The organism is Desulfonatronum lacustre DSM 10312 (genome assembly GCF_000519265.1).
In the GTDB taxonomy this organism is placed as follows: Bacteria; Desulfobacterota; Desulfovibrionia; order Desulfovibrionales; family Desulfonatronaceae; genus Desulfonatronum; species Desulfonatronum lacustre.
Window position 1 is genome coordinate 1928582 of record NZ_KI912608.1, and the last position, 57032, is coordinate 1985613.

General features: G+C 59.0%; 54 protein-coding genes, 1 tRNA gene and 1 other RNA gene (2 of these 56 running past the window's edge). 17 read left to right on the plus strand and 39 right to left on the minus strand.

The window, feature by feature from the left end:
* On the plus strand, positions 1-425 hold the final stretch of the coding sequence (locus DESLA_RS0109080) for a helix-turn-helix domain-containing protein (protein ID WP_028572209.1). The gene continues 520 nt to the left of window position 1, outside the view; 425 of the gene's 945 nt are visible here — the last part of the coding sequence; the start codon falls outside the window, past its left edge; the stop codon is at positions 423-425.
* 123 nt (positions 426-548) lie between these two features.
* On the opposite strand, the gene cydB is transcribed toward DESLA_RS0109080, so the two are convergent.
* The 22 genes from cydB to DESLA_RS21690 all read right to left on the minus strand — a co-directional run bounded on the left by cydB (position 549) and on the right by DESLA_RS21690 (position 21639).
* Positions 549-1574 (minus strand): cytochrome d ubiquinol oxidase subunit II, encoded by a 1026-nt coding sequence (cydB, locus tag DESLA_RS0109085; RefSeq protein ID WP_028572210.1) that lies wholly within the window; start codon positions 1572-1574, stop codon positions 549-551.
* 61 nt (positions 1575-1635) lie between these two features.
* Positions 1636-3012 carry a cytochrome ubiquinol oxidase subunit I gene (locus DESLA_RS19630; protein WP_051434531.1) on the minus strand — a complete coding sequence of 459 codons (1377 nt, stop codon included), beginning with the start codon at positions 3010-3012 and terminating at the stop codon, positions 1636-1638.
* Positions 3013-3064: 52 nt separating this feature from the next.
* On the minus strand, positions 3065-3484 hold the full coding sequence (locus tag DESLA_RS0109095) for an RrF2 family transcriptional regulator (RefSeq protein ID WP_028572211.1): 420 nt from the start codon (positions 3482-3484) through the stop codon (positions 3065-3067).
* Positions 3485-3600: 116 nt separating this feature from the next.
* Positions 3601-6360, minus strand: coding sequence for an excinuclease ABC subunit UvrA (uvrA, locus tag DESLA_RS0109100; protein ID WP_028572212.1), 2760 nt, complete (start codon positions 6358-6360; stop codon positions 3601-3603).
* A 69-nt stretch (positions 6361-6429) separates the two neighbouring features.
* Positions 6430-6645 (minus strand): type II toxin-antitoxin system HicA family toxin, encoded by a 216-nt coding sequence (locus tag DESLA_RS23675; protein WP_084031985.1) that lies wholly within the window; start codon positions 6643-6645, stop codon positions 6430-6432.
* Entirely contained in the window at positions 6638-6844 is a 207-nt protein-coding gene (locus DESLA_RS0109105; protein ID WP_028572213.1) for a type II toxin-antitoxin system HicB family antitoxin, read from the minus strand. The genes DESLA_RS23675 and DESLA_RS0109105 overlap by 8 nt, the downstream gene beginning before the upstream one ends.
* A 42-nt stretch (positions 6845-6886) precedes the next feature.
* A complete protein-coding gene (locus DESLA_RS0109110) occupies positions 6887-7441 on the minus strand; it encodes a hypothetical protein (RefSeq protein ID WP_035261614.1) in 555 nt (184 codons plus the stop codon).
* 60 nt (positions 7442-7501) lie between these two features.
* Positions 7502-8362, minus strand: a complete 861-nt coding sequence (locus tag DESLA_RS0109115) for a 4-hydroxybenzoate octaprenyltransferase (protein ID WP_051434532.1) — start codon at positions 8360-8362, stop codon at positions 7502-7504.
* A gap of 20 nt (positions 8363-8382) precedes the next feature.
* Positions 8383-9606 (minus strand): tyrosine--tRNA ligase, encoded by a 1224-nt coding sequence (tyrS, locus tag DESLA_RS0109120; RefSeq protein ID WP_051434533.1) that lies wholly within the window; start codon positions 9604-9606, stop codon positions 8383-8385.
* Positions 9607-9620: 14 nt separating this feature from the next.
* On the minus strand, positions 9621-11180 hold the full coding sequence (gene rny, locus DESLA_RS0109125) for a ribonuclease Y (RefSeq protein ID WP_028572217.1): 1560 nt from the start codon (positions 11178-11180) through the stop codon (positions 9621-9623).
* A 253-nt stretch (positions 11181-11433) separates the two neighbouring features.
* Positions 11434-11615: non-coding RNA, 6S RNA (gene ssrS, locus DESLA_RS22395), on the minus strand.
* 3 nt (positions 11616-11618) lie between these two features.
* Entirely contained in the window at positions 11619-11915 is a 297-nt protein-coding gene (zapA, locus tag DESLA_RS19635; RefSeq protein ID WP_051434534.1) for a cell division protein ZapA, read from the minus strand.
* 7 nt (positions 11916-11922) lie between these two features.
* Positions 11923-12099 (minus strand): hypothetical protein, encoded by a 177-nt coding sequence (locus DESLA_RS23170; RefSeq protein ID WP_169732613.1) that lies wholly within the window; start codon positions 12097-12099, stop codon positions 11923-11925.
* Between the two features lie 76 nt (positions 12100-12175).
* Complete coding sequence (gene glmU / locus DESLA_RS0109140; RefSeq protein WP_028572218.1) at positions 12176-13552, minus strand: bifunctional UDP-N-acetylglucosamine diphosphorylase/glucosamine-1-phosphate N-acetyltransferase GlmU; 1377 nt, start codon at positions 13550-13552, stop codon at positions 12176-12178.
* 320 nt (positions 13553-13872) lie between these two features.
* On the minus strand, positions 13873-14244 hold the full coding sequence (locus DESLA_RS0109145; RefSeq protein ID WP_028572219.1) for an amphi-Trp domain-containing protein: 372 nt from the start codon (positions 14242-14244) through the stop codon (positions 13873-13875).
* 158 nt (positions 14245-14402) lie between these two features.
* Complete coding sequence (locus DESLA_RS0109150) at positions 14403-15608, minus strand: GAK system CofD-like protein (RefSeq protein ID WP_028572220.1); 1206 nt, start codon at positions 15606-15608, stop codon at positions 14403-14405.
* 15 nt (positions 15609-15623) lie between these two features.
* Positions 15624-16772 (minus strand): HprK-related kinase B, encoded by a 1149-nt coding sequence (locus DESLA_RS19640; RefSeq protein WP_051434535.1) that lies wholly within the window; start codon positions 16770-16772, stop codon positions 15624-15626.
* Positions 16769-17644 (minus strand): GAK system ATP-grasp enzyme, encoded by an 876-nt coding sequence (locus DESLA_RS0109160; protein ID WP_028572221.1) that lies wholly within the window; start codon positions 17642-17644, stop codon positions 16769-16771. Before DESLA_RS0109160 ends, DESLA_RS19640 begins: the two co-directional genes overlap by 4 nt.
* Positions 17645-17698: 54 nt before the next feature.
* The gene (locus DESLA_RS0109165) at positions 17699-19345 is read right to left on the minus strand and encodes a phosphate signaling complex PhoU family protein (protein ID WP_028572222.1); all 1647 of its coding nucleotides are present in this window, start codon (positions 19343-19345) and stop codon (positions 17699-17701) included.
* 6 nt (positions 19346-19351) lie between these two features.
* Positions 19352-19633 (minus strand): amphi-Trp domain-containing protein, encoded by a 282-nt coding sequence (locus DESLA_RS19645; RefSeq protein ID WP_051434536.1) that lies wholly within the window; start codon positions 19631-19633, stop codon positions 19352-19354.
* A 108-nt stretch (positions 19634-19741) separates the two neighbouring features.
* Entirely contained in the window at positions 19742-20902 is a 1161-nt protein-coding gene (locus tag DESLA_RS0109175; protein WP_028572223.1) for a hypothetical protein, read from the minus strand.
* Positions 20903-20955: 53 nt separating this feature from the next.
* The gene (locus DESLA_RS21690; protein WP_051434537.1) at positions 20956-21639 is read right to left on the minus strand and encodes a GAK system XXXCH domain-containing protein; all 684 of its coding nucleotides are present in this window, start codon (positions 21637-21639) and stop codon (positions 20956-20958) included.
* Between the two features lie 890 nt (positions 21640-22529).
* Here DESLA_RS21690 and DESLA_RS0109185 point away from each other — a divergent pair.
* The 3 genes from DESLA_RS0109185 to DESLA_RS0109195 are packed head-to-tail and all read left to right on the plus strand — an operon-like array spanning position 22530 to position 25460.
* Positions 22530-23747, plus strand: coding sequence for a quaternary amine ABC transporter ATP-binding protein (locus DESLA_RS0109185; protein ID WP_028572224.1), 1218 nt, complete (start codon positions 22530-22532; stop codon positions 23745-23747).
* On the plus strand, positions 23740-24567 hold the full coding sequence (locus DESLA_RS0109190) for an ABC transporter permease (RefSeq protein ID WP_035261617.1): 828 nt from the start codon (positions 23740-23742) through the stop codon (positions 24565-24567). Before DESLA_RS0109185 ends, DESLA_RS0109190 begins: the two co-directional genes overlap by 8 nt.
* 35 nt (positions 24568-24602) lie before the next feature.
* Complete coding sequence (locus DESLA_RS0109195) at positions 24603-25460, plus strand: glycine betaine ABC transporter substrate-binding protein (protein WP_035261618.1); 858 nt, start codon at positions 24603-24605, stop codon at positions 25458-25460.
* 124 nt (positions 25461-25584) lie between these two features.
* Here the strand turns inward: DESLA_RS0109195 and DESLA_RS19655 are convergent, their stop codons facing one another.
* Genes DESLA_RS19655 through DESLA_RS0109210 form a run of 3 tightly spaced genes read right to left on the minus strand, consistent with a single transcriptional unit; the run spans position 25585 to position 28996 of the window.
* Entirely contained in the window at positions 25585-27153 is a 1569-nt protein-coding gene (locus tag DESLA_RS19655) for a response regulator (protein ID WP_051434538.1), read from the minus strand.
* 2 nt (positions 27154-27155) lie between these two features.
* Positions 27156-27605 carry a response regulator gene (locus tag DESLA_RS0109205; RefSeq protein ID WP_028572227.1) on the minus strand — a complete coding sequence of 150 codons (450 nt, stop codon included), beginning with the start codon at positions 27603-27605 and terminating at the stop codon, positions 27156-27158.
* Positions 27606-27616: 11 nt separating this feature from the next.
* On the minus strand, positions 27617-28996 hold the full coding sequence (locus DESLA_RS0109210) for a sensor histidine kinase (RefSeq protein WP_035261620.1): 1380 nt from the start codon (positions 28994-28996) through the stop codon (positions 27617-27619).
* A gap of 358 nt (positions 28997-29354) precedes the next feature.
* On the opposite strand from DESLA_RS0109210, the gene DESLA_RS0109215 reads away from it, so the two are divergent.
* The 6 genes from DESLA_RS0109215 to DESLA_RS0109240 all read left to right on the plus strand — a co-directional run bounded on the left by DESLA_RS0109215 (position 29355) and on the right by DESLA_RS0109240 (position 35335).
* Positions 29355-30236: a DMT family transporter gene (locus DESLA_RS0109215; protein ID WP_028572229.1), complete on the plus strand. Its 882-nt coding sequence runs from the start codon at positions 29355-29357 to the stop codon at positions 30234-30236.
* Between the two features lies 1 nt (position 30237).
* Positions 30238-30879, plus strand: coding sequence for an endonuclease III (gene nth / locus DESLA_RS0109220; protein WP_028572230.1), 642 nt, complete (start codon positions 30238-30240; stop codon positions 30877-30879).
* A gap of 69 nt (positions 30880-30948) precedes the next feature.
* Positions 30949-32067, plus strand: a complete 1119-nt coding sequence (gene tgt / locus DESLA_RS0109225; RefSeq protein ID WP_028572231.1) for a tRNA guanosine(34) transglycosylase Tgt — start codon at positions 30949-30951, stop codon at positions 32065-32067.
* A complete protein-coding gene (locus DESLA_RS19660; protein WP_245590031.1) occupies positions 32054-33772 on the plus strand; it encodes a TraB/GumN family protein in 1719 nt (572 codons plus the stop codon). Before tgt ends, DESLA_RS19660 begins: the two co-directional genes overlap by 14 nt.
* Complete coding sequence (locus DESLA_RS19665; RefSeq protein WP_035261623.1) at positions 33772-34674, plus strand: hypothetical protein; 903 nt, start codon at positions 33772-33774, stop codon at positions 34672-34674. The genes DESLA_RS19660 and DESLA_RS19665 overlap by 1 nt, the downstream gene beginning before the upstream one ends.
* A gap of 61 nt (positions 34675-34735) precedes the next feature.
* Positions 34736-35335: an NF038143 family protein gene (locus tag DESLA_RS0109240; protein WP_028572232.1), complete on the plus strand. Its 600-nt coding sequence runs from the start codon at positions 34736-34738 to the stop codon at positions 35333-35335.
* A 142-nt stretch (positions 35336-35477) separates the two neighbouring features.
* Here DESLA_RS0109240 and DESLA_RS19670 read toward each other — a convergent pair whose 3' ends face one another.
* Positions 35478-36527: a radical SAM protein gene (locus tag DESLA_RS19670; RefSeq protein WP_051434539.1), complete on the minus strand. Its 1050-nt coding sequence runs from the start codon at positions 36525-36527 to the stop codon at positions 35478-35480.
* A gap of 116 nt (positions 36528-36643) precedes the next feature.
* On the opposite strand from DESLA_RS19670, the gene DESLA_RS0109250 reads away from it, so the two are divergent.
* Complete coding sequence (locus DESLA_RS0109250; RefSeq protein WP_028572233.1) at positions 36644-37255, plus strand: NF038143 family protein; 612 nt, start codon at positions 36644-36646, stop codon at positions 37253-37255.
* Between the two features lie 119 nt (positions 37256-37374).
* On the opposite strand, the gene DESLA_RS0109255 is transcribed toward DESLA_RS0109250, so the two are convergent.
* From DESLA_RS0109255 to DESLA_RS0109265, 3 genes are all read right to left on the minus strand, one after another.
* The gene (locus DESLA_RS0109255) at positions 37375-37986 is read right to left on the minus strand and encodes an NF038143 family protein (RefSeq protein WP_028572234.1); all 612 of its coding nucleotides are present in this window, start codon (positions 37984-37986) and stop codon (positions 37375-37377) included.
* 126 nt (positions 37987-38112) lie between these two features.
* The gene (locus tag DESLA_RS0109260; RefSeq protein WP_028572235.1) at positions 38113-38415 is read right to left on the minus strand and encodes a hypothetical protein; all 303 of its coding nucleotides are present in this window, start codon (positions 38413-38415) and stop codon (positions 38113-38115) included.
* A 29-nt stretch (positions 38416-38444) separates the two neighbouring features.
* Complete coding sequence (locus DESLA_RS0109265; RefSeq protein ID WP_028572236.1) at positions 38445-40226, minus strand: YeiH family protein; 1782 nt, start codon at positions 40224-40226, stop codon at positions 38445-38447.
* A gap of 401 nt (positions 40227-40627) precedes the next feature.
* Between DESLA_RS0109265 and DESLA_RS21695 the strand changes: the two genes are divergently transcribed.
* The gene (locus tag DESLA_RS21695) at positions 40628-43210 is read left to right on the plus strand and encodes a c-type heme family protein (RefSeq protein WP_051434540.1); all 2583 of its coding nucleotides are present in this window, start codon (positions 40628-40630) and stop codon (positions 43208-43210) included.
* Positions 43211-43241: 31 nt separating this feature from the next.
* Complete coding sequence (locus tag DESLA_RS0109275) at positions 43242-44657, plus strand: sigma-54-dependent transcriptional regulator (protein ID WP_028572237.1); 1416 nt, start codon at positions 43242-43244, stop codon at positions 44655-44657.
* A 124-nt stretch (positions 44658-44781) separates the two neighbouring features.
* Here the strand turns inward: DESLA_RS0109275 and DESLA_RS0109280 are convergent, their stop codons facing one another.
* Together DESLA_RS0109280 and DESLA_RS0109285 are read right to left on the minus strand one after the other, a co-directional pair.
* Positions 44782-45042 (minus strand): hypothetical protein, encoded by a 261-nt coding sequence (locus DESLA_RS0109280; RefSeq protein WP_028572238.1) that lies wholly within the window; start codon positions 45040-45042, stop codon positions 44782-44784.
* 36 nt (positions 45043-45078) lie between these two features.
* Positions 45079-46833: a YeiH family protein gene (locus DESLA_RS0109285; RefSeq protein ID WP_028572239.1), complete on the minus strand. Its 1755-nt coding sequence runs from the start codon at positions 46831-46833 to the stop codon at positions 45079-45081.
* Between the two features lie 392 nt (positions 46834-47225).
* On the opposite strand from DESLA_RS0109285, the gene DESLA_RS19685 reads away from it, so the two are divergent.
* Positions 47226-48656: a sigma-54-dependent transcriptional regulator gene (locus tag DESLA_RS19685; RefSeq protein ID WP_035261630.1), complete on the plus strand. Its 1431-nt coding sequence runs from the start codon at positions 47226-47228 to the stop codon at positions 48654-48656.
* Positions 48657-48712: 56 nt separating this feature from the next.
* Here the strand turns inward: DESLA_RS19685 and DESLA_RS0109295 are convergent, their stop codons facing one another.
* The 4 genes from DESLA_RS0109295 to DESLA_RS0109310 form a co-directional block, all read right to left on the minus strand.
* On the minus strand, positions 48713-49048 hold the full coding sequence (locus tag DESLA_RS0109295) for a P-II family nitrogen regulator (protein WP_028572240.1): 336 nt from the start codon (positions 49046-49048) through the stop codon (positions 48713-48715).
* 2 nt (positions 49049-49050) lie between these two features.
* Positions 49051-49779 carry a DUF1538 domain-containing protein gene (locus DESLA_RS0109300; RefSeq protein ID WP_035261633.1) on the minus strand — a complete coding sequence of 243 codons (729 nt, stop codon included), beginning with the start codon at positions 49777-49779 and terminating at the stop codon, positions 49051-49053.
* The gene (locus tag DESLA_RS0109305; RefSeq protein ID WP_028572242.1) at positions 49776-50471 is read right to left on the minus strand and encodes a DUF1538 domain-containing protein; all 696 of its coding nucleotides are present in this window, start codon (positions 50469-50471) and stop codon (positions 49776-49778) included. Before DESLA_RS0109305 ends, DESLA_RS0109300 begins: the two co-directional genes overlap by 4 nt.
* Before the next feature lie 239 nt (positions 50472-50710).
* A tRNA-Pro gene (locus DESLA_RS0109310) sits at positions 50711-50787 on the minus strand.
* 238 nt (positions 50788-51025) lie between these two features.
* On the opposite strand from DESLA_RS0109310, the gene DESLA_RS19690 reads away from it, so the two are divergent.
* The 3 genes from DESLA_RS19690 to DESLA_RS0109325 all read left to right on the plus strand — a co-directional run bounded on the left by DESLA_RS19690 (position 51026) and on the right by DESLA_RS0109325 (position 54771).
* Positions 51026-52552, plus strand: coding sequence for an HD domain-containing phosphohydrolase (locus DESLA_RS19690; RefSeq protein ID WP_051434541.1), 1527 nt, complete (start codon positions 51026-51028; stop codon positions 52550-52552).
* Positions 52553-52667: 115 nt separating this feature from the next.
* Positions 52668-53732 carry a protein-glutamate methylesterase/protein-glutamine glutaminase gene (locus DESLA_RS0109320; RefSeq protein ID WP_028572243.1) on the plus strand — a complete coding sequence of 355 codons (1065 nt, stop codon included), beginning with the start codon at positions 52668-52670 and terminating at the stop codon, positions 53730-53732.
* 115 nt (positions 53733-53847) lie between these two features.
* Entirely contained in the window at positions 53848-54771 is a 924-nt protein-coding gene (locus DESLA_RS0109325; RefSeq protein WP_028572244.1) for a manganese-dependent inorganic pyrophosphatase, read from the plus strand.
* 109 nt (positions 54772-54880) lie between these two features.
* On the opposite strand, the gene DESLA_RS19695 is transcribed toward DESLA_RS0109325, so the two are convergent.
* From DESLA_RS19695 to DESLA_RS19700, 4 genes are all read right to left on the minus strand, one after another.
* On the minus strand, positions 54881-55162 hold the full coding sequence (locus DESLA_RS19695) for a ComEA family DNA-binding protein (protein WP_051434542.1): 282 nt from the start codon (positions 55160-55162) through the stop codon (positions 54881-54883).
* A 308-nt stretch (positions 55163-55470) separates the two neighbouring features.
* Positions 55471-55668, minus strand: a complete 198-nt coding sequence (locus tag DESLA_RS0109340; protein WP_028572245.1) for a heavy-metal-associated domain-containing protein — start codon at positions 55666-55668, stop codon at positions 55471-55473.
* Positions 55665-56429, minus strand: a complete 765-nt coding sequence (gene hisA, locus DESLA_RS0109345) for a 1-(5-phosphoribosyl)-5-[(5-phosphoribosylamino)methylideneamino]imidazole-4-carboxamide isomerase (RefSeq protein ID WP_028572246.1) — start codon at positions 56427-56429, stop codon at positions 55665-55667. Before hisA ends, DESLA_RS0109340 begins: the two co-directional genes overlap by 4 nt.
* On the minus strand, positions 56426-57032 hold the 3' portion of the coding sequence (locus DESLA_RS19700) for a hypothetical protein (protein WP_035262886.1). 44 nt of this gene lie beyond the right edge of the window; the window shows 607 of its 651 coding nt (coding positions 45-651); its start codon lies beyond the right edge, outside the window; its stop codon occupies positions 56426-56428. Before DESLA_RS19700 ends, hisA begins: the two co-directional genes overlap by 4 nt.

A 57032-nucleotide genomic window follows, 5' to 3' on the forward strand; every position in this document is an offset into this window, starting at 1 on the left:
AGGCGCCAGCCTCGCCGACAGTTGCCCCGGAGGACCAGACCGCGGTTCAAGAACAAGCTCAAGACTCTGAGGAAGCCCCAACGGTACGCCCGGACATGAGTCTGCAAATGGTCGAACTGGACAATATGCAACTGACTCGCAGACCAGGGAACCTTCGTGCGGACTTCGAGATCCGCAATCTTTCCAACGAACTCATTTCCGGGGCTATCTCCGTATCCTTCCTTAACAAGGACGACCACACCGCTCCGGCCCTGGGCAACGAGGAAATCCCCCGGTTCAGCATCCGCAACTTCCGTCCCGTTTCCACGCGTCTGCACTTACCTCCGGATTTAAACCTGGACGACGTGACCCGGGTTCAATTCGTGGTCACGGACTCCGATGGCACGGACGTTCTGGTCAAGACATATCCAATCGACCGAAATTAACCCCGCAATCGGCATCGCTCAAAAAAAATCCGCCCTGGCTGAGTTTTCAGCCAGGGCGGGCCTTTTCGATCCCTTGAACGGTTTCCACCATCCACTCCAGGATGAAGCGTTGGAGGTCGTCTATCAGTAGGCTTCCTCGTACTCCAGATCCGCATCCGTGATCTTGTGACCAAAGGTGATATGCAACCACGCCTGGTAGGCGATGACCAGAGGCACGAACACTAGGACCACGCCCAGCATGATCTTCAGAGTCAGTTGGCTCGAAGCGGAATTTGCGATGGTCATGCTGTAGGCCGGATCCAGGCTGGAGGGCAAAAGCGCCGGGAACAGGCCGATCACTCCGAAGAGGGTCACGCTGATGATGCTCACCGCCGAAGCCCCCCAGGCCAGAAGCATGGACCGCTTGCCCAGAAAGACGCGGGCTTGGATCAGCCCGATCACGGCCAGGAGCAGCACGACGAACAAGAGCGGATTGTTCAGGTAGTTATCGAAAAGACTGGTGGCGAAGGCGGTCATCACAAGGAAAAGGACCACCACGGCCATCAGGGCAAGCCACAGCTTCTCGGCCATGGCCGCGGCCCGGTCCGCGATGGGCCCTTCGGACTTGACGCCCAGCCACAAACTCCCGTGCAGGGAAAACATCAGCACGAACAAGACCCCGCCCAGCAAACCATAGGGGTTGAGCAAATCCAGCAGCCCACCTTCATTGATCCCCTGGGCGTTGAGCGGAATGCCTTGAAAAATGTTCGCGAACGCCACGCCCAGCAGCAGGGCCGGCAAAAAGCTGCCCGAGACGTGGCAAAAATCCCAGACCTTGCGCCAGCGCTCGCTGTCCACCTTGCGCCGGAACTCGAAAGACACGCCGCGCAGGATCAGGGCGAACAACAAGAGCATCAACGCCGTGTACAGACCGCTGAACAAGGCGGCGTACGTGGCCGGAAAGGCCGCGAAGGTGACCCCGCCGGCGGTGATCAACCAGACTTGGTTGCCGTCCCAAAAAGGACCGGCGGCATTGTACATGATCCGTCGATCCCGCTCATCCTTGGCCAGAAAGGGCATCAGCGTGCCCATCCCCAGGTCGTATCCGTCCAGGGCGAAATAGACCGCCCAGAGCACGCCCCACAATATGAACCATGTGGTTTCCAACATATCGTTATCTCCTTGATGGTCGATTGGGTTCGAATCATGCCGACCGGATCAGCCGACAAGATCAGGCCGACGCTCCCTCGGGCCGCGCGGAAAAACCGGAGCCGGATTCCGACGCCGCGGTTTTCTTGTCCTCGGAGGATTTGGGCCCCTTTCGCCCATGATACATCAAAAGGTAGATGTCCACCGCCACCAGCAGCCCGTAAATCAGACCGAAAAGCAGCAACGAGAACCACACCTGGCCAACACTGATCCCCGCGGAAAAGGCGTCCTCCGTGCGCATGATCCCGTTCACGATCCATGGCTGACGGCCCACCTCGGCCACGAGCCAGCCCAGTTGAATGGCGATGTAAGGCAAGGGGATCACCCAGGGCAGGACGCGGAGCAACGTGGGAGACGATTCCGGGTTCTTGCGCCGGATCCAGACCCATGCGGCCAGTGCCGGGAAGAGGAACCCCAGCCCGACCATGGTCCGGAAGGAAACGAAGGTCAGCAACACCGGCGGGCGGTCCTCCGCGGGGAAATCCTTCAACCCTGTCACCTCCGCGTCGAAGGAATGATAGGCAAGCATGGACAAGCCGCCGGGAACGGGCAGAACTTCAACCAAATTCCGTTCATTGGCCGGATCCGGAATCACGAACAAATATTGGGGGGCGCGGTTCATGGTGTCCCAGTGGGATTCCATGGCCGCCAGCTTGGCCGGTTGATATCTGGCCACAGTGGAGCCGTGATGATGCCCCTGCACCACCAGAGCCAGGGCGAAGACCAGGGTAAAGGGAGCGGCGATTTGAAAGGAACGCTTGAAAAAATCCACGTTACTGCCCCGAGCCAGATGCCAGCCCGAAATGCCCAAAACAAAAAAACCGCTGAGTACATACGCCGAAAAAAGGACGTGCAAAAACTGTTGCCAAGCAAAGGGGTTGGTGACCAAGGCCGCGAAACTCTCCAGCTCGGCGCGATCCCCGCGCAGCACGAATCCCGTGGGATTCTGCATCCAGCCGTTGGCCATCAGAATCCAGAACGCCGACACATTGGCCGCCAGGGCCACCAGCCAGATGCTGGCGTTGTGCAGCTTGGGGGACAGCCGATTCCAACCGAAAATCCAGACCGCCAAAAACGTGGACTCCAGGAAGAAGGCCAGGGTCGCCTCAATGGCCAGCAGCGAGCCGAAGATGTCTCCCACATAAGCCGAATACCGAGCCCAGTTGGTCCCGAACTGAAACTCCAGGGCAATCCCCGTGACCACGCCCAGGGCAAAGTTGATCAAAAAGAGTTTCCCCCAGAACTTGGCCATCCGCTTGTACACCTCGTCCCCGGTGCGCACCCACTTGAACTCCATATACGCCACCAGGAGCGACAGCCCCAGGGTCAGCGGCACGAAGATGAAGTGCACAAAGGTTGTGAAGGCGAACTGCAATCGCGACAACAACAATACGTCCATTACTGAGCCTCCTTATTGTTGAAAATTCCAGACCGTCATATCGTCTCCGCCGTCATGGTCGGCAAGAGCGGTCAGCAACGTCCTTCAATTCGGACAGCGGAACGCTCAAGGTCTCCCGCAACCCCGCCCTGGCCTTTTGCCAGACCTGATGCACCCCGCAAAAATCACTTCGCCCGCAACCGTCCGAACGAATAATGCACTCGTTCAAAAAAATCTCCCCTTCAACCGCCTCGACCACGTCCAACAGCGTCACTTCCTCCGGCGCCTTGAGCAGCCTGTAACCGCCTCGCGCACCCTGCACGATCTGAATCAAACCGGCCCGAGCCAATTCCTGGGCGATCTTGGCCAGAAACGGGCCGGGAATATCCATGGCCTCGGAAATATCCCGCCGGGCAACAACCCCCCCCGTGCCCGCCGTGGTCAGGTAGAGCATGCAGCGTACAGCGTACTCTCCAGCCTTGGTCAACATCATGATTTGTGCGTCTCCATCCTGCAAAATAAAGGATAAATGCGATTTTTTTTGTCCTATATAGGGCGCACGAAGCCTTGTCAACAAGGATCGCGTTGAGAACCATCAGCGCGATCCCTTCACCGCATCTCTCGTAAAAACTGTCCGGTCGCCGAATCCGGGTCGTCCCGGATCTGTTCGGGTGTACCGCTGGCCACGATACGGCCACCGGCATCGCCGCCGCCGGGGCCCAGGTCGATGACGTGGTCCGCGGCCCAGATCACGTCCAGATTGTGCTCAATGACCACCACGGATGCGCCCTTGTCCACCAGGCGTTGCAGCACGTGAATCAGCTTTCCGGTTTCGTGCATGTGCAGGCCGGTGGTGGGTTCGTCCAGGATGTACAGCGTTCCGGGGAGGCTGCGCTTGCCCAGTTCACGGGAGATCTTGATCCGCTGGGCTTCCCCGCCGGACAGAGTCGTGGCCGGCTGGCCCAGGCGTAAATACTCCAGCCCGACTTCCTGGAGCACCTCCAGGCGGCGCTCCAGAGCCGTGTAATTGGTGAAGAAGCGGCGGGCCTCGGCCACGGTCAGGTCCAGAACCTGGGCAATGTTCAGGCCCTTGTATTCGATGGCCAGGGTCTCGCGGTTGTAGCGCTGGCCGCCGCAGACCTCGCAGGTCACGAACACGTCCGGCAGGAAATGCATTTCCACCCGGATCTGCCCGTCCCCCTGGCAGGCCTCGCAGCGGCCTCCGGGTACGTTGAAGCTGAACCGCCCCGGAGCGTAGCCACGTTTGCGGGCTTCCACCGTGGTGGAAAAAATCTTGCGGATCTCGTCGAACACCTTGGTGTAAGTGGCCGGATTGGAGCGGGGCGTCCGGCCAATGGGAGTCTGATCAATGGCGATGACTTTTTCCACCCGCTCCAGGCCTTCGATACCCCCGATCTTGCCCGGCGTGTCCACTTTGATCCCTCTGGCCAAGGCGATGTGCTTGTACAGAGAATCCACAACCAGGGAACTTTTGCCCGACCCGGAAACGCCGGTCACGCAGACCAGAGCGGCCAAGGGGATGGTGCAGTCCAGGTCGCGCAGATTGTTCGTGCGCACCTCGTGCAGCGCCAAAGCGTCTTTGCCTTTTCGACGTTTTTCAGGTCCGGCGATAACGAGATCCCCCCGCAAATACTTCCCGGTCAGGGAATCCTCGTGGCGCAGCAGCCCGTCCACCGTGCCGTGGAAGACCAACTCGCCCCCCAGGGCTCCGGATCCGGGCCCCAGTTCCAGGACATGATCCGCGGCCCGGATCGTGGCCTCGTCGTGCTCCACCACCAGCACCGTGTTGCCCCGCTCCTGCAAGTCCCGCAACGACGCCAGCAACCGGGCATTGTCCCGAGGATGCAGCCCGATGCTCGGCTCGTCCAGGACATAGGTCACGCCCACCAGGCCGGAGCCCAGTTGTCCGGCCAGCCGGATGCGCTGCGCCTCTCCCCCGGAGAGCGTGGACATGGTCCGAGCCAGGCTCAGGTAATCCAGCCCCACCCGGACCAAAAAATCCAGCCGGTGGACCAGTTCCTTGAGCAGCGGGCCGGCGATCAGTTCCTGCTGTCCGGTAAACCGCCGATCACGCAGCCATTCCAAGGCTCGAACCACGGGCAGGCCGCAAAACTCATGAATGTTCAGCCCCTCGACCCGGACGGCCAGGGCCTCGGGCTTCAAGCGAGCGCCCCCGCAAGCAGGGCAGGGCCGATTCTGTCGGAACCGGGACAGTTCGTCCCGCCAGACCGGTCCCAGCACCTGATGCCCCCGGTCCAGAAGCGGAACCACCCCTTCCCAGGATACGCTCGCATCACCCTGGAACAGGGCTTCCCAGGCTTGCGGCGAATACTCGGCCAGTGCCGTATCCAAGGTGAACCCATGCACCCGCCCCAGCTGTTGCAATCCGTCGGCATACCTGGCCAAGGCCGTCGCCTTGCGCCACGGAATGATCCCGCCTTGGCGCAGGCTCAAACCCTTGTTCGGGGCCAGCAGGTCCGGTTCAAAGTACTCCACGCTGCCGATGCCCGAACACGTCGGACAGGCTCCCTGGGGACTGTTGAAGGAAAACAGTTGCGGCGAAAGAGGCGGCAGACTGATATCGCACCGGGTGCACACCGAAGTGGTGCTGAAGACCATCTCCTCTCCGTCCACGATCTGAATGGAAATCCGGCCCTTGCCGTACTTCAGGGCCAGCTCCAAAGAATCCGCGAGGCGGTGGCGGATCTCCGGACCGGCCACCAGGCGGTCCACCACTAGTTCCAGGGTGTGGCGTTGATTCTTGGTGATCTCCGGAAGCGGCTCCAACGGCAGCACCGCCCCGTCCACCCGCACCCGCACGAACCCCTGGGCCTTCAGCTTGCGCATCAGATCCTGCTGCGTGCCTTTCTGGTTTTCCACCAGGGGGGCCAGAAGCAAAAACTTTGTCTTTGTCGGCAACCCCAGAACAGCCTGGATGATTTCATCCTGGCTGCGCGCCTCAATGGCTTGCCCGCACTTCGGACAGCTCATCCGGCCCAACCGGGCGTAGAACACCCGCAAGTAGTCATGGACCTCGGTCACCGTGCCCACGGTGGACCTGGGATTGCGGGTCAGGGTCTGCTGCTCCAGGGAGATGGCCGGCGACAGCCCCTCGATCTTGTCCACCTGGGGCTTGTCCAGTTGCGGCAGGAACTGCCGGGCGTAGGCCGATAGCGACTCCACGTAGCGGCGCTGCCCTTCGGCATAGATAATGTCGAAAGCCAGGGTGGACTTGCCCGAACCGGACGGCCCGCACACCACCACCAGCTTGTCCCGCGGAATGTCCAAAGACAGATTCTTCAGGTTATGCTGGCGGGCACCTTGGATATGAATAACGGATTCAGCCATAAGAGAATAAAAAAGGCCCGCGAGGGGCCTTGTTGGTAAAATTTATCGAGATCCACCGTCAAATGCCGTTTACAACGTCGCCATAAACTCATCTGAAGAAACTCCGGCCTGACGTAAAACCCCGGCAAGGGTTCCGGTCTTGATTTCCTTGTGCAACGGCACCACACAACCTCGGGCATCACGCCTTATGACCACATGGCTTCCAGACTGACGCATGACTTCAAACCCAAGGCGTCCAAGGGCCCGGACGACATCCGCGCCGGAAACGCGAGGCAATTTAGGCATTCACGGGTACGTTGAACGTCGTGACAAGTGGATGGCCATGAAGCGGAGAAGAAAACTCATCCAGATACAACGCCGTGGCTTCTTTCAGGTTCTCAATCGCCTCTTCCACGGTTTCTCCCTGAGTCGTCGTCCCTGTTTCCGGGTTGAGCGCAACATACCCACCCTCTTCGGCCGGTGTAAGCACCGCGGTCAGTTCCACTTCGTCCTCCTGGAGGAATCAAGTTTCAAGCCTTTGAAAAGATCACCCAAACGAGCGCTCGAACAACTCCGCCACGGCTTTCTTTCCGTTCTCTTCCAAAAACCGTGTCCCCGTCCCGGTAAAATGGATGTTTGCGATGGTCGGGGTGTCCTGGGAATGCCAGGCGGCTTGCTCCCAGCGGAACCAGCCGTTTTTGGCCTGGTCGAAGACAAAGAGCGGCTTGTTGCAGATTTTGGCGAACTCAGCGCCCCAGCCGGTACCGCCCTTGACCGTGCCGTCTTCCTGGATGCTGCCGATGACGTAGATTTCCATGCCGTTATTGACCTGATACCAGATGGTCTGCAGGACTTTGCGCATGATCGGCGCGTTGGAGTAGGTTCGGTTCAGCAGGCGGGAGACATAGGTCATGCTGACGTCCCCCCGGCGCAATTCCTCCTGGGTCAGGACCCGCATGCCCCGGGTCCGGGAGATCTGGTGGCCTTCAAAGGTGAAATTCACTTCCGCGACCCCAAACCGCTCAGCCATGGCCCCGAATTCCGCCTCCGCGCCCGTAGCGCCGCCACTGTACAGCGTGCAATCCCCTGCATTCAATTTCATAATATCTCCTTTTCATCCGGTAATTGAAGCATATTCATAAATCCGCACCAGCAGATCATCTCAAAACGCAAGATCCAGCAATACTCCGAAAAACAATAACGCCGCCACCACGCCGTTCAAGGTAAAAAACGACATATTCAGCCGGCTGAGGTCCCTGGGGGAGATGAGGCGATGTTCCCAGAACAGAACCGCGGCGACAATAGCCCAGGCCAACAGGTACACCCAGCCCAGGGATGCGGCAAGGCCGGCCAGCAGAAAAAACAGGGCCGCCTGGACGTGGCTGAACCCGGCCAGGGCAAAGGCCGTCTCCAGGCCGAAGGCGGCGGGAACGGAATGCAGGCCGTGGGATCGGTCGAACTCCACGTCCTGAGCCGCGTAAAAAATATCAAATCCGGCCACCCAGAACAGCACGCCGAAAAACAAAAGCACAGCCGGAAGCGCGAACTGGGGATCAACGGCGATCCATCCGGCCACGGGGGCCAGCCCCAGGACCGAGCCCAGAAAGAAATGGCACAACCAGGTGAAGCGCTTGGTCAGGCTGTAGGCCGCGGACCAGAGCAGGGCCGGGACGGCCAGGAGCAGGCACAGGGTGTTCAAGCCCGCACAGGCCAACACGAAAACCAGGGCCGTGCCCAGGGCGAAAAAAGACGTGAACCGGACGCTCAGCTCTCCGGTCACCAGTTGACGAGACTGGGTCCGGGGATTGAGGCGGTCGTAGCGCAGATCCAGAATGCGATTCATGGCCATGGCAAAGGAACGGACCATGACCATGGCTAAAGTCAGCAACAGAAACACCCGCCACCCCGGCCAGCCGCCGGCCGCCAGGAACGCGCCGGAGTAGGCGAACGGCAGGGCGAAAACCGAGTGTTCGATCTTGACCATGGCCAAGACCATCCGCAATCGATGCCAGAAGATGTTCATAATGATACGTTGAATGACATTTACCTGACGACAACCCGCATAAACCGCTTCTTCCCGACCTTCAGCACGTACTCTCCCGGCTCCAGAACCTGCTCGGGATCATGGAGCTTCTCGCCGTCCACGGTGCAGGCTCCCTGGCGGCAGAGGCGCTTGGCCTCGGCTCGGGACGGGCACAGGTCCGCCGCGTCCAAAATGGCCAGGAGCCGGCTTTCAGGGCCGTGAGTCGCCTGGAAAACATCCATGTCCTCGGGGTTTTCCTTTCTGGCGAAGACCCGCTCAAAGGCGTCCTGGGCGGCCCGTGCCTGTTCCGCGCCATGAAACCGGGTCGTCAGCTCCAGGGCCAGCTCGACCTTGGCCTGCTTGGGATGCAGCCGTCCCTGGTCCACGTCGTCGCGCAACCTGGCCACTTCGGCCAGGGAACTATCGGACAGAAGTTCGTAGTAGCGCCACATCAGCTGATCCGAGACGGACATCACCTTGCCGAACATATCTCCGGCCAGCTCCTCGATACCGATGTAATTACCCAGCGACTTGCTCATTTTCTGCACGCCGTCCAAACCTTCCAGGATCGGCACGGTCAGAATCACCTGGGGCTCCTGGCCGTAGTCGCGCTGCAACGTCCGCCCCATGAGCAGGTTGAACTTCTGATCCGTTCCGCCCAGTTCCACGTCCGCCCGCAGGGCCACGGAATCGTAGCCCTGAACCAGGGGATAGAGAAACTCGTGAACGGCGATGGGCTTGCCCGATGCGTAACGATTGGAAAAGTCCTCCCGCTCCAGCATCCGGGCCACGGTGTAGTGCGAGCAGAGCCGGACGAAATCCGCCGCGGTGAAGGCGTCCATCCAGTGCGAATTGAAGGCCACCGTGGTCCTGTCCGGATCGAGAATCTTGAACACTTGGCGCTTGTAAGTCTCGGCGTTGGCCAAGACAGCTTCCCGGGTCAGGGTCTTGCGGGTTTCGGACTTGCCCGAAGGGTCGCCGATCATGCCGGTGAAGTCCCCGATCAGGAAGATGACGTCATGGCCCTGATCCTGGAAATGCTTCAGCTTTTGAATCAGCACCGTGTGGCCCAAGTGGATGTCCGGGGCCGTGGGGTCGAATCCGGCCTTGACCCGCAGGGGCTTGCCCCGGCCGATCTTGGTCTTCAGTTCTTCCAGGTCGATGATCTCCACCGTGCCGCGTTGAATTTGCTCCAGCTCGGCCTTGGTCACCACCCTTTTAGAGCACTCTTCCTTGCAACTCATGTCATGGCTTTTCATTATTTGGCATACCCCACCGCCCGCCGCTCACGGATCACGGTAACCCGAATTTGTCCGGGGTAGGTCAGATTCTGCTCGATCTTCTTGGTCAGATCATTGCACAACAAAAACGTCTTGTCGTCGTCCACCAGATCCGACTCCACGACGACCCGCAGCTCGCGCCCGGCCTGAATGGCGAACGCCTTGGACACGCCTTCCATGCCCGTGGCCATGCCTTCCAGATCCTCCAAGCGCTTGACGTAATTTTCCAACAGCTCCTTGCGCGCCCCGGGTCGGGCCCCGGAAAGGCCGTCTGCCGCCTGTACCAATACGGCCATCACGCTCTTGGGCGGGACTTCCTCGTGGTGGGCGGCAATGGCGTGAACGATGTCCTTGCCTTCTCCGTACTTCTTGGCCAGATCCGCGCCGATGGTGGCATGAGGGCCTTCCACTTCATGGTCCACGGCCTTGCCGATATCGTGCAGCAGGCCGGCCCGCTTGGCCTTCTTCACGTCCAGGCCAAGTTCAGCGGCCATGATTCCGCAGACAAAGGCGACTTCCAAGGAATGTTGCAGAACGTTTTGGGAAAAACTGGTTCGATAGCGCAACTGCCCCAGCAAACGGATGATTTCCGGATGAATGCCGTGAACGCCCACGTCAAAGGTGGCTTGCTCGCCCCATTCCCGAAGCTTGACGTCTATTTCCTGCTCGACCTTGCGAACGATATCCTCAATGCGCGCCGGATGAATTCGTCCGTCGCTGATCAGCCGTTCCAGGGACTGCTTGGCCACCTCGCGGCGCAAGGGGCTGTAGGCCGAAAGAATCACGGTTTCCGGTGTATCGTCAATGATCAAGTCCACGCCCGTGGCCGCCTCCAGGGCGCGGATATTGCGTCCTTCCCGCCCGATGATTCGGCCCTTCATGTCCTCGCTGGGCAACGCCACGGAAGAAACGGTTTGTTCGGTGACGAACTCCCCGGCATAGCGTTGAATGGCCGTGGCCAGAATTTCCTTGGCCTTGCGGTCGGCATTTTCCCTGGTTTCGCTTTCAAGCTGGCGCAATGTCTTGGCCGATTCGTGTCGGGCCTGGCTCTCGATCTCTTCCATCAGCCGCTTCTTGGCCTCCTCGACGGTCAATCCGGAAATTTCCTCCAACCGTTTTTGCTGCGACAAGGTCATCTCCGCCAGCCGTTCTTCCTGGACCGCGAAATCCCGTTCCCGCTGAATGAGATTTTTTTCCAGGAGAACAACCTCGCTCTCCTTCTGAGAGGCCTTTTCCAGCTTTTGCTCCAGCCGTTCTTCCTTTTCCTGCAACCGGGTTTCCTGTTTTTTCAGTTCGCTTTCCCGGTCCCGGTGTTCCTGTTCCTGCTCCTTCTTGCGCCGAAATATCTCGTCCTGGGCTTGCAGAAGGAGCTCCTTCTTTTGGACTTGCGCCTCTTTGCGGGCCTCCTCCAGAATCTTCCCGGCCAGTTCCTCGGCTTCCTTGACCTTGGTCCCGGAGATGTGCCGCAGGGCCAGATGGACCACGGCACCTCCGGCCAGCAGGCCGAAAAGCAGTATAAAAACACTCTCTATCGACATGGGATTCTCCCCTTTTCCAAATCATCTCGCCCATTCCAGCAATGGGCCGCACAAACGCTGTCGCACCCGCCATCAAAGGAACGAAATCGCCTGCATGCAGAGGTCGCCACGGGCGTGGCGTCATATGGGTCGGGGGATATAAAAAAGCCGAAACCGGGTGTTTCGGGGGAGGCTGGAAGGACGTGAACGGCGACGGACCGAGGACTGTGTTGAACGGAGAAATATCGAAAAAAACAACAGGCTTGTGTATCGATAAAACCCCGGAAAGCCGTGTCATGAGCTTCTTTGAACCTTGCTTTGCAAGGTGGGCGCCACTGTCCGGACTTTAGGCTCCCCAGATGACTGGGTCTGCGCACCGCCCGGTTGGAAGCGGCTCCCGTTGGGACTATATTGGCTCAAAAAAGTACTCGATGATCACGAACCTTCCAGGGGATTGAATTATTCCGACTGTGTATCAATATTATTCCCGGCAGTATCGTCTTGTTCCATCCGGTGAAGCAATTTTTCCAGCTTTGTCTCCAACTGCCCCAATTTTTTGCATGTCAGGAGATAATCATCCGCTAGACCCAGCGCTAAAAACGCCAGGAGTTTTTCCCTGCTCATATGTTTGCCCTGTGTTTTCAGCACGGCGAACCGCTCTTCGATCTCCTTTCTGGCGGCAACGACCTGGGCTTGATCCGCATCAGCCTTGAAGGCCAATTCAAACCCCAAGACTGATATGGTATGACTGGGCATGAGCAGATTAAATAGCCGCTTCTTGAATTTTCTTCAAGAGGTTGTCAATCCGACTCAAAACTTCCTGTTTCTGATTTTTTTCCGCCTCCAGCTCTTCCCGGAGGCGAAGATTTTCATCTTCAACGGTTTGAATCCGTTGCAACAGTCGGTCAATTTTCTCTTCGAACTGAGTGAGTATGTCCATGCGTTTCACATATCCTGGAAAGACAGAAATGATCAAGAAATAATTTAACCTGGATGTTCTTTGATTTGAGCGCCGGCTATTCCGGCTTCCGTCTGGCGAAGCACTGCTGCTTCCCGCGGGCCACGGCCAAGGAGGCGTCAGGTACGTCCTTGGTGATCACCGAGCCCGCTCCCACCAGGGCGTCAGCTCCGATCCTGACCGGGGCCACCAGCGCGGAGTTGCTGCCGATAAACGCCCTGGGGCCGATTTCGGTGCGGTGCTTGCGTTTCCCGTCGTAATTGCAGGTGATGGTCCCGGCACCGATGTTGACGTCTTCTCCGATCTCGGCATCTCCGAGATACGTCAAATGACTGGCCTTGGCATTCTTTCCCAGCCTGGCCTTTTTCATCTCCACGAAATTTCCGATTCGTGCACCCGCTTCCAAAACCGCATCTGGTCGCAAACGGGCATACGGCCCTACGACGCAGCCCTCTCCCACGGAGGCCCCCTCAAGATGTGAAAAAGAACGAACGACGCTTCCGGAGCCGATACGCGAATTCTTGAGCCAGGTATGGGATTCCAGGACCGCCCCTCGGCGGACATGCGCGGCTCCATACATCTCGCAAGGGCCGAAAATCTCCACCCCGGGCTCCACGACGACCCTCGGCCCGATGCTCACGGAATCAGGCAAATGGATCGTCACGCCGCCTTGCAGCAAGGCCTGAGCAATTCGCCGACGTAACGCATCCTCGGATGCGACCAATTCCAAGGGACTGTTCACGCCCATGCAGGCCAAGGGGTCTCCGGCGGCCAGAGTCCCCACCCGCAAACCACCGCGCACCGCAAGGTCCACGAGATCGGTCAGATAGTATTCGCCCTGTTTGTTGTCGGCTGAAATTTTGGAAAGCAGCGGTCCCATGGTTGCAACCCGCAACAAGTAAATCCCGGCGTTGATTTCGCCGGTGGGCTCTCCGTGGCGCTTCGGGTCAAAATCCTTGGCTTCGATGATGCCGCGAACCGACCCGGCGGCATCGCGCACAACCCGCCCGTAGGACAACGGGTCGTCCAGGGTTGTCGTCACGAAGGCCAGATCAACCCCGTCATGCATCATGGCCGCGCAGAACCGTTCAAGCATCACACCGTCGATCAACGGCGTATCTCCGTTGATCACGAGACACCAGCGGACATTCCCGGCCAAAATTTCGGACCAAGCCGAGAGCACGGCATGTCCTGTGCCCAGTTGCTCTTTCTGCAGGATGAACCGCTCACCCGGAAACTGCTTCCGGACCAAGTCCGCGCCGTGACCGATGATCGTGTACGCACCCTCGCCCGCTAAAGGCCTGACGGCCTCCAAGACATACCACAGCATGGGTTCACCCAGCAGCGTGTGCAACACTTTGGGCTTGTCGGAATGCATCCGCGTCCCTTTGCCCGCCGCTAAAACCAAGGCTGAAAGTGATTGAACCGCTTGCATAATCATCCTCGTTGGCTCACAGAGCGTGGTCGCTGCAGGTCAAACCACGCGCCCTCTAAATGGCGCCGTCTCCCACGATTTCTCCAAAAGCAAAATAGCGGCTGAACCCAGCCGTTTTCCTCACCTCTTCTTACACGTGAGGTTGGCATCAGGCAACCGAGCAAACAGGTGTGGCGGATCAAGTGGATGCGCCCTACCGGGGCGCACCTCCCAAAAAAAGCGGCCCCCCGTATAGGAGGCCGCTTCGGCGTTCGGAAAGGATGACGAAACCGGCCCGGCAAAGCCTCCGGCTCACGCATCGTTCTTCCAGCGAGGCTCGGCTAGCTGCGGGCTGTCTTGCCTTCGTCGTCGGAATCCATGTCCTGGACTTCCGGCATTTCGATCACCGGACCGCTGACCGCGAGCGACGATCCTTCATTTTCGGCGTCCTGTTCCGGTTCATCCGAGGAAATACTCATCTCCTGGGGAACCTCCCGGTACCAGGCCAGCTCCATCTCGAATTTTTCCTTCCCTTTTTTCGCGGTAGCCTTGACCTCCACGTCCACCATCTTGTCCGGGCAAAGGGTCACGAACTGCTCGCCCTGTTGGACGCAGATTTTGCCCTCCTTCAAGGAATTCGCCAGATCCTCCAGATAGGTCACCACCTGGTTGACGTCCATCACGCCTTTCAACTTCACTTCTTTTTTCGACATGGCCGGCTCCTCTGATTGTTGGTTGTTGTTCCATTTCCCTGCAAGGGAGAAGTATATCCGGTGGTTTCAACCACCGGATTGAGGCATATCATTGGCTTGAGTCCTGAAAAAAAGACATCGCATGCCGAAAATAAGTGTCGCTGCAGTCTTTCAAGTAATCAGATCAGGGACAACAAGCTCCGAATCACCCTGTCTCCGTCCAGGAGGGCTGCCGAGGACGCGCCGGGGTCGCTTCCGGCCAGCGGGATGCGTAAAACATCGACCCCCAGATCCCGCACGGCGGCCACGTCCACGGGCTGAGCGTAGCTCTCGTCGCGGGAGTCCAGGAGTACGAGGTTCAGCAGCCGCTCCACGGGCAGGTCGGCCACGCAGCTTCGGCGCAGGTAATGCAACAGGGCAGCGGTGTTGTCCGCCAGGGTCATCCCGAACTGTTCCGGGTCCATCCCGGCATTGGGCACGTAGACCTTGGGGCAGTCGTTCTCGGCGATGGCCTGCCCTACGCCGTCAGGCAGCAGGTTGGCGATCAGGCTGGAATAGAAGCTGCCCATGGGAAAGCAGATCAGATCGGCCTGACGGATCAGGTTGCGCACCTTCTCGCGGATGGCCACCCGAACCGGCTCGCCCCGCGTATCTCCGGAACGAATGCAAACCCGCTTGACCCTGGAGGTGATGGGCGGTGCTTCCTTGCCCGTGAGCAAATGCTGGCCGACGATGATCTCACCGTTTTCCAGTTCCGCGGCCAGGTGCAGATAACGGTTCATGGTCGGCCGGACCACGCCGCGAACCTCGGCCAACTTGGAAAACAGAAAGACCACCGAGTCGATGCGCCGTTGGCTGGTCAGGTAGCCGGCGGCCAGGATCAGGTTTCCGATGCTGGCCCCGCGCAGATCGAAATCCTCCGGCATCTTTTCCTGGAAAATACGCAGATAATTGCGGACGATCTTGCGCATCGGGTCCGGGATGCGCCGTACCAGAGCGCCCCGGCCCGCAACCAGCCGTTCCAGGCTGTAACGCAGTTCCTCCGGGGCGGCGCTTTTGGCCAGCCGGTGGGCGAACAGCTCCCGGACTTCCGGGTTGCCCTTCACGCTCTGGTCCGCCAGGGCCATCAACCTGCTGCGCAGATCCCCCACCGCGGGCATCCGGAAAGCTTCCCGCAACTTGGCCGAACTGCCCCCGGAATCCAGGGGCGTGACAAGATGAATGGAATTGTGCGTGTAGCGAACCAGCTCCCGACTCAAGGGGTTCAATGCCGTGCCGCCGCTGAAAAACAGCACCCGCGGTCCCAGCTCCGGCGCCTTCAGGTACCGGGCCAGGCGCAGCTCGTCAGGAATCAGCGCGGTTCGGGAGATACGGATGTGTTGCACTGGTGAACTCCCTCCTCACCCCTCTCCCTGCTGCCCCAGATAGTGGACGCAGGCATCGGCCACATGGTCGAAGTCCACTCCGCCCCGGGCCTCGAATACCGTGCATTTTTTAAACATATCCAGATAGCTCTCAGGCTGGAAACGGTATGCGACGTCGGGCCGGGAGAGGAAGAACAGGCCCGGGGATTTGATCACCGTGTCCAGCAGTTCCGGGCGTTGGGCCAGATCCACCAGTTCCAGGGAGGTGCGGGGATATTTGGGTTTCCAGTTCAGGATCACCAAGCCGACCATCCGGGCGGAGTCGAGAAATTTGCCCTGGCCGAAGCATTCATCCAGATAGACGTCGTGCTTGTGCTCGAGGTTCCACAGCTCGTCCGGCTCCATCCGGGCGTACGCTTCCTTCTGGGAAGCGTCCAAAAGTCCGGACAGAGAGGGGTTGCCCAGAATCGTTCCCGGATTGACACGGGGAAGCTTGGCCACGCCGTGCATGATCGGGCCGCCCTGAAGCGGATCCAATCCGGCGTCCTGGATCAACAGTCTATCATTGCTGACGAAGTCCAGGCCGCGGCGCATGATATGCAGGGCCAGAGTGGACTTGCCCATCCCGGAAAAACCGGCCAGGGCCAGACCGTTGCCGTTCAGGGAAACCCCGGCCGCATGGCAGAGCAGGCTGTTTCGATCCAGCATCCACTGGATGAAGCGGCTGTTGATGAAGTTGATCACCTGGTTGTCGTTGGCCAGGCAGGGGCCGACCGCCAGATGCGTTTCCCGGTCGAAATAAAAGAGCATCCCGGTGAGGCGCTTGCGGACGAACCGCCCCTCTCCATCCTCAAAGGGCAGATCCTGATACTCTTCCTTGATCTTGGTCTTGCCCGGATCAGGCTGCTTGGCCATCCACGGCAGGCCTGGATTCCAAACATCCGTCTCCAGGGCGGTCACGGTCATGTCCGGAGCATCGCCGCTTCCGAAGTCCTTGCCCCGGTCCAGAAAATCCCTGTAGTAGCGCGTAAGGTTCGTGACCAACGCGGGATTGTTCGCCCTCACGGCGATCCGGCAGTCTCCGAAGCGCAGCCGCAGCGACGCCCAGGCGTCTATTCCGGCATCGACTTCGGCGATTCGTTCCAGGAGTTCGACGCGGAGGCTTTCAGCCGGAACAGTGCTCATGATTGCACCCGATTCAGGACGTGCTCCGCAAAATGCACCGAGGCATCCAGGCCCCGGGCCTCAAGCAGGCCGCGAAAACCGCCGAAGGCCGAAACTTCGAAGATCATCGGTCCGTCCTTGGATTCCATCACGTCCACGCAGGTGAAGTCCAGCTTGAACAGGTTCTGGGCCGTCCAGGCCAGATCGATGACCTCCTTGCCCGGCTCATAGCCCGCGTACTTGCCTCCGCTGGACGTGGACGTGTTCCAGGCCCCGGAACTCTGCCGGGCATACGTCCCGAAATACTCTCCCCCCAGGAAGACGATGCCTAGATCCTTGCCCGGCGTTTCCAACATTTTCTGGATGTACATCACGGGATTGCCCTGTTGTTGAAAGCGAATGATCCGCTCCCGGCATGAGGGGTCGGCCTGGATCACCTCCATGCCCCGGGCCTTGGAGGTGTAGAGCGGTTTGAAAACGGCCCTCCCGTATGTTTCCACGGCCTCCACCGCGGCTTCCACGTCCTCGGTGATGGTGGTCGGCGGCATGGGCATGTTTCCGGCCCGCAGGATCACGGTGCAGCTCAGACGATTGAGGGCCGAGAGGATGGCGGTCGGGTTGGAGAAGATGGGCGTCCCGTTCCGGGCCAGCAGCTCCAAAAGGCTCAAACGGTCTTGCATGTCCGGCGAATAGACCGGGCCGATCTTCTTCACGGTCAAGGCGTCGAAGGTCGACAGATCTTCACCGTTGAACCACATCCGTCCGCTGTCCAGGTCCATATGCACCCCGGCCATGTCCACGACGCGGCGAAAACCGGTCCTGGCCTCAAAAGCGTCGGCCAGCTTCTCCGTAGACCAACTCCCGGGATTGCCGATGACCGCTATCCGTTGCATGCGTCTTTCCTTTTGCTTCTGATGGAGTTTCGGGTTCGGAACCACCGGCCCAGGTCAATAATACCGATACCGCAGGATGTGATCCGGCACCTTGAATGTCTCCCAGGGCTTGCCGCGATGGGCCAGGACCAGTTCGGCGAGATAAATTCCCCTGACGAACATGCTCGCAGCGAATTCCTCGTTCAATTCGAACCGGGTCGAGGTGATGAAGGAACGGATCAAGCCCAGAGCGAGGCGGATTTCAAAGGTCGCATCCTGGTGCTCCCGAGCGAATTGTCGGGCAAAATGCAGAAAGTGCAGGCCGACCTGATTCAGCTTGCATCGAACGACCTTGTCGAAAATCGGAATCCGGAAGTTGGACACCAGAAATACGGACACGTCCTGCAGATAATCCCCGTCCTTGGAGCGATGGACGTCGATGTAGTGAATGCGCTGCTCTTTCTGAGTATAGATAATGTTGTTGCTGTTGTAGTCCCCGTGAATGAACACCGTAAACGGAGAGGTTGCCTTCCTTTCCACTTCGCGCAGTTGTTCCAGCAGTTCCATGGTCGAAGGAACCTTCAGGCCGCAGAACTGTACCTGGGGCGCGTTGAATTCCGGATGGGCCACGAAAACGTCCTCGACGCGGGAAAACAACTGTTCGATGAACGTGCAGGGAAGCTCTCTGGTTTGGAGCGTTTTCTGCCAGATCATGGTCGCGGTTTCCTGAACCAGAAAAAACGCGTCCTCGAACGTCTCCTTGTCGTCGTTGAAGACGATTTCCTGAAACGTGCATCCCGTCAAAAACTCCAACAGGATCGAAGCGTTGTCCCGGCTTTCCTGAAACCCGAACACCTTGGGCGTCAGGCCGGGCAGAATCGCTTCCCATATCTGGATGTTTTCCCTTTCCTGGGCGATCTTCTTGAACTTGCCTTCCTTGAAGATGACCCCGGTGGAATCGCCCTGGCCGTCGCTGGAAACCTTCCCGATCCGGCAGCCTGACCGGGTTCCCCAAATGGATTCGAACTCCACCTCCCGCATCGGCAGGTCGAACCCCAGGTTGTCCAGGGATTCGCGCAGGGCCTGAAACTGGTTGATCTTCAGCTTCTCGCCGACCACGGAAAAGATCACCGCCTCCCCGATGTTCAGCAAAGAGTCCCCCATCCGCTCCAGATACCGAAAGATGAACAAGGTGGTGATCAGGTTGTGGGTCGCGCGGCGGGCTTGAAGCTGGGAGATGATCGTGTCGAAATTGTGCTTGTAGAGCTTGTCCAGGATGAATTCGGACCGGCAGATGCGCAAGGCCAGGGAGAGGTCCCGGTGGAACAGGGCGCGGACCACGATGTCCAGAGCCCCGAGAATCTGACGAAAAAACGGCCGGTATTCGTACTGATCCAGGAAGCGAGGATCGGAAAGATACTGCACCTGGCGGACGATATTCACGGAAAAATCGCTGATCCGCTCCAGATTGCTGCTGATGATGTTCACGGCGCGGATAAAGTCGATCCCGGCCTTATCCAGATGGGCCTGGCTGTGCAGCCGTGAAAAACAGGTATTTTCTATGACGCTCTTGAAGTTGTCGATATAGTCGTCCCGGGAGGCGACCTTCTCGATGTTCGCGGCTTCCGGCGCGACCAGCACCTTCAGGGTCTCGTCCACCTGTTTGGCCACTTCCAAAACCATGAATTGGATTTTCTGCTCCAGTCCCTCGAAAGCGTGCATGAATGCCTAGCCTTTTTCCTTGGCTTCAATAACCAGCGGACCATCCACGAACATGCTGCTCTCCGAGGCCTGCTCCCAGCGAAAACGCAAAACCATCTTCACCTCGCCGTCCTTTTTCTTGGTCTCCACGTCGAACTTGATCAGGCTCTGTGGTTCCAGAACCAAGCGCTTGTCCTTCCAGGAAAATTGCAGCTTGCCGTTCAGGAAGCCGTCGCTGAGCGCATTGAGATACTTGCCGATGGATTCCTTGTCCTGCAAGGATTCGTGCCGAAACTTTTCATCCGCCATGTTCGTTCTCGCTTTATTGTAGTTGCAATGCCCAAACTCCAGCCTTGGGAAATCTGCCTCCTGCCCCCCGACTCCTGACTCCTGAATTCCGACTTCTGTCTCTCTTTCTCACCCATCCAGTCGTGCTCGATATTCCTCAATGCTCCGCGCCCGGCTGGCATTGCCCACGATCAGGCTTTTGCGGATGGACAGGTCGTCCCAGGCCGGCTGAACGCCGATGTCCCGATAGTACTTTTCAGCTTCGGCCTGGGCGGGGTCCTTGAGCTTTTCGGTCATGTGCGTGTCGTCGCCCATGAACACCAGCAAGGAGCGGTCGTCCACGCCCCGGCTCTTGTTCTGCCGGTTGATCACGTTGACCAGGAACTCGGTGTACTCCTGGGACTGAGGATTCCAGACCTCGTAGCCGTCCACGTCGTAATCCGCCAACAGAATCGGCCAGAACTGCTCCGGGTGCGGAACCACCACGCCACCACCCAAGGCCCTGGCTTCCTCGATAAACTCGGAGGTCCGGTAAAAATAGGTCGGGCTGAAATTTTCCTTGACCATACGCTTGACGGTCTTCAGGAACACCTGGGCCCGGTGGACCAGGGATTCGGGATAAAGGTCCGCCTGGGCGGTGATGAACTCCCGGATCAGCTTGTTCTTGATCATGTCCCGGGGAAGGCTCTGCTCATGTTCGTCCAGGAGCATTCGCAGCTTCATGGCCTGTATCCGGGAAAATCGGACCACGTCCTCGTCCACTCCGGTTTCCTCGGCGGCCAACTGCAAATAGTCCTCGAACTTGGTGTTGGTGACCATGTCCAGAAAGGCGTACAACTGGCCGGAACGGTACCGGAAGGTGTGGTCCAGCATGGACTTGAACACGTCCGCGGATTCCAGCCTGCTGGTCCGGAAGTGCAGCAACAGCTGGACCTTGCGCTGGAAGCCGTGGGAATAGCAGTCCACCTCCACCCCGGAGTAGTCACCGTACTCCATGAGCACGTTGTGCTGGGTGGGAATGATCAATTCGCATGCCTTGCTGGGAAAGGTGCCCTCGATCCGTTTACGAATCAGATCCATGGGAACGTACTCCGGGTGCCAATGAATGGCCAACACCTCGTCCTGCCGGGGCAGCACCTCCAGCGGGGTAACGATCCGCCGCACCTGCTCCGGGGTCAGTTCCTGGGACGTGATCGCACGGAAGCACGCAACGTCCGCCTCGGTCAATCGCGGCGGATACTCCAAACTCTTCACCACCATTTTGGAGTCGTCCCGTTTGACGATTTCCATTTTCCTACTTTTCACGGCCAACATCGCGCCCTCCCTTTGCTCGTGCTTTCCGGTCAATCGTACTTCTTGTGACATTGGGTCTTGAGCGTGTTCAGCACGTGCGTCGCCTGGTACGCGGCCTCCAGATCCTTGCGCTGAACCGCGTCGGCGAATGCGGCCACGGCCTCGGTGTAGGCGGAATAGAATTCATCACCCTTGCCCGGATACCGGACCATGTCCGCGGAGTCGCGCAGGAATTCGTCGATATCCATCTGGGACGGCCAACTGTTTTCATGCAGGGAGTACATGATGTTCTTGAACGACTTCTTCATCCGTTTTTTCAAGGAACCATAGCTCCCGCCGGGTTTGCCGAGCTTTTGGGGCATGCCCGATACTTGCACCTCAAATGCCTCCCCGGTCCGGTCCTGGTCCTGGTCCTGGTCCTGGTCCTGAGTCTGGCCCTGGTCCTGCTCCAAATCACGGGGCTGGGCATCCAATCCGTTACCAGCAACACTTTCGACTTCTTCCAGGTCATCGGGGAGATCGAACGTGCGATCACCGGATGAAATCCGGATCTTCACATCCGCCATGCCCGCGGCGTTGCGAATAGTCAGCGATATCTTCTCCACTGAGTTCCAGGCGAGTTCCATGGTGTCCAGACTCAACCGTCCCCGCTCCATGGCATCGGCCATGCTACGCAGAATTTCCGCTAACTGCTCCGGGGAGCAGGTCATCTTCATTTTGTCTTCACGTTCCATGGAACCTCCTGTTTATCCCTTTAAAACTCCGTACGCGCCAAGAACTCAAAAAGAAAAAGCCCGTCGCGCTCAGGACGCTGAACGCGACGGACCTTTTCGAATGGAGGTGCGAGGCAGATGGAGAGTGCCCTTGGAAGGGTTGGTTTGCATGACGATCATGTTACAATTTCCAGACGATTTGATGGCGTGTCCCATTTAATGACCTGAATGGCATGCTCCGTTTTGTCGTCGAATGCGGATTAAAATCCGTGACGAGTATTCCCCTGATGCCGTCCGTCGTCAATCCAAGGCTCGCCGGTCGAATATTTCTGTCGCGCGCGCTGCGGGAAGAGCAATTCCCAACGCCCCCACTGGCCCCACCATGTAGCCATCCGCAAAAATCAGAAAACAAAAACATACCCAACGAATACGACAATTTCGCGTCATCGGCTCAGCGAGGCCCCTACCGAACCCTTCTTGACGGGAGCGACCAATTACACGGCAATTCTCCACAAATAAAAACAAAAACTTCCTAAAAGCAAAGTTGCTCACCACAAGAGCAAACAAAATTACCGGTAATGACGCATTATTAACCCACAAATAGTAAAAAATACTCTGGTAAATACATATATAAATTTGACACGCAATGAAATAGACATAAATACAATACCGTTCGCTTCACATTTCAAGAATAGCCAAAATACTTCTTTCACTATCCTCAAAAAAAATCGCAATTTTTTTTTGCGTATGCTGGTTTTCCTTCCCCTTTCTTATCTCTTTTGCGAATCGCGGATTTTCAGTTTTTCAAAATAGTGAAATTCATGTTGACGAACCACCATGTTTGATGTAATTTACTGAGATAACGTAGCCAGACGGCTGTTCTTCATCATCCAACAACAGAGGACGCTTTCATGTCAGAAACCACCCGGGAACCGAAAATTCGCGTCGAGCACCTGACGAAGATTTTCGGCTCCAACTCCAAGGAAGCCTTGAAGCTGCTTCAGTCCGGGGTCGGGAAAGACAAGATTCTGGAAAAGACCGGGTGCGGGGTGGGCGTGGCGGATGCCAGCTTTACCGTGGCCCCCGGAGAGATCGTCGTGGTTATGGGGCTTTCCGGCAGCGGCAAGTCGACCCTGGTCCGGTGCATCAATCGCCTGATCGAGCCCACCGCCGGCAAGATCCTGATCGACGATCAGGACATCACCACCCTGTCCATGGACGAGTTGCGCCAGGTCCGGCTGACCAAGCTGGGCATGGTCTTTCAGAATTTCGCCCTGTTTCCCCATCGCACGGTTTGTCAAAACGCCGAGTACGGCCTGGAAATCCAGGGCATGGACCCGGCCAAACGGCGCGAGAAGGCCATGATCGCCCTGGAGCAGGTTGGCCTGAAAGGCTGGGAAGACTACTACCCGGTCAATCTTTCCGGCGGCATGCAGCAGCGCGTCGGACTGGCCCGGGCCCTGGCCCTGGATCCGGACATCCTGCTCATGGACGAAGCCTTCAGCGCCTTGGATCCCCTGATCCGCGGGGACATGCAGGACGAATTGATCAATCTGCAAAGCAAGATGCAGAAGACCATCCTGTTCATCAGCCACGACCTGGACGAAGCCCTGAAGCTCGGGGACCGGATCGTACTGATGAAAGACGGAGCCATCGTCCAAATCGGCACTGCGGAACAAATCCTGACCAACCCGGCCAACGAGTACGTTTCCCGCTTCGTGGAAAACGTGGACATCACCAAGGTACTCACCGCGGAGTCCGTGATGATCAAGCCCAAGGCCGTGGTCTTTCTCGCGGCCCACGGACCCAAATCCGCGCTCCGCTTCATGCAGAAGCAGGGGCTGTCCCAGATTTTCGTCCACGATGAAAAACATAAGGTCATCGGCTACGTCACGGCCGACGAGGCTTCCGAGGCCACCAAACGCGGCGAGACCGAGCTGCACCACATCATGCAGACCGACTTCGTCAGCGTTCCCCCGGACACCCCGGCCGCGGACCTGATTCCGATCATGGCCAACCTGCCCCATCCGTTGCCGGTCGTCGGCACTGACGGCAGACTGATGGGAGTGATCATTCGCGGGTCATTGCTGGCGGCCTTGGCCGAACGTGGGAGGAACAACGATGCCTAAAATACCTATTGGAGCGACCATTGAGGCGATCATCGACTTTTTGGTCACCAACTTCTCCTTTCTGACCATCGCCTTCACCAGGGTCATGGAGATCGTGATCCGGGCCATTGAAAACGGCCTGCTGTTCCTGCCGCCTTGGCTGTTCATTCTGCTTGCCGCCGGATTGACTTTCTGGCTGACCAAGAAACGAGGCATCGGTATCTTTACGCTGCTGGGCCTGGCCCTGATCTGGAACATGGGGTTGTGGGTGCCCACGGTGAGCACCATCACCCTGGTGCTCATCGCCACCCTGACCGCCCTGAGCATCGGCATTCCCATCGGGATATTGGCGGCCCTGCACAGCGGCGTGAACCGGGTCGTGCAGCCGGTTCTGGACGTCATGCAGACCATGCCGGCCTTCGTCTACCTGATCCCGGCGATCCCCTTTTTCGGTCTGGGCAAGGTGGCCGCCATCTTTGCCACGGTGATCTTCTCCATGCCCCCGGCCATTCGTCTAACCTGCCTGGGCATCAAGCAGGTGCCGCGCGAATTGGTGGAATGCGCCGACGCCTTCGGTTCCAACAAGTGGCAAAAGCTGTTCAAGCTGCAACTGCCCCTGGCCACGCCGACCATCATGGCCGGCGTCAACCAGACCGTGATGCTCGGCCTTTCCATGGTGGTCATCGCGGCCATGATCGGCGCACGGGGCCTGGGCGGCGAGGTCTGGCGGGCCATCCAGCGTCTGCAGATGGGCAGCGGCTTCGAAGCCGGTCTGGGCATCGTGATCGTGGCCATCATCCTGGACCGCGTCCTGCAGCACTTCGGCACCAAGAAAAACTAACCCTCAACCTAATCTGAAACCAAGGAGGTTTTATCATGATGAGTAAAAAACTGTTTCGCATCCTGCTGGCCCTGTCGGTCATTCTGTTGGTGACCGCCGGTACGGCGTCCGCTCAGGACAAGTCCGTGCGTATCGCCTACGTGGAATGGGACTGCGCCGCGGCCAGCACCCACGTGGTCCAGGCGGCTCTGGAAGAAATGGGCTATGACGTGGAAATTCTACCCGTGGCCGCCGCGGCCATGTGGCAGGCCGTGGGCACCGGCAACGTGGACGGGATGGTCACCGCCTGGCTGCCCGTGACCCACGCCGACTACTACGAGCGAGTCAAGGACTCCGTGGTAGACCTGGGCCCCATTGTCGGCGGCGCCAAGCTGGGTTGGGCCGTACCCTCCTACGTGACCATCGACTCCATCGCTGAAATGAACGACCATGCGGACAAGTTCAACGGTCGGATCATCGGCATCGATCCGGGCGCCGGCCTGATGCGCCTGTCCGAAGACGCGGTGCGTGAATACGGTCTTACCAAGTTTGAATTGATCGAAGGCAGCGACGCCACCATGACCGGGGCCCTGAGCAACGCCGTGGACCGCGATGAATGGGTGGTCGTCACAGCTTGGTCCCCGCACTGGATGTTCGGCGTCTGGGATCTGAAGTACCTGGACGACCCCAAGGGCATCCTGGGCGGCGAAGAAAGCATCCACACCATCGTCCGCCAGGGCCTTGAGGAAGACAAGCCGGAAGTCTACAACTTCCTGAAGAACTTCGCCTATGAAAGCCCCAACCAGTTGCAGATGATCATGGCCTGGAACCAGGAATCCGGCGCGGACCGCCTGGAAAACGCCAAGCGTTTTCTGCGCGAAAACCCGGAGCAGTTCGAGAGCTGGAAGAAATAGACTCCTTGCCTCTTATACGAACAAACAAAAAGGCCGCCCATTGGGCGGCCTTTTTGTTTGCGCGGCGCGTCTCCGTGCCGGCCCCTAAAGCCATCGCCAAAACTTCACCCGAAAAGAACGGTTCTCATCTCCCGCAATGCCGCCTGACCATTTCCTCCAAGTCCTCGATCCGGACCGGCTTGGCCAGATAGTCGTTCATCCCCACGTTCAGGAAGCTCTCCCTGTCCCCGGGCATGGCTTTGGCGGAAAGCGCGATAATCGGAATGTCCTTGATGCGTCGCAGGCTTTCCCAGGTTCGGATGGCTTTCGTGGTCTCAATGCCGTCCATTTGCGGCATTTGCACGTCCATCAGGACGCAATCGAAATTGTCCGTTGCCAGCAGGTCCAAGGCCTTTCGACCATCCTCGGCCACAGCGACGTGATGTCCGACACGCTCCAGCAACAACCGCACGGTGATCTGATTGGCCGGATCGTCCTCGGCATAAAGGATGCTCAGCCCTCCTTTCTTTTCTCCGGGCCATGTTCCTGGACGATCCAGATCCCCGGTACCGCCTTCGGGCATCATGAGCGGCAAAAGCACATGGAACGTAGAGCCTTCTCCCGGAACGCTCTCCACGGAAAGGTTTCCCTCCATCAAATCCACCAGCCGCTTGACGATGGTCAATCCCAGCCCCGCGCCCTGATATTTGCGGGTGATGGAGGAGTCCTGCTGTACGAACGGCTTGAACAGATCATCGAGTCGGTCCTCCTGCATGCCGATCCCGGTGTCGGACACCGAAATCAGCACGCGCAGCCGATTTCCCCGATTCATCCCCACCGGCGCGACGTCCACGCGGACCAGTCCCTTTTCAGTAAACTTCACGGCATTGCCGATCAGGTTGAAAAGAATCTGGCGCACCCGGACCGCGTCGCCCAGCAGAGTGGCCGGAATGGCCGGATCATACCGTCCTTCCAGACGGATGTTCTTCTCTTCGGCCGGCAGTGAGAACAAATCCATGGCCGAATCCGCCACGTCCCGAAGATTGATCCGGTCCTTATGAACTTCCACCTGGCCCGAGTCGATGCTGCAAATGTCCAGAATGTCCGAAAGCAGCGCGGCCAGGCGCTCCGCCGAGGTCAAGGCCAACCCCATGAAGCGCTTTTGATCAGGGTCCAACGGCGTGGTTTGCATCAACTGCAACAGGCCCATGATTCCGTTGAGCGGCGTGCGGATCTCATGGCTCATGTTCGCAAGAAACGCGCTCTTGACCTCGTTGGCGGCCTCGGCCGCCTTTTTGGCCACCACCAGAGCCTCGTGAGCGGCTTTCTTGTCCCGACGGTTCTCCGCCTCCTTAAGTTCCCGCATGACCGCCGGCGCGAGCCTGGCCAGCTTGTCCTTCATGACGAAATCATGCACCCCGGCCTTCATGGTCTCCACGGCCATCTCCTCGCCGATGCTCCCGGAAACCAGGATGAACGGGATGTCCAGGCCGCTGCGCTTCAGAACGTCGAGGGCCTGGAACGAATCGAACTCGGGCATGACGTGGTCGGAAACGATCAGGTCCCAGGGCTCCGATCCCAAGGCGTCTTGCATGGCCTGCCTCGTTTCCACCCGCTTATGGACCAGCTCCAGCCCGGCCTTTTTCAAGGCCCGGACAACCAGCAACACGTCGTCTTCGGAGTCTTCAACGATCAGTACGCGCAACACGGACATTTTCATCCTCCCTTGGGAAGCGGGGGTGATTCATTCAACACCAGCCAGTACAGACCGAGCTGACGGACGGCGTCTATGAATTGCTGAAAATCCACCGGCTTACGGATATAGCTGTTAGCGCCGAGGCTGTAGGTCTCCAACCGGTCCCGCTCCTCGCTGGAAGAGGTCAGCATGACCACGGGCAGCAGCTTGGTCGACTCGTTGGCGCGAATCCGGCGCAGCACCTCGATGCCGTCCAGTCGCGGGAGCTTGATGTCCAGAAGGACCACCTGCGGCTGAACGCCCACGTCCCTCCCGGCATACGCCCCCTGCCCGAAAAGGTAGTCCAAGGCCTCCACCCCGTCTTCAGCCACCACCAACTCGTTCAAAATGTTATTTTTTTGTAGTGCTCTCCGAGTGAGTAGGACATCATCGGGATTGTCCTCCACCAGGAGAATGATTTTGCGAGACATCCATACCTCCGTTAAACAAGTTGATCCCCGACGGCCGAAACATCCGGAAGGGTGAAGAAGAAGGTCGCCCCCTTGTCCGGTTCGGCTTGGGCCCAGATTCTCCCGCCATGTCGCCTGATGATCCGGGTCGTGGTCGCCAACCCGATTCCCGTCCCGGGAAACCGTTCCAAGGAGTGCAGGCGTTGAAACGCCGTAAACAATTTTCCGGCATAGGTCATGTCGAATCCAACGCCGTTGTCCTTGAGAAAAAAGACCTCCTCGTTGCTCATCATGCGCCGTCCGAACTCGACCCTGGGGCGATGGGCGTATCGGGTGAATTTCCAGGCATTGTCCAGAAGGTTCTCCAGAACGATCAGAATCAAGGTCGGGTCGGCGGTGGCGATCAACCCCTGTTCCACGACGGTTTCCACGTCCCGCTCCGGCTCGGACTCCGACAAGCCGACCAGAACGTCCTCGGTCAATTGACTGAGGTTGACGTTCGTTACACTGAGTTCAGCCCGTGACACTCGGGACAGCTTGAGCAGATCGTCAATAAGCAGCCCCATGCGCTGGCTGGCCTTGCGCACCCGATCCAGGTAGTCCCGCCCCTGGTCGTCCAATTGGCCGTGATAATCCTCCAGCAGAGCTTGACTGAATCCGTCGATGCCGCGCAACGGGGCGCGCAGGTCGTGGGACACGGAGTAGCTGAAGGCCTCCAGTTCCTGATTGACTTCCTCCAGCCGGGCGGTCCGCTCCTTGACCCTCAGCTCCAGTTGCTGGTTCAGCTCCCGCAGTTCCTCCTCGAATCTTTTCTTTTCCGTAATGTCACGAACGAAAACAACGGCTCCGTGACGTCCCTGAAACTGGAAGGGGGCGGCGCTGACGTCCACGAAAAACTCAACTCCATCAAGCCTGAGATGGGTTTGTTCAAGTGATGGTACGGCTTCTTTTGCCTCGTTGAGCAGGCGTATTCGCGCCCGGACTTCTTGGTGGTGTCGAGGATGTACCCGCTCCAGGACCGAGCGCCCCAAAAGGTTTTCCGGTGAAGCCGCTCCATAGAGGTTCAAAGCCTGCTTGTTGAGATAGGCAAAGACGCCGCTGGTCTGAATAAAGATGGGTAGAGAGGCGTTGTCCACCAAGCGACGAAATTGATGCTCGTGGAGAATCAACTGCCGGCCCTTTTGCTCCAGAAGCAGAACCTGTTTTCTGAGCGCGAAATAGAGCAGAATGGCCGTGACCAGGACGAAAAACCACCCTTTGTAGGTCTGTAACCTGATCAAAGTGCCTGGGTCGTCGACCAACAAAGCCAGCAGATGATCGGAAAAGGCGATCCAAATCCCGGCCACCAAGGCATAGGCAATGGCGGTACGTGAAGGAATATACGATTTGAGCTGGCTGTTGATTTCCGGCATGGAGCGTCGCCGCGGTTGAGCAATGAGGTGAAGGAAGAGGGGGCCAAAAAGCGAAGGAATTGACTTGATTTCAAAGATAGAAAACGCACGGCTCGCGTAGGTCGGCGCATATTCGACGAACCTACTCTGCTTTCTTATTGCAAGCCAGCGTCAATCGCAAGCATGCCCGACACGATTCGCCGCCGGCATTTCTCGCCGCCCCTTCCTCCGGCATTGTACATCCGACCAAATCCCGCTAAACAAACCGGCACCTCTTCGTGTCCGAGCCTGGAAACGCCACAGCCTGAACCGGATGCTCAAGCCGCAAAACCGCCGGATCAAGGCGCGAGCAAGACCGATCCCAACCTTCCTACCTTACATGGATACCCGACAACGCACGGCATACGCCTACGGTCTGGCCACGGTCCTGCTCTGGTCCACCGTGGCCTCGGCCTTCAAGATTTCCCTGCGCCACGTGGACCACATCCAGTTATTGTGCGTCTCCACCCTGGTCTCCGCCCTGACCCTGCTGGCCGTCCTTGTCGCCCAAGGCAAACTGCGCTCCCTGCGCGGCCTTTCCGGCGCGGACCTGGGCCGCTCCGCTCTGCTGGGACTGCTCAACCCCTTCCTCTACTACCTGATCCTGTTCAAGGCCTACGACCTCCTCCCGGCCCAGGAGGCCCAGCCCCTGAACTACACCTGGGCCATCACCCTGGCCCTGCTCTCCATCCCTTTGCTGGGCCAGCGGATCACAGGCCGCGACTTTTTGGCCATGGGCGTGAGCTACCTGGGCGTGCTGACCATCTGCACCCGGGGCGACCTCCTCGGACTGTCCTTTGCCGACCCTCTGGGCGCGGGGCTGGCCCTGGGCAGCACCGTGATCTGGGCCCTGTACTGGATCTTCAACACCCGGGATGCCATGGACCCGGTATTGCGGCTGTTCCTGAACTTTGCCTTCGGGTTCGCGTACATCCTGCCCGTGACGTTCCTGTTCTCCGATCCCCTTGCCGTAAACCTCCCCGGCCTGCTCGGCGCGGCCTACGTGGGCGTCTTCGAAATGGGGATCACCTTCATCTTCTGGCTCAAGGCCCTGAAGCTTTCCCGGACCACGGCCCAGGTGGGCAATCTGATCTACTTCTCGCCGTTCCTCTCACTGATATTCATCCGCATATTTGTCGGTGAGGAAATCCTGCCCTCGACCATTGTCGGCTTGGGGGTGATCATTTTAGGGAACGTCGTGCAAAAGCGCTCGGAAGGATAAAATGAGCGAAAATATCAACGCTCGCGCCACCCAAATCTCCGCCCGCCTCCACTCCCGCTACCCGCTCCCCGTGACCATGCTGGACTGGAAGAATCCCTGGGAGTTGCTGGTGGCCACGGTCTTGGCGGCCCAGTGTACGGACGCCCGGGTGAACATGGTCACGCCGGAATTCTTTCGCCGTTGGCCGGGTCCGGGGGAATTGAGCGTCGCGCCACTTGACGAAGTCGAGAAGGTGGTCCATTCAACGGGCTTTTTCCGGCAAAAAGCCAAGAATCTCATCACCTCGGCCAAGCGCATCATTGAGGTGTACGGCGGAAAGGTGCCGGAGACCATGGCCGATCTGCTCACCCTGCCCGGCGTGGCCCGCAAGACCGCGAACATCGTGCTGTCCAATGCCTTGGGCAAGCACGAAGGCATCGCCGTGGACACCCACGTCCGCCGCCTCTCGTTCCGCCTTGGCCTGACAACCTCCACCAATCCAACGATCATTGAACGGGATATGATGCAGCTTTTCCCTCGCGACCAATGGGGCGACATCAACCATCTCCTGGTCCTCCACGGCCGGGACACCTGTACGGCCCGCAAGCCTCGCTGCCCCGACTGCATCCTCACGGCCCTCTGCCCCAAACACGGACTATCCTGAATCCTGAATTCTGAATTCTGAATTCCGAATCCTGACTCCTGACTCCTAAATCCTGAACTATCCTCCACCATGACCACACCCGGCACCTTCCACATTCTGGCCACGGACGGCCAGGCCAGAACCGCGACCCTGGCCACGGCCCACGGGACCATCCGCACCCCGGTATTCATGCCCGTAGGCACGGTGGGCTGCGTCAAGGCTCTGAGCCCGGACGACCTCCTGGACCTCAAGGCCCAGATCATTCTGGGCAACACCTACCATCTCTATATCTTGCCCGGCGATGAACTGGTGGCCCGGCGCGGCGGGCTGCACACCTTTTCCGGGTGGAACGGCCCGATCCTCACGGACAGCGGGGGGTTTCAGGTCTTCAGCCTGCAGGGCCTGCGCAAAATCAGCGAGGACGGTGTGGAGTTCCGCTCCCACCGGGACGGCTCCAAGCACTTTTTTTCTCCGGAAAAGGTGGTGTCCATTCAACGCAACCTGGGCTCGGACATCATGATGGTCCTGGACGAATGCGTGCCCTACGGCGCGGACAAGGCCTACACGGCCAAATCCCTGGGTCTGACCACCCGCTGGGCCGCACGGTGCCGCCAGGCCTATCCCCAAGGTTCGGGCAACCAGCTCCAATTCGGGATCGTCCAGGGCGGCTTCTTCCCGGACCTACGCACGGAAAGCGCCCGTCAGATTTGTGATCTGCCTTTTGACGGCTTCGCCATCGGGGGCTTAAGCGTAGGCGAATCCAAGCCGCTGATGCTGGAGATCATGCGCCACACCGCCCCCCTGCTGCCCCCGGACAAGCCCAGGTATCTGATGGGCGTGGGCACGCCCATGGACATCCTGGATGGGATTGAGGCGGGTATCGACATGTTCGACTGCGTTCTGCCCTCGCGCAACGCCCGCAACGGCACCCTGTACACCTCCCTGGGCAAGGTGAACATCAAGCGCGCCGAGTACAAGGAGGACGACGGCCCTCTGGACCCCAACTGCGGTTGCTACGCCTGCACCCGGTTCTCCAGGGCCTACCTGCGCCACCTGTACATGGCCCGGGAACTGCTGGCCTACCGCCTGAACACCATCCACAACCTGCACTACTTCCTGTCATTGACCCACGGCGCGGCCCAGGCCATACTTGACGGCAATTTCACGACCTTCAAAGCCCATGTGGAGGCCGTTCATGCCCATGCCTGAAGAACTGTCCCCGGAGCAGCACGACCAGCTCTTGAACCAGGCCCGCGTTCCGGAACATTCCATCCATTACATGAAGGCCGTGTCCGGAGGCCGTCCCTTTCTGCTGAACGACTACCTGTTTCTGCACGCCGAGGACTGGCTCCTGGCCGTGGGCTATTCGATTCATGGCGGCGATGATCCCCCCGAAGCTTTTGACCGGGCCTTGCAGGAGGCCCGCCGCTCCACTGGGGTCGTGAACTGTTGGGCGATCTGCCCGGAACTGCCTGAACGTCTTCGCCTGTATCGCACCAACCAGGACCAATACTACGTCCTGCCCGCTGAGAGCCCGATTCCATCCCGCCTTTCCCGCCTGGCGGACAAAGCCGCAGCCCGGCTGACCGTGGACCGGGGCACCACCTTCACCGCGGCCCATCGCCGTCTCTGGGCCGAATTCACCAGCCGGGTCGCCCTGCCGCCCACTGTGCGCGAACTGTACGCCCGCACCGAGAGCGTCCTGCCCCTGTGCCCGGACCTGTTCCTGCTCAATGCCTGGGACGATGCAGGCAATCTCGCCGCCTGCCTGCTCCTGGACACTGCGCCGCGCCCGTTCCTGAGCTACCTGCTGGGCGCGCATTCGCGCCAAAACCAGACGCCCTACGCCTCGGACCTGCTGTTTCGGGAAATGATCCGCATCGCCCGGGAAGCGGGCAAGGCTTACCTGCATCTGGGGCTGGGCGTGAATCCCGGCATCCGTCGGTTCAAGGAAAAATGGGGTGCATCGCCGACAACGGCCTACGAAATGGCCGAATGGACCGAAACCCCGGATTTTCGCGACGACCTGGGCGATTTGATGCGCACAATGGTCCACATGCCCCACGTCCAGATGACCAGGGAGCAGTACTGGAACAGCCTGCCTTCACAGCGCCCCTACCGGTTGATCTGGGAACTGGAGAAGAACGGCCGGACGTCCTGGATCGGCGGGACCGCGCATTTTTTCTGCTGCAGCTTCGAAAGTTCCATGCGCCGGTTGTTCGAAAAGGTGGACACCGTGATCTTCGAGGGACCGCTGGATCAGGCCAGCCTGGATCACGTGGCCCGGATCGGCCAGACTCCGGAGACGTCTTCACCCAGATTGATGGATGCCATGACCGAGGAGGAATTCCACAAGCTGGAACGCGTGGTCAACGGACCGCGCGGTTTCTGGGCCAGGTTCCTGGGCACGGAGGACCCCAACCCCATCGATGTTCGGCAATACCTGGCAGAGAACCGGCACTGGTATGCCTTTTTCTCCCTCTGGACACACTTTTTACGCCGCCACGACTGGAACCACTCCGTGGACCTGGAGGCCTGGCATCTGGCCCAGGAAATGGGCAAGGAGGTCCGGGGCATGGAGTCCATCGACGAGCAGATCGCCACCCTGGAAAGCGTCCCCGTGGAGCGTATCGTGCGCTTCTTTCGTCAATGCGGCCTCTGGAAAGGGTTCATCCGCCGGAACATGCGCGCCTACCTCAAGGGCGACCTGGACGCCATGATGGGCACCAGCGCCGAATTTCCCTCCCGCACGGACCTGGTCATCGATCGCCGCGACGCCCTGTTTCTGGAACGGATGTTGCCAAGAATCACCACCGGACGCTGCGCCGTGTTCGTGGGCTCGGCGCATATGTTCAATCTGCAAAAAATGCTGGCCGATGCCGGATTCGCGGTCCGCAAACTGCGGAAGATCTGATGCTCGGCCCGGATCGTCTGGATCATGTCGCCGCGAACGCCGTGGTTCCGGAGCAGCTCGTCTGCTACGTCCAGGCCGTGGCCGGGAGCACGCCGCGCCTGTTCGACACCTGCCTGGGCTACGAAACCCCGGACGATCTGGTGCTCATCGGCTACCCTCTGCACGATCCCCCGCGGAGCCTATTGGACGAGCAGGCCCTTTCCCGGTCCGTGGATCTGGCCCTGGAATCCAGCTCGGCCCCAAAAATCACCGTCCTCGCGGCCACCCGCCCCAAACAGGCTCCCGCCGTCACGACGGGAGAGGCTTCTTCGGAAGACTCCTCGGACAGTATCCAGGACGCCTACCTGGCCCTGCCCATTCCCCCGCCCGCACCAAAACAAAAACTGCGCAACCTGCTGCGCCGGGCTGAGCGTGAAGTGGTCCTGGATCAGGGCCGAACCTTGAACAAGGATCACCTGGCGCTGATCGACCGCTATTTGGAGTACCGGGATCTGGAACCGGGAACGCGGCTCATCTTCCGCAACATCCCGGCCTATGTGCAAGCCTGTCCGGGCGTGTTGGTGGTTTCCGCCTGGTTGGATCGCAATGTCGATACTCCGCGCCTGGCCGGTTTCACCGTGGGAGACTTCACCTCCCTGAGCACGGTCTGCTACATGTTCGCCTTCCGCGACCCGGACATCGCCCCGCCGGGAACCGCGGACCTGCTCCTGCACGCCCTGCTCCAGGAAGGCGAAAAGCGCGGCCAGGTCCGCATGAACCTGGGCCTGGGTATCAACCCGGCCATTCGGTACTTCAAGCAAAAGTGGGGAGCGGAGACCTTTCTGCCCTGTGTGGAGACGAGCTGGGAGCGGCGTCCGAGGGGATGGTTAGAGCGGCTGAGACGCTGGAGTACGAAGAAATGATGTGGATCGATTTAGAGTCGGTCACACTTGGAAAATGTAAAAAAACGGAGCGCGAACGCCCATGGCTACGGCTACTCAACAAAGCTATCAGATAATCTGGGACCACGAACAACGGTTCGCCAAGGAACTGGCCCGCCGGGTCGTGGAAAAGCCCAGGCTGACCGTCTGGCGGGTCCTGTTCCCTCCCTTCTTGATATATCACTACCTCAAGCTGCGGGAATACCAGACCGACCTGGAGAGCTTCGCCAAAGGAGTGGTCCGCTCGAAAATCCTGGCCATGGAATCGGCCTTGGAGGAGACGACCACCGGCAAGAAGGATGCGGCGTACAAAAGCGTCTTCGGAGCCCAGGACCCGGAAAGCGCCCCCGGCGAGATACGGTTGCGCAACGCACAGGTCGCCGAGGTGGAGCTGCTCAAGGCGCACTACCTGAAGCTTCTGCGGAGCCAGGGTTCCAGCTACCAAGCCCTGATCAAGAAGACCTACAAAAGCACCGGCGAATACCGCCGCTTCCTGACAAAACTGGCCCAGACCGAGGACGCCGTCCAGAAAGAGGTGCTGCACCTCCACCAAACCAGCGCCACGGCCCAGGCCGTCAGCCGAAAGATGCGGGAGACGGCCAAGAGTTTGCGGGACGAAGAGGTGAAAGCCTTCTTTGGATAGTCTTGGGGCATGCCGGCGGGGTTCGAGGAGCGAAACGCTCCGTCCCGTGACTGTCCACGGCATGGGAATGCATTCCTATCGCACGGCGCACGGCTTCGGCTCGCGCATCCGCTCTGGCTCTTCGGCTTTGTGTATTGATGGATCACCTCTTCCGCTTCGGACAGTTCCGGCAAATCGTGGCCGGTCTGTTTTTTTCCAGGCCTTCACGGAACTGTTCGTAGGGTTTTCCGCGCCAGAGTACGGGCAGCAGTTCGTCGTTGACGTTGCCGAAGGTGACCCGGCTGTATGGCGCGGGTTGGCCTTGGCGGGCGTATTCGGCTTGGTCCACGGGGACGTTGGCGTAGACACAGGGAGAGATTTCGCCGTCCGCGGAGACGAATAGGGTCCGCTGGACGTTTTCGGCGCAGACCGGCTCGTCCTTGCCCCTGGAGGCGAAGCTGGGCGTGTGGATGGTCACGCCCAGCTTCACGGCCGCCTCGCGTAGCCGGGCGAAGCGTTCTTCCAGGGCGTGGCGTTCCTGGTCGTCCTTGGGCGCGAGCACTTCCTCGGAGAGTTCAATTCCCGGCTCGAAGTCCAGGACGCTGACCACGGCCTGTTCCACCCCGTGGTCGGCCATCAGCCGGGGCAACCCTTCCAGGTCGTCCAGACCGGAGCGCAGCAGCATGTAGGCGATGTGTACCACGGGCTTGACGGTGCCCCGTTCCTGTTTGACCCGCTGGACCATCTTCATTTTTTCCAGCACCTTGACCAACGGCGCTCCGGCCCGGGCCGGATCGTTGCGTTCCGGCGTCGTGCCGGTCAGGGAAAAGGCCAGGATGTCCAGTCCGGCCTCCAGGACCTGAACCAGTCGCTCCTCGGTCAACAGCATGCCGTTGGTGGTCACGCCCACGGTGCATCCGGCCTCCTTGGCCAGACGGACCATGGTCGGAAATTCCGGATGCAGAAACGGTTCTCCCCAGCCTTGCAGGTAGGCCAGCTTGGTCTTGCGCAGGGTCGGCAGCAAACGCCGAAACGTGTCCAGGGACATGAAGCGGTCATGCCAGTGCTCGCGGTACACGGTTCGCGGGCAATAGGCACAGGCCGCGTTGCATTTGGACGTGACCTCGATCTGCATCCAGTCCTTGGGATTCAGCAACACCTTGTGCTCCCACCATTGCCGCACTCTTCCGGCCAAGGAATCCGTCGCGCCCATGCCGTTTCCTCCCTTCTCGCGTTTTGCCTTTCCAGTGGAAAAAGACTATCTTTTCAACTTTTGTTTTCATGTAACAGGCTCGCCAACCCACCACAACTTCCCCCAAGGAGTCCCACTTGTCACTGAATTTACGGGAAAAGTACGATATCATCCTCGCCCACGAACGGCAGTTCGCCTACCGGCTGGCCAAGGACGTGGTCAAAAAGCCCGAGGTGTCGGTCTGGATGATCTTGTTGCCGGTACTCTTCGTGCACCACATGATGAAAATGACCCAGTACAAGACGGGTATCCATACCTTTGCGAGCAATATTCTGGGCACGAAAACAAAGGCCTTGGACAAGGCTCTTCAGGACGTAGAAACCGGAGCAATCCAGGAATACGGTCCAGCAGATTATTTCCCCGATGTGCCGCTGGAGTCCAAACAGGAGATCGAACTGGCCGACAAGCAGATCAAGGTTTTGAGCCTCATGAAACAACACTATCGAACCCTGCTCGAACAATCCGGAAACGCTCTGGAAGATTTGGTCCGGGGCGCATACGGGTCTTCCGGCGCGTATCGATTCTACCTGAACAAACTGGCCGAGGCCGAAGACGTGATCAACCGCCACTTGCGGGAGAATTTCCATACCTCCGAGGAGGCCGGGGCGGTCATGAGCCGGATTGAGGAACGGATGGCGGAGATGCGGGAGGAGGAGCTGCGGTTTTTCTTTCAGGGAGAGGCGGTTTGAAAGAGGAGGATTCAGGAGTCAGAATTCAGAATTCAGGAGGCGAGAAAAGGTAACTGCCTGTGATGGAACCGCGTTTCCGTTTGGAGCGCGGTTTAATGTTTTTTCGGAAGAAAGCTCTGCTAAAATGCGTCGTCCAGTGCCCGCTTGCGGACGTCTCGGATGGCCTTTTGCTTGCTCTGGATGTACGGCTCCGGCCAGGTTTTTCCCAGGGCCTCCACGACTCCCTGGTCAATGGCGTGTTCCACCTGCTCCATGCGGGTCAGGAATTCCTGGTATGCCGGTCGGTCCCGATAGGCCCCGCGAACCATCAGCAGGTATTCCCGCTCCCTGGTTTGCAGCAGTCGCAGATAGTGATCCATGAGCAGGTCCATCATGGCGGACAGGTTTTCATAGACCTCCCGGGACTCCAGCTTCTGCTCGCGCATCCAGAACTCCCGCAGTTCCCCCTTCATTTCCTGCCGAGGGCGCTCCGTGTTCCCGGACCGGACGACTTCCTCCGCCGCCCGCAAGGCCGTTTCCTTGAAGCGCAAATGCTTTTGGCTGAACTGCGTTGTTTCTTTTTTACGAACGAAATATTCGACCAGAAATTTAAATGGGATGAAGTTGTACCACCACGGCGGCTGGGTATCGGCGCGGCGGAAATAGACCACCCTGGAGGCGAACTCCCGTTCCTCGGCCAGGATAGCCTTGAGTTGGACCTTGAGAAGTTTGGATTCGGGATCAATGGGCACGGAATAAACGCTCCATTTGGAGGGGATCGAAAAGATTGCCGTGGTCTGTAAGCAGTTCTGTAAGCGGATTTTGTTCGCTCGGGAAGACGTGGCGAGGTGGATTGCGAAACAGAAGCTGACCCGGCGTCAATCGTCCTTTTTCTCGCCTCTGCCCAAGGCCCCACGCATGAAACTCATGGCCTCGGAGACCTCTTGGATACTGTCCCAGTACCAAGCTCCGACGTAGATATCCCGCTCGCGCAACGCCTCGATGGTCCGACTTTTCCCCGTGACTCGCTCCAGGTTGGCCAGGATGACGACAAAGCCGACGATCAAGGCGATACCCAAGGCCAAGCGCGCCAGACCGCGCCATCGACTGTGGTCTTCGCGTCGCAAAGGGGAAGCCGGGGACGGTTTCCCGTCCCCGGCCTGTTGGTTGTTGGAGGACAATTTTCCCTGCTCCATGCAGAATCAGGCGATTACAGGCCCATGGACATCAGCCGGTCGGTGACGTCGCGGAACAGGACCATGAACATGATGTAGGCCACGAAGGCGGTAAGCAGGAGGTTGAAGCTCTGACCGCAAACGTACAGGATCAGTGCCTTGCCGCCCTTCAGGGGCTCCTTGAGTTCCTTGTAGCTGATGCTCAAGCCGATGCTCACGAAGGCGATGGCGAAGAACCAGTCACGGAAGCCATTGGCCCAGGCCAGGGCTCCACTACGAATCATGGCCTGCTGCCAGTCTTCCCCCATGCTCGCGCCCAAGGCGGAGAAAATGATGGACGCGCCGATGAAACCCAGAATGAACTTGGGGAACCGGTACCAGATTTCGGACAGGGCCCCGGCGGCGGTGAACTTCATGGGGGTGGATCCGGCGGCGCAGGCGCGTTCAGGCTCAACCTTCAGGCACCAGTAGGCGGCCACGCCAAAGGCCATCACGCCGATCATCACGTTCTGGATCATCTTGATGGTCGCGGCCACGTACATGGCTTCCGGACCGATCAATTCACCAGCGGCAACCACGGAACCGGTGTTGTCAACCGTGCCGCCCAACCAGGCGCCGGCCCAGACCGGATGCATGCCCACCCAGTTGGCAAAGGTCGGCAGGGCGAAGATCATGACCACCACGAAGATCATGGACATGCCGATGGCCAGGGTCAATTCTTCCTTCTTGGCCCGGGAGGCGGCGGCGGCGGCGATGGCCGCGGACACGCCGGAAACGCTCATGTCCGAGGAAACCGTGATGTTCAACTGCTTGGATTCCACCTTGATCACATTCTGACCGAACCAGTAGGTACCGATGAGCACGATGGGCGTGACCACCCAGGTGACGAAGATACCGGGCAGACCGACCATCAGGATCAGGTTGATCAGGATGCTGGCGCCCAGAAGGACCAGACCGGTCTTGATGAAGTATTCGGTTTGGGCCGCTGTCTTGAGAAACTTGGGCGTTCCAATGGTGTTGGAGATGAGCATGCCCAGCGCGATACCCCACAAGACGTAGGAGAATCCGTAGGCTCTGATGGTTTCCTGCCCGGCAATGACGTAGGAAAGAACCGCCAGCCCGAAAACAATGGGGAAGCCGGCAAAATACTGCCCTAGATTATAGCCCATGAACTTGCCGCCAATGGCAAAAATCAAGGCCGTTATGACCATCAGCCCCAACAATGTGGGAATCCGGTTGAAGGGCTGGGTATTGGCCGCGCTACGAGCGCTGGAGTGGCTGCTCCGGGCTGCGCGCCACTCACCCAGTAGGGCGCGGGCTTCCTGGTTCAGCTGGGTGTTCTGAAAATTCGCTTCCCTGGCCAGATCCTCAGCAGCCTGGGCATTGGCCCGGGCTTCGTTTAGACGATCGGTGGCCCGCTGCAGGCGCTCGGCGTTGGCTGCGCGGATTTCAGCCGCCGCGGCCTCGCTGCGGTACAGGGAGTCCAGAGGATTGCTACTCCACCGACCTGGCTTGGCAAGATAACTGTTGATGGTCTTCAGAAAACCGTGATCGCGGGCTCTAACGGAGTTCAATTTGGCCTCGGCCTCTGTATAGGCAATTGTCCGGAATCCGGCCATTTCCGACTCACGTTCCATGGTTGCCCGAAATTCAGCCATGCTGGCAACGTCCGGCTTGGCCGCCATGGCCGCAAGTACCGCCAGGATGAGAATCAACCCACCCAGCCAGATGGCCCACCAGTCCTCGGTGGTGTGCATCTGGGTGATCATGGGGATTTTGGTTTCAGTAACCACATTGTCCGTTTGATTTTCCGCCATGTGAAAAACCTCCTTAAATGTTGCGGGTTGGTACCATCAACGCGGTCCTCTCACGCCATACCGGAAAGCCCTCTGCAAACCGCCTTGACATGAACCGCGTAACCGTGACGAGTGAATCTTTTCTCAAGCAAAGCAAACTCCGAGCCAAGCGATCCACATTGCCAGAAAATAAAAAATTAATATTTCATATCAAAGCATTAAGAACTGCACCCAAACCATTTCCATAAGTGCCTTTTGATCATCGCCCTTTCACCAGAAACATCTATTAGCACCACATTGACAACTAAAGTTTGCAATACGACCATGTGTGACATATGCTCCGCACCACTGCTCCTTTCAACTCCTGACTTCTGAATCCTGAATCCTGAATCCTGAATCCTGAATCTTGTTCGAGGTCCGCCATGCCTCCCAAAAGCCCCGCCGATGAAACCAGCCAGTCAGGCAAAAGCCATCTCTTCCACAAATCCTTGGGATTCAGATCCAGGTTCCTGGTGGCCACGGGTTTGAGTCTGCTCCTGGTCTGCTTCGCCGGAGCCTACCTGATCTATCTGCGCGAAACGGCGCAGATGGAAAAACACGCCTACGAAAAGACCATGATGGTCATGGCCGCGGTGGAGGCCAGCCGCAAGTACGTTCGTGACGAACTGCGGCCGCGAATGTCCGAGGAATTCGGTGAGGAGTTCTTCATGGTCCAGGCCATGTCCACCTCCTACGTCGGACGGGCCGTGATGGACAATTTCAATCAGGTTCTGCCCCACTACGAATACCGGCGAGTGGCCCGCAACGCCCGCAATCCCAGGTCCGAGGCCAACAGTCTGGAACTCTCCATGATCAATCTGTTTCAGCTCAATCCGGAACTCCAAAACTGGCAGGGCACGCTGAACGTCGAGGACGAAAAACAGTTCATGCGCTTCAAGCCCGTCTACTTCGAGGAATCCTGCATGAGCTGTCATGGCGATCCGGTCCACGCCCCGCGGGACATGCTGGACATGTACGGCACGGAACGCGGATTCTGGAACCAGCCCGGCGATCTGGCCGGGGTGATGGCCGTGGGCATTCCGGTGCACAAGGCCCTGGCCGAGATCCGGGATCAGGCGGCCTCGGTCTTTTTCTCCCTGTTTCTGGGGGCAACCCTCTTCTTTCTGCTCATGGCCTTCATCTTCAACCGAGCCGTGGTCAACAACCTGCACGGAGTGCTGAATATTTTCCGGGAGGAAGCCGAAGAAAAAAGCCTGCGCGAATATCTGCCCAGCCCAAACCCCATGGATCCACGGGACGAAATCCAGGAGCTGACCGAAGCCGCGGTAAGCATGTCCGATCATCTGCGCCGTACCAAACAGGAGTTGAAGAACTACGCCCAGGACCTGGAAGGAAAAGTGGCCCGTAGGACCGAGGCCTTGCAACAGTCCGAACAGCTGCTGCAAGAGAAGGTTCGGGCCAGAAAACAGGAGTTGCAGACCCTTAACGCCCTGGCCGAACTGACCACGGCGGCGGTCTCGCTGTCCGAAATCCTGCCCCAGGTCCAACAACGCACGCTCCAGGTCTTCCCGGCCCAGGGCTCCGGCATCTACCTCTACGACAAGGCCCACCAGCAACTGACGCTGCAATACCAGGAAAACGCCGCCGACCTGCCGCCCGCCGTTCCCTTGCAACACGTCGTCCCCACAGTCCTGGAAGCCCGGCCCAATCGGCTGGTGGACGCCATTGCCCAGGCCGCCAATGGTCAGGCCAGCTGCTTCGACCGCCGGGAGGCAGCCGGCAATCTGAACATTCCCCTGCTCTGTCGCGGCGAAATCCTCGGAGTGCTCTCCTTTATCGGCGTGGACTGCAAGTTCGTCACCCAGGAACAGATGGAACTGCTGCTGTCCATCGGCCGCCAGATCGGCATTGCCGTGGAAAGCTTGCAGAACATGGAGAAACTGATTCAGAGCAAGGAACTGCTCCAATCCGTGTTTGACGGAATCACCGACCAGGTGGTGTTGATGGGCCGGGATTTCGGCATCCGAATGGTCAACAAGGCCTACACCGAACGCTACAACGTGGACACGGAAGAGGTCATCGGGCGAAAGTGTTTCGAGATCCACGGCAGCGGAGAAAACCCGTGCAAGGAGTGCGGCCTGAAGACGGCGATGCACACTAGGTCGGCGGTGGTCTACGAAAGCAGTTGTCCGGCCCAACAAGGCATCTTTCAGGTCCATTGCTATCCGGTCACGGACGAGCAGGGGGAAGTGGAAAGCGTCATCCGCTACGTCAAGGAAATCACCGACCAAAAGCATGTGGAGCAGAAGATCCAACAGACCGAGAAAATGGTGGCCATGGGCCAGTTGGCCGCCGGCGTGGCCCATGAGATCAACAATCCTTTGGGGGTGATCCTCTGCTACGTGGAGCTGCTCAAGCGTCAACTCGCCGACTACCCCCAGGGACTCAAGGACCTGAGCACCATTGAAAAGCAGACCCTGAACTGCAAGCGCATCGTCAGCGACCTGCTGCACTTTGCCCGCAGTCCGGAGACCAAGAAACAGACGGCGTCCTTCAACCAGATCGTGGACGACGTCCTGACCATGGTCGCCGAGCAGTTCAAGAAGCAAGGCGTCATCGTGGAGCAAAGACTGGATCCGGACCTGCCTTCGCAGAGCATGGACGTGAACAAAATGAAGCAGGTGGTCCTGAACCTGCTGATGAACGCCCATCAGGCCATCGAAGGCCGAGATGGCCGCATCACCTTGGAAACCGACTCCTTCCCCGCCGCCAAAACCGTTCGTCTCGTGATCCGGGACAACGGGCACGGCATACCGGAATACATCCAGGATAAAATTTTCGATCCGTTTTTCAGTACCAAGAACACCGGGGAGGGGACCGGCCTGGGACTTTCAGTGAGCTACGGCATTGTCCGGGAACACGGCGGAGAAATCAGCGTCCTGAGCAAACCAGGAGAATGGACGGAGTTCCGGATCGATCTTCCGCTGGACGGAGAGAACAATTGAGCGTGCACGCGAACGAATAAGAGGAACGACCATGCATCAATTCAGCGTACTCATCGTGGACGATGAGCGGGACATGCTTGACGGGTTGCGGCGGATACTGCCTTACGAACTGGACAACACGAACATCACGGTCACGCCCAGTCCTTTGAAGGCTCTGGAGATGGTCTCCGAGACCTCCTTCGACCTCGTCCTGATGGATGTCCGGATGCCGGAAATGAACGGCATGGAGCTTCTGGAGCATGTCAAAGCTGCGGACCCCAAGGTGACCGTGATCATGATGACGGCGTACGGAAACATCGAAATCGCGGTGCAGTCCATCAAAATGGGGGCCTACGACTTCATCACCAAGCCCTTCGACATCCCGGACCTGGTAAGGCTGATCAGAAAAGCCCTGGAACGCAGCGGCTTGATTCGGGAAAACCAGAGCCTGCGCCAAAAGATCTCCGAAAAGACCATGCTGGAGGAGTTCGTGGGGCAGAGCCCACCCATGCGCCAGCTCTACGAGACCATCCGTTCCGTGGCCGGGACCGACTATCCCGTGTTGATCCGGGGCGAGTCCGGCACGGGCAAGGAGCTGGCGGCCAAGGCCATCCACGCCTTGAGCCGACGGGGCGAAAAGGTCCTGGTCTCCGTGAACTGCCCGGCCATTCCGGAACACCTTCTGGAAAGCGAGCTGTTCGGACACAAAAAAGGCGCCTTCACCGGTGCCCTGAAAGACCACAAGGGTCTTTTCGTCGAAGCCAACGGCTCCAGCCTGCACCTGGACGAAATCGCGGACATCCCGGTTTCTGTGCAGACCAAACTCCTGCGCGCCCTCCAGGAACAGGAAATCCGCCCCCTGGGCAGCAGCGGGAACAAAAAGGTGGATGTCCGGATCGTGTCCACCACCAACCAGGATCTGGAGCATAAGATCCAGGACAAAAGCTTTCGGGAAGACCTGTTTTACCGCCTGAACGTGGTCAGCGTCCGCACCCCGCCCCTCAGGGAGATCGTCGACGACATCCCCCTGCTCGTCCACCACTTCAACCGCTTGTCCGCCGTCGAACTGAACACCGCTCCCAAGATCGTCTCCTCGGACCTCCTGGAGGTCCTGATGCACAGGGAATGGCCGGGAAATGTCCGGGAATTGAAGAACTTCGTGCGCAGACTGATCATTTTCTGCCCTGGCGAGGAGTTGAACCTGTCCGTCCTGAAAATGGTCGACGGCCGGCACTCCACGCGTCCCACAACGGAAAACGCGGCGGGAACCGGCGAGGTCGAATCCTACGCCGAAGCCAAGGCCAGGGCGGTCAACGCCTTTACCGCGGAGTACGTGGGCGACCTCCTCTCCAAGGCCGGAGGCAACGTCTCCCAAGCCGCCAAAATGGCCGACATGAGCCGGGTGGCCCTCCAGAAGATCATCCGCAAGATGAATATTAGTCCGGTGGAGTATCGGGCGGAGTCGTGAACTGAGAATCGACCGCGGTTCCTGGACAGCAATAAAATGAAGCGGCCCTGGAAAACCGAGATCGGTTTTCCAGGGCCGCTTTTTTGTTTATCCGGAGCCTTGGCCGTCCGCCGGGCGGACCGGGCTACTGGTTGCGCAGGGTATTGCGGATATGCATTTGGGCGAGCGCTGTGTTCTCGCACTGGGAGTACCAGTAGGTACCGGTATCCACGTTGGAGTCGGCGATGGCCTCCATCACCGGGCGAATGTGCGGCAGGGTCTGGCCCCAGGGCAGCACGACATAGGCCATCACCCAGACCAGGATCACGCCGACGGCCAGTCCGATCCAGCCTTTCAGCTTCCCGTGGCCGCGCCGACCGCCCTGATCGTCTTTTGACGCATGCATGACCGCTCTCCCTTGGATTTTACACCCGACCAACGATTAGCCCATCAGACTTTCGGTGACGTGCGGGAATACCACGAAGTACATCAGGTAGGCCACGAGCAGCGTCAGGATCAGGTTCAGGGTCTGCCCGCAGACGTACAGGATGACCGGCTTGCCGCCCTTGAAATGTTGGGCCATTGACCGGAAGTCGGAGGACAGGCCGATGCTGGCAAAGGCCAGAATGAAGAACCATTCCCGGATCGGGCGGGAGAAGCCGCGCAGCACCCCCTGGTCGATCATCACGTCGCCGACGCTGCCCATGGTGATCAGCATCCAGGAAAAAATGATTGAGGCGGCGATGAAGCCCAGCACGAACTTGGGAAAGCGGTACCAGATTTCCATCTTGCTGACCTGCTGACCGGGCACGCAATCCACCCGGGCGCACCAGTACACGGCCACGCCGAAAGCGATCACGCCGATGAGGATGTTCTGGATCATCTTCACGGTCGCGGCCACGAACATCCCGACCTCGCCCAGGAAGGCTCCGGCCGCCACCACCGCGCCGGTGGAGTCGATGGTCCCACCAATCCAGGCGCCGCCTAGGACCGGGTGCATGCCCACGGAGACGATGAAGGTTGGCAGGGCGATCATCATGATCGCGGTGAAGAGCATGGACAAGCCCACGGCGATGGTCAACTCCTCCTTCTTGGCCCGGCAGGCCGCGGCCGTGGCAATGGCCGCGGACACGCCGCAGACGGACATGTCCGCGGAGATCGTGATGTTCAGGGTCTTGGACTCCATCTTCAGAACCCGCTGCCCGAAGATGTAGGTCAGGATGAGCACCGTGGGGGTGACGACCCAGGCCACGACCACGCCGGCCTGACCGATGAGCATGATCTTGCTGAACAGGATTTCAGCGCCCAAAAGTACCAGGCCGGTCTTGATGTAATACTCGGTCTGCAGGGCCGGTTTCAGGAAGTTCGGCACGCCCACGGTGTTACTGATCAGCATGCCCCCGAGAATGGCCCAGATCAGGCCGCCGAAACCATATTCGCGCATGGTATTCTGTTGACCGATCATCTCCGCGACAACAGCCAGCAGGAAAACGAACCAAAAGCCCTTCATCAGGTTGGTCGAACCGATGCTCATGAACCGGGCACCGACACCGAAAAAAAGCGTAAAGAGAATCATGATCCCGACCATATAGGGGATCTTGTTGTAGGCCTGGACCGTGGCTCTGGAGCGCAGGCTGCCCCGCTCCTTTTCCCTGGCCTGACGCCATTCCCGAATTCCCGCCTCGGCCTCTTCGTTGAGGGTTTCGTTGCGGAACCCTTCCTCAGCGGCCAGCGACTGGAGCTCCTTGGCCCGTTCCAGAGCGGCCTTGGTCGCTTCCTGAGCTTCCTTGTAGGCCGGTTCGGCCGCGGCCCGCCGCTCCGCGGCCGCGGACTCGCTCAGATAGAAGGACTCCATGGGGCTGCTCGTCCACCGGCCCGGCATCTCCAGCCACTTGGCGATAGTTTTGCCGTGGGGCTCATTGCGCGCCCGCAGTCCGGACATGGCGTCGTTGGCCCCGTGCCATTCGATGGTATGGAACGGCGCGCGGGCATCCTCGACGGCCATGGTTGCCTCGGCCTTGGCCAGTTTCTCGTGCATGTCCGCCGGCGGTCTGGGTAAAAAAATGACCAAGCCAATGACCAGGATCGCAAAGCCCAGCCAAATCGCCCACCAGTCCTCCTTTTTCCACAGTTCGGACCATTCCCATTTTCCACGGTCGATGACGATATCGGATTGCTGCTTCGAAGCTTCGGCCATTTCGCTTCCTCCTGAGAAAAGGTGTTCGTGAATGATCAAGGCCCTGGACGCGGGGAGCCTCAAAACGCGGCTCGTTCCCAGGACCTGCCCGTTCCGGGACCATCCCGGCCTTCTCGCGGAAGCAAAAAGCAAGCCTGACCAGCTTCAAAAAGAAAACACCATTTTTTCAGTATATTGCAAGAACACAAAAGCGCAGATGCCATCCTGGGTTGATGCTATCCCTGCTTGGCATTGCAAGCCTGGATTTGCATTTCAAAGGCGGAAATTTACAAGGCGTTGAAGGCCGAGTAGGATCTTGGCGCAATCCTGTGCGGCCGGAATCGCGACGGGAAGGACGCACCCGCCCTATCCGGCCACAAGGTCTTCAACCCTTTTCGAGGTTCCAGCTCCATATGACCCAGCAGCAACTCCTGATCATTGACGACGAAGTGGATATGCTCCAGGGGCTGAGCCGCGTGCTCTCCCTTGAATTGGAAGGTGTTTCCGTGGTCACCGCATCCAATCCGGTGGAAGGGCTGGAACTGATCGGCACGCGCACCTTTGAGCTGATTCTGCTGGACATCCGAATGCCGGAGATGGACGGGATGGCTCTGCTCGCCCGCATCCGAGAGACGGACCCCAACGTCACCGTGATCATGATGACCGCCTACGGCAGCATTGAGACCGCGGTGGAAGCCATCCGGCAAGGGGCCTACGACTTCGTGACCAAGCCTTTTGAAATCCCCGACCTGCTGCGGGTTCTGCGCAAGGGTCTGGAACGCGGTCGACTGATCCGCGAAAACCTGAACCTGCGGGCCAAGATTTCGGAACAAAACTCGTTCGCGAACTTCGTCGGCCAGACCGCGCCCATGCGCCGACTCTACGACACCATCCAGGCCTTGGCCCACACCAATTATACGGTGCTCATCCGCGGCCAGAGCGGCACGGGCAAGGAGTTGGTCGCCCGGGCCATCCACGACCTGAGCAAGCGCAAATCCCGCCCCTTTCTTGCGGTGAACTGCCCGGCCATCCCGGAACAGCTCTTGGAGAGCGAGCTGTTCGGGCACAAAAAGGGAGCGTTTACCGGAGCGGATACGGACTATGTCGGGCTTTTCGAAGAAGCCGACGGATCGACACTGCTTTTGGATGAAATCGGCGATATTCCCGTCACCCTGCAAACCAAGTTGCTGCGCGTGCTCCAGGAGCAGGAACTGCGGCCTTTGGGCGGGGTTAAGAGCAAGAGGATCAACGTGCGCATCCTGGCCAGTACCAACCAGGACCTGGAAAAGAAGATCAACGAGCGGACCTTCAGGGAGGATCTGTTTTACCGGCTGAACGTGGTCACGGTCCGTACGCCGACCTTGCGGGATATCCGTGAGGACATTCCCCTGCTCGTGGACCACTTCAGCAAAAAATTCTGCGCGGAACTGGAAATCCCGACCAAACGCTTTTCCCCGGCGGCCACGGAAGAACTGATGCGCCGCAACTGGCCGGGCAACATCCGGGAGCTGCAAAACTTCGTCCGCCGGATGCTGATTTTCTGCAAGGATGAAGAAATCGAAACCCTGCACATCCACGCCGTGGAACACCCCGGCGCGAGCCCCGTACAGTCACTGGTCCTTCAATACGCCAACATGACCCTGGAGCCCTACATCGAGGCCCGCAACCGGATGCTGGAACAGTTCACCCGCTCCTACGTGCAAAACCTGCTCTTCACCACCAACGGCAACATCTCCAAGGCCGCCAAAATGGCCGGACTCAGCCGGGTGGCCGTCCAGAAGATCATGCGCCGCATGGGGCTGCACTCTCCGGACTTCCGGACCACCGTCCACTCTCCGCAGTAGCCGGCGGAAGGTCCGCAGGGGGGAGACTCGCCCGGCGACAAGGAAGATGAGCCGGGTCAGGTCTCCGGCTGGCACATGTGGCAGATGCCGACGACCTTTTTCAGGTCCACCACGAAGGCGATGCCCGCGCCGGGTGTGTTCAGGTTGCCCTGGACCAGAATGGCGTCAAGAACGGTTTGGGTTTTTTCCTGGGGGACGATGGTCAAAATGATGTCCTTTTCCGGCTCGATGGGGATGCCCCACAGTTTCTTTTGCTCCCGGATTCCGGTGCCCCGACCGGGAATGATCGTCCCCCCCTCGGCCCCGGCGGACTTGGTGGCCGAAATAATGGTCTCGCTGCCGCCCTTATTCACGATGGTGACGATCAGGTCAAAGGGAATATTCAGGTCCACGCTCAACTCCTTTTCTTCACGGAAGTGACGATCAGTCCAAGGACCATGACCGAGAGAATCGGGGCCATGGCCACCAGGGCAATCAGGCCGAAGCCGTCCAGGACGGGATCCCGGCCTTCCATCGCCGTGGCGATGCCCAGGGCCACGGCGAGCACGAAGGTCACGGTCATGGGACCGGTGGCGACTCCTCCGGCGTCAAAGGCGATGGCGACGAAGGTCGGGTCGCAAAAGCGCATCAGCACCAGGGCCAGGAGATACCCCGGCACGAGAATGTAATGGATGGGCACGCCGTAGATGATTTTGGCCATGCCCAAGCCCACGAACAGGGCCACCCCGAGGGACAGGGTCGCGAGAATGGTCTTCTCGCGGATACTGCCCGCCGAGGCCTTTTCCACCTCGTAACTCAGGATGTGCACCGCCGGTTCGGCGATGGTGGCCACCAAGCCCAGTAAAAAGCCAATGAGGATCAGCGGCCAAGTCGTTTCCATGGCTCCCAGAATCCCTCCCATGGCCGTGCCCACGGGCATGAACCCCACCTGAACGCCTTGCAGGAACAGAATCAATCCCACGACGCACAGCACCACCCCCTTGATCATGTTCAGCACGAACGTTCGGGGCAGCTTGAGGTAGACAAGCTGGAAAAACAGGAAAAATACCACCAAAGGGGCCAGGGCCTGCAAGACCTCCAGCGAGACGTGGCTGAAATCCAGAAAGGCCAGAATCGTATTCATCCGTAAATCATCCCCAAAATCATCACGCCGATCACCGGCCCGATGGAAGCGAGCCCTACCAAACCGAAACCGTCGGAAAAGGAGGACCGTCCGCCCATGACCGCCACGGCGCCCAACCCCAGAGCCAGGATGAACGGCACGGTCACCGGACCGGTGGTCACGCCCCCGGCGTCAAAGGCAATGGGCACGAAGGACGCTGGCGCGATGAAGGAAAGGACGATGATCAAAAGGTAGCTGACGCCGTAGAGCCAGGCGATGGGCACGCGCAGCACGATGCGCAGCATGGCCAGGGCCACGAAAAACGCCACTCCGGCGGCCACGGTGTAGATCAACACGTTACTGCTGACCATCCCGTCGGAAACGATATCCACCTGATGGGCAAGCACCCTTACATCCGGCTCGGCCACGGTCACGGCGAACCCGAGGATAAAGGCGAATACAAGCATAAAGATCATTGAGCCATGCTTGGGCAGCTCGCTGCCCACGGCCTCGCCCATGGGCAACAGCCCAACCTTGACCCCCTGGAGAAACAGCAACAAACCGGCCAGGACCATGGCAGCGCCGATGAGAAACCGCGCGAACACCTCCCAGGGCAGATGGACGAGAAAGACCTGAAGCAGAATGACCACCACGGAGATGGGCAGCACGGCCAGAACGACTTCCTTGAGGTTTTCCTTGAAGTCGGATTTCACTGAGGGCTCCTCCAGGCTGAAGGAAGAAAGAGATGTTACGTGTTTCGCATTTACCACGAGGGGAAATGCAAATCAAACTTGCTGGGCTGTACGCTCGGTGAAACCGGAAAATTTCGTCCAGGATACCGTCTACCTTGCCGACGCCGTCCCCCCTGTCGCGGAGGGCGGCAGCCTTGTTGTTGATCCATGGAACGAAAAAAGGGGTTGCAAGCATCTCGCCTGCAACCCCTTGAATTTTCTGGTCGGGATGAGAGGATTCGAACCTCCGGCCTCAGCGTCCCGAACGCTGCGCTCTACCAAGCTGAGCCACATCCCGTAAAAAAGGTATTCATACCTATTTTTAGACGGAATGCAAGAGTTCTCTTTTCGTCTGATCTTTTCAATGGTTCCGTTTCAATCTCGTCACCGAATTAAAAGCGATCATTCAAACCACGACGTGATTTTTTTCCCCTTGACCTTGTCTTCTTCAATCAGGCAAAGTGCCGCGAATGAAGTGAATATATCCGTTAATCACCGCCGAAGGCGGTCAGTCCAAGCATGATTGAGGATACTTTATGGTTGTGAATGAGGAGCCCAAAGCGAGCATCCTGATTGTCGACGACGAACAAAGCCTGCTGGACATCTGCAAGGAAGCGTTGACCGAAGCCGGGTTTACCGTCCATGTCGCTCATGACGGACCATCCGCCCTGCGTATGCTGAGCCATTTGCCTGGGCTGGATCTCGTCATCAGTGATCTGCGAATGCCGACAATGAGCGGCTTGGAACTTTTAAAAAAGCTCAAGGACGGCCACTCCGAGGCTGATTTTTTGATCATGACCGGCTTCGGGAGCATTGAAACGGCGGTGGAGAGCATCCGTCTCGGAGCGGCCGACTATCTGCCCAAGCCGTTCAACATCAGCCACCTCCTGCTCAAGGTTGAACGTATTCTCCAAATCCGGCGCAACCGCGAAGACCGCAAGAAACTAACCAACATCGTTCGGGTCCTGAACCTCAGCCAGGCCATGAACACCAAGCTGGACATGAAGTCGTTGACCAACGAATTCCTGTCCCAGGTGCAAAAGAACTTCAATCCGGACGGAGTGGTGCTTTTCCTCCAGGACAACGAGGGGCTCCAGTCCAAAGCCATGCGTGGCAGCCTGTTGCGCAACAATCCGCAACTCGGAACCTGGGTCAAGCTTCTCGGAGAGCGGGTGTTTCGCCAACAACTTCCGGAACTGATCCTCTTGAGCAAAAAGGGGCCTCCTCAGTTGAGCACCGAAGGCCCTCCTCCGGACGCCTCCATCACCTCCATCATGGCCGCGGCCATGCCCACGCGCATGAAGAGCGTCGGCTCCATCGTGCTGTTGCGCAACACCGACAAGCCGGACTTCACCCGCGAGCATTCCCAGCTGCTGAACGTCTTTGCCGCCCATACCGCGTCGGCATTCGAAAACGCCCGGCTCTACGGTCAACTCTGGGACATGAACCTGGAGGTCATCCGATCCTTTGCCCAGGCCGTGGAAGCCAAGGACGTCTATACGCGAGGCCATTCCGAGCGGGTCGCCATCTACGCGACGCACCTCGGCAACCGGCTGGGGCTGTCCAAGGAAGACCTTCACCTGTTGTACACCGGGGGCATCCTGCACGATATCGGCAAAATCGGCATCCCGGACGTCATTCTGAACAAACCCTCCAAGCTCACAACCGAGGAATTCACCGTGATGCAGCGCCATCCCGAGCTGGGGCGGGCGATCTTGAATCAGGTGACCTCGTTCGGCAACATCCTGCCGATCATCTTCTACCACCATGAGCGCGTGGACGGCACCGGATACCCCATGGGCCTGCAACAGGAAGAAATCCCCTTTCTGGCCCGCATCCTCAGCGTCGTGGACTCCTTCGAGGCCATGACCTCGGACCGGGCCTACCGCAAGGCCCTGCCCATGAACGTGGTACGGGATATCCTGCAAGAAGGGGCCGGCCAACAATGGCAGGACGATCTGGTCAAAATATGGTTGGAAGAAGCCGAGAAACCCGACTTTAAGAACCTGCGCCAGGTCAACGTTACCGGCCATGTGGAGTTCCAGGACGTCGTCGACGCGTAACCGATTCCCTTTTGCACCTCGCCCTCGACGCGACGCATTGTTCCGCCATCAACCTGCAACCATCAACTTGCAACGAGTCAGGTGAATTTCCCCCCTGACTCCGTAGAGACGCCCAATGATCAAAGTACTTGTTGTTGACGATTCCGCCTTCATGCGCAAGGCCCTGAGCACCATGCTCGACGGGGACCCGGAAATCCAGGTCGTGGGCACGGCCCGGGACGGATCCGAAGGCCTGGACAAGGCCCGCCAGCTCCAGCCGGACGTGATCACCATGGACATTGAAATGCCGCGCATGGACGGGTTGACCGCCCTGCGGCACATCATGATGGAAATGCCCCGGCCCGTGATCATGGTCAGTTCCCTGACCACCGAAGGCGCCGAAGCAACCCTGAAAGCCATGGAACTCGGGGCCGTGGACTTCATTCCCAAGCAGCTCTCCCGGGTCTCCCTGGACATCGTCAAAATCGAAAACGACCTGCGCTCCAAGGTCAAAATCGTAGCCAGACGCAAAATCCGGGCCCCGCGCGCGCCACGCAAGATCGAGACGGTCTCCGTGCCGACGATGGGCAAGCCTTCCCTGGACGCCATACCCAAAAAAGGACCTCAGTCCCGGGACGTCGTGGCCATCGGCGTGTCCACCGGCGGACCGCCGGCCATTCAGAAAGTCCTGTCCAAGCTTCCGGCGAACTTTCCGGCCTGCATTCTCATCGCCCAGCACATGCCCCAGGCCTTCACCGGTCCTTTCGCCAAACGCTTGGACGCCGTCTGCCAAATCAAAGTCAAGGAAGCCGAAGCCGGAGACCGGGTCCAGGCCGGCGTGGCCTTTGTCGCGCCGGGGGGGCAGCACCTGTCCATCGATCAAAAAGTCAGCCGGATCGACCTGCTGGTCAGCCCCGAGCCCAAGGAAGCCCTGTACAAACCCTCGGCCAACGTGCTCATCGCCTCCGTGGCCCAGGGCGTGGGCAAACGAGGCGTCGGCGTGATCCTCACCGGCATGGGCAGCGACGGCCTGGAAGGCATCAGACAGCTCAAACTAAAAAATGGTTATATTCTGGCTCAGGACGACGCCAGTTGCGTGGTATACGGCATGCCCAAGGCCATCGTGGATGCCGGATTGGCGGATGAAATCCTGGATATCGACGACATCGCCCAAGGCATCATGAACGCCTTATATCGGTAAGGCGTCAAATGCTCTTGGCAGCGCCGATGCTTTGTGCTATTATGCACAAGCTTTTTTTGAGGATAATGATATCGGTTCCGAATCACCATGAAAATGTAACAAGAGGAGGTCATGAATGGCTGTTTATGTTGTAGGACACAAGAGTCCCGATAGCGACTCGGTTTGCGCGGCGATCGCCTTGGCCGATCTGAAGAGCAAGCTCGGCGTGGAAGCCAAGCCGGCAGCTCAGGGCGAACTCAATCCGGAAACCAAGTTCGTGCTGGACAAGTTCGGCGTCGGTGCTCCGGAAATCGTCACGGACGCCGAAGGCAAGCAGATCTTTCTGGTCGACCACTCCGATCTCGCCCAAAGCCTGGACAACCTGGGCAAGGCCGAAATTCTGGGCGTCGTGGACCACCACAAGCTGGGCGACGTCACCACCCCCAATCCCATTGAAGCCTGGATCTGGCCGGTGGGCTGCACCTGTACCGTGATCAAGGCCATGTACGATTTCCACGGCGTGGAAATTCCCAAAAGCATCGCCGGAATCATGCTCTGCGCCATTGTCAGCGACACGGTCATCTTCAAGTCCGCCACCTGTACACCCAAGGACGTCGAAGCCGCGGACGCTCTGGCCAAGATCGCCGGCGTGGCCGACAGTAAGGCCCTGGGCCTGGAAATGTTCAAGGTCAAGTCCGCCGTTGAAGGCACCCCAATCCGGGAACTGGTCTTCCGGGACTACAAGGACTTCAACATGAGCGGCACCAAGGTCGGCATCGGCCAGTTGGAGGTCGTGGACCTGTCCCTGCTGGACGGCGTCAAGGACGCCCTGTACGAGGACATCCAGAAGGTCAAGGCCGAAAAGGGCAACCACAGCGTCTTCCTGCTGCTCACCGACATCATGAAGGAAGGCTCGGAAATGCTCATCGCATCGGACGATCCTTCCGTTGTCCAGAAGGCCTTCGGCAAAGCCCCCGAAGGCCACAAAGTCTGGCTGGACGGCGTGATGAGCCGTAAGAAGCAGGTCGTGCCGAACTTCGAAAAGGCTTTTGCCGGCTGATCGCGACCACGCTGAAACGCACCAAAAAGCCCGGGCAATGGATCATTGCCCGGGCTTTTTTTTCAAACCTCTCGCAGCTTGCGATGCGCGAGGCACACCGATCAAAAAATCATTCAATGGTGATGAGGTCCTTCAACTTCTCGAATGTCGCCTCTCCGATGCCGCTCACGTTCATAATGTCTTCAGGAGCTTCAAAAGGGGTCTGCTCGCGATATTCAATAATGCGCTGCGCCAGAGCGGGGCCAATTCCCGGCAATGTCTGCAACAATTCGACCGGAGCCTCATTGATGTTCACCTTGGGCTGCGCCTCGACAGTAGAAACGTTCACCGCCAGGCAAAAAACCATGGCGACGAGCCAAACGCCGAGAACGCCCTTGAAAACACGCTGCATACGTCATTACCTCCTTTGAAGATGTGAGACAAAGGGCCGTGGGCGACAATCACCCGATGACCGTTTGCATTTTTCGTTACCGACAACCAGCGAAAAATGCAACGCATGGTAACATTTTTACCCAGGAAAAATTTGTTCTCAACACCTCACCCGCTATCTGAAATCGGTATCGAAATCGAAATAGCGATCGAAATCGAACGTCATGTCCAAGAAGATGGCCCAATCACGGGGTGATGCATTTTTCAATTCCGATTCCGATTCCGATTCCGATTCCGATTTCGATTCCGATTTCGATCGCCCCTGACATTTTATCCCAGGTCGTGCCCGGCCTTCTTCAGTGCCTCCCGGATGGCCTCCTTGGAAACCGGCTTGGTTTCACTAAACCGGGCCTCACCCTTGTCCAGAAAAACCTGAATATCCTGAATCCCCTCGATACCACTCAGCGCCTTGGTCACCGCATTCACGCAGTGCTGGCAGGACATCCCCGTCACCTTGATCGTCGTCATTTTGTTCCTCCTCGTGCGCTTGCGTCACTTGTTTCCCGGCCCGCGATCCAGGCCAGGGCTTCCGGGAAATCCAGGGTGCCCTCATAGATGGCCCGACCGGTGATGATCCCTTCCAGGCCTTGACCTGACAGCGGGAACAGGGTCTGAACGTCTACCAATTTGGTCACCCCGCCCGCGGCGATGACCGGGATGTCGGTGCTCCGGACCAGCTGCTCCATGGCCGGGAGGTTTACGCCGCTGTGCATCCCGTCCCGGCTGATGTCCGTATAGATGATAAAGGCCGCGCCCTGCTCTTCAAGTCGGGGCAGAACCTGATCCACGGTCAGACCGCTGTCCGCCACCCAGCCCTTGGTCTTCAGCACCCCGTCCACGGCGTCCAGGGACACGCCGATCCGTCCGGGCAAGGCCGCGCAGAGTTCCCCGAAGGCTTCCGGCTCTTCCAGGGCCATGGTGCCGATGATCAGCCGCCGGACCCCGGCTTCCAGGTAGCGTTTCGCGGTGGTCAGGTCGCGAATCCCGCCGCCAAGCTGCACCGGGATCGAGACCTCGGCGCAAATCCGCTTGATCAGCTCGAAGTTCACCGGCAGACCGTCAAACGCGCCGTCCAGGTCCACCAGATGCAGCCAGGCCGCGCCCAGGTCCGCCCAGTGCCGGGCCATGGCCGCGGGGTCCGGGGAAAAGACCGTGACGTCGTCCGCCCGGCCCTGGCGCAGCCTGACGCATTGTCCGTTCTTGATATCAACGGCGGGAAAAAGAATCATAAACCCATCTCCCGCAGTCCTTCACGCAGCCCGTCGCGGACCAGTTCCTTGGCGGGCAGCCATTTTCCGCCCCGGCGAAAAAACCTGCCGGCCTGCAACAGATCCTCGCTCAACGAGCGTTGCCGCTCGTCATACTGAAACCGCCCGGCGACGAACTGGTTCTGAACATCCAGCAGGGTCAGTTCCAATACGACCATGCCCGGCTCGGTCACGCCCCACTCGCCGCCTTCACGTTCCTTCCACTCCAGCACCTGGGGAATCAGGAGATAGTCGGTCTGGACGCACCGGCCGACATCCATCCAGTAGCGCAACCCGGAAACACCGGCCTGCTCCCCTCCCATTTTGGACAGAATCAGCTCCTGGCATTGCCTGGTGCCCTCGGTCCCCAGAAAAGGACGATCCTCTTTGGCCCGCAGCAGCTCGGACAGCATGCCGTCCAGTTCTTCCAGCAAATCAGGCGACAGCGTGACCGATTTGTCCGCACGGGTGCTGGAGAGCATCTGCCACCCCTGATGGGGCTGGTGAAACCCGGCCACTCCCAACGTGGCCTGGGAGGGCAGCGGCGTCCCGGCGGGCTTGGGAGCGCATCCGGCCAGAAGCAGA

Coding starts and splice junctions, on each gene's coding strand:
- cydB (WP_028572210.1), bottom strand. CDS start 1,574: ATGTTGGAAACCACATGGTTCATATTGTGGGGCGTGCTCTGGGCGGTC.
- DESLA_RS19630 (WP_051434531.1), bottom strand. CDS start 3,012: ATGGACGTATTGTTGTTGTCGCGATTGCAGTTCGCCTTCACAACCTTT.
- DESLA_RS0109095 (WP_028572211.1), bottom strand. CDS start 3,484: ATGATGTTGACCAAGGCTGGAGAGTACGCTGTACGCTGCATGCTCTAC.
- uvrA (WP_028572212.1), bottom strand. CDS start 6,360: ATGGCTGAATCCGTTATTCATATCCAAGGTGCCCGCCAGCATAACCTG.
- DESLA_RS23675 (WP_084031985.1), bottom strand. CDS start 6,645: ATGCCTAAATTGCCTCGCGTTTCCGGCGCGGATGTCGTCCGGGCCCTT.
- DESLA_RS0109110 (WP_035261614.1), bottom strand. CDS start 7,441: ATGAAATTGAATGCAGGGGATTGCACGCTGTACAGTGGCGGCGCTACG.
- DESLA_RS0109115 (WP_051434532.1), bottom strand. CDS start 8,362: ATGAACATCTTCTGGCATCGATTGCGGATGGTCTTGGCCATGGTCAAG.
- tyrS (WP_051434533.1), bottom strand. CDS start 9,606: ATGAGTTGCAAGGAAGAGTGCTCTAAAAGGGTGGTGACCAAGGCCGAG.
- rny (WP_028572217.1), bottom strand. CDS start 11,180: ATGTCGATAGAGAGTGTTTTTATACTGCTTTTCGGCCTGCTGGCCGGA.
- zapA (WP_051434534.1), bottom strand. CDS start 11,915: ATGCCCAGTCATACCATATCAGTCTTGGGGTTTGAATTGGCCTTCAAG.
- DESLA_RS23170 (WP_169732613.1), bottom strand. CDS start 12,099: ATGGACATACTCACTCAGTTCGAAGAGAAAATTGACCGACTGTTGCAA.
- glmU (WP_028572218.1), bottom strand. CDS start 13,552: ATGCAAGCGGTTCAATCACTTTCAGCCTTGGTTTTAGCGGCGGGCAAA.
- DESLA_RS0109145 (WP_028572219.1), bottom strand. CDS start 14,244: ATGTCGAAAAAAGAAGTGAAGTTGAAAGGCGTGATGGACGTCAACCAG.
- DESLA_RS19640 (WP_051434535.1), bottom strand. CDS start 16,772: ATGAGCACTGTTCCGGCTGAAAGCCTCCGCGTCGAACTCCTGGAACGA.
- DESLA_RS0109160 (WP_028572221.1), bottom strand. CDS start 17,644: ATGCAACGGATAGCGGTCATCGGCAATCCCGGGAGTTGGTCTACGGAG.
- DESLA_RS0109165 (WP_028572222.1), bottom strand. CDS start 19,345: ATGCACGCTTTCGAGGGACTGGAGCAGAAAATCCAATTCATGGTTTTG.
- DESLA_RS19645 (WP_051434536.1), bottom strand. CDS start 19,633: ATGGCGGATGAAAAGTTTCGGCACGAATCCTTGCAGGACAAGGAATCC.
- DESLA_RS0109175 (WP_028572223.1), bottom strand. CDS start 20,902: ATGGAAATCGTCAAACGGGACGACTCCAAAATGGTGGTGAAGAGTTTG.
- DESLA_RS21690 (WP_051434537.1), bottom strand. CDS start 21,639: ATGGAACGTGAAGACAAAATGAAGATGACCTGCTCCCCGGAGCAGTTA.
- DESLA_RS0109185 (WP_028572224.1), top strand. CDS start 22,530: ATGTCAGAAACCACCCGGGAACCGAAAATTCGCGTCGAGCACCTGACG.
- DESLA_RS0109190 (WP_035261617.1), top strand. CDS start 23,740: ATGCCTAAAATACCTATTGGAGCGACCATTGAGGCGATCATCGACTTT.
- DESLA_RS0109195 (WP_035261618.1), top strand. CDS start 24,603: ATGATGAGTAAAAAACTGTTTCGCATCCTGCTGGCCCTGTCGGTCATT.
- DESLA_RS19655 (WP_051434538.1), bottom strand. CDS start 27,153: ATGTCCGTGTTGCGCGTACTGATCGTTGAAGACTCCGAAGACGACGTG.
- DESLA_RS0109205 (WP_028572227.1), bottom strand. CDS start 27,605: ATGTCTCGCAAAATCATTCTCCTGGTGGAGGACAATCCCGATGATGTC.
- DESLA_RS0109210 (WP_035261620.1), bottom strand. CDS start 28,996: ATGCCGGAAATCAACAGCCAGCTCAAATCGTATATTCCTTCACGTACC.
- DESLA_RS0109215 (WP_028572229.1), top strand. CDS start 29,355: ATGGATACCCGACAACGCACGGCATACGCCTACGGTCTGGCCACGGTC.
- nth (WP_028572230.1), top strand. CDS start 30,238: ATGAGCGAAAATATCAACGCTCGCGCCACCCAAATCTCCGCCCGCCTC.
- tgt (WP_028572231.1), top strand. CDS start 30,949: ATGACCACACCCGGCACCTTCCACATTCTGGCCACGGACGGCCAGGCC.
- DESLA_RS19660 (WP_245590031.1), top strand. CDS start 32,054: ATGCCCATGCCTGAAGAACTGTCCCCGGAGCAGCACGACCAGCTCTTG.
- DESLA_RS19665 (WP_035261623.1), top strand. CDS start 33,772: ATGCTCGGCCCGGATCGTCTGGATCATGTCGCCGCGAACGCCGTGGTT.
- DESLA_RS0109240 (WP_028572232.1), top strand. CDS start 34,736: ATGGCTACGGCTACTCAACAAAGCTATCAGATAATCTGGGACCACGAA.
- DESLA_RS19670 (WP_051434539.1), bottom strand. CDS start 36,527: ATGGGCGCGACGGATTCCTTGGCCGGAAGAGTGCGGCAATGGTGGGAG.
- DESLA_RS0109265 (WP_028572236.1), bottom strand. CDS start 40,226: ATGGCGGAAAATCAAACGGACAATGTGGTTACTGAAACCAAAATCCCC.
- DESLA_RS21695 (WP_051434540.1), top strand. CDS start 40,628: ATGCCTCCCAAAAGCCCCGCCGATGAAACCAGCCAGTCAGGCAAAAGC.
- DESLA_RS0109275 (WP_028572237.1), top strand. CDS start 43,242: ATGCATCAATTCAGCGTACTCATCGTGGACGATGAGCGGGACATGCTT.
- DESLA_RS0109280 (WP_028572238.1), bottom strand. CDS start 45,042: ATGCATGCGTCAAAAGACGATCAGGGCGGTCGGCGCGGCCACGGGAAG.
- DESLA_RS0109285 (WP_028572239.1), bottom strand. CDS start 46,833: ATGGCCGAAGCTTCGAAGCAGCAATCCGATATCGTCATCGACCGTGGA.
- DESLA_RS19685 (WP_035261630.1), top strand. CDS start 47,226: ATGACCCAGCAGCAACTCCTGATCATTGACGACGAAGTGGATATGCTC.
- DESLA_RS0109300 (WP_035261633.1), bottom strand. CDS start 49,779: ATGAATACGATTCTGGCCTTTCTGGATTTCAGCCACGTCTCGCTGGAG.
- DESLA_RS19690 (WP_051434541.1), top strand. CDS start 51,026: ATGGTTGTGAATGAGGAGCCCAAAGCGAGCATCCTGATTGTCGACGAC.
- DESLA_RS0109320 (WP_028572243.1), top strand. CDS start 52,668: ATGATCAAAGTACTTGTTGTTGACGATTCCGCCTTCATGCGCAAGGCC.
- DESLA_RS0109325 (WP_028572244.1), top strand. CDS start 53,848: ATGGCTGTTTATGTTGTAGGACACAAGAGTCCCGATAGCGACTCGGTT.
- DESLA_RS19695 (WP_051434542.1), bottom strand. CDS start 55,162: ATGCAGCGTGTTTTCAAGGGCGTTCTCGGCGTTTGGCTCGTCGCCATG.
- DESLA_RS0109340 (WP_028572245.1), bottom strand. CDS start 55,668: ATGACGACGATCAAGGTGACGGGGATGTCCTGCCAGCACTGCGTGAAT.
- hisA (WP_028572246.1), bottom strand. CDS start 56,429: ATGATTCTTTTTCCCGCCGTTGATATCAAGAACGGACAATGCGTCAGG.